Annotated in this window: 58 protein-coding genes (2 of these 58 cut by a window edge); 23 read left to right on the top strand and 35 right to left on the bottom strand. The window is 65.7% G+C overall.

Features of this window, described 5'->3' with window-relative positions:
• The 9 genes in view from nuoI to BST27_RS04565 are tightly spaced (at most 46 nt apart) and all read right to left on the bottom strand, a layout consistent with a single transcriptional unit that may run on beyond the window.
• A protein-coding gene (gene nuoI, locus BST27_RS04605; RefSeq protein WP_069419177.1) for an NADH-quinone oxidoreductase subunit NuoI crosses the window boundary here: on the bottom strand, window positions 1–524 show its 5' portion. 70 nt of this gene lie to the left of the window's left edge; the window shows 524 of its 594 coding nt (coding positions 1–524); it begins with the start codon at window positions 522–524; the stop codon falls past the left edge of the window.
• On the bottom strand, window positions 517–1,779 hold the full coding sequence (gene nuoH / locus BST27_RS04600) for an NADH-quinone oxidoreductase subunit NuoH (RefSeq protein ID WP_069419176.1): 1,263 nt from the start codon (window positions 1,777–1,779) through the stop codon (window positions 517–519). The genes nuoI and nuoH overlap by 8 nt, the downstream gene beginning before the upstream one ends.
• On the bottom strand, window positions 1,776–4,190 hold the full coding sequence (locus BST27_RS04595) for an NADH-quinone oxidoreductase subunit G (protein ID WP_264000748.1): 2,415 nt from the start codon (window positions 4,188–4,190) through the stop codon (window positions 1,776–1,778). Before BST27_RS04595 ends, nuoH begins: the two co-directional genes overlap by 4 nt.
• The gene (gene nuoF, locus BST27_RS04590; RefSeq protein ID WP_069419175.1) at window positions 4,187–5,518 is read right to left on the bottom strand and encodes an NADH-quinone oxidoreductase subunit NuoF; all 1,332 of its coding nucleotides are present in this window, start codon (window positions 5,516–5,518) and stop codon (window positions 4,187–4,189) included. The genes BST27_RS04595 and nuoF overlap by 4 nt, the downstream gene beginning before the upstream one ends.
• Complete coding sequence (gene nuoE / locus BST27_RS04585) at window positions 5,511–6,314, bottom strand: NADH-quinone oxidoreductase subunit NuoE (RefSeq protein WP_069419174.1); 804 nt, start codon at window positions 6,312–6,314, stop codon at window positions 5,511–5,513. Before nuoE ends, nuoF begins: the two co-directional genes overlap by 8 nt.
• Window positions 6,311–7,612: an NADH dehydrogenase (quinone) subunit D gene (nuoD, locus tag BST27_RS04580; protein WP_069419173.1), complete on the bottom strand. Its 1,302-nt coding sequence runs from the start codon at window positions 7,610–7,612 to the stop codon at window positions 6,311–6,313. Before nuoD ends, nuoE begins: the two co-directional genes overlap by 4 nt.
• A 46-nt stretch (window positions 7,613–7,658) precedes the next feature.
• Window positions 7,659–8,402, bottom strand: coding sequence for an NADH-quinone oxidoreductase subunit C (locus BST27_RS04575; RefSeq protein ID WP_069419172.1), 744 nt, complete (start codon window positions 8,400–8,402; stop codon window positions 7,659–7,661).
• Window positions 8,399–8,953, bottom strand: coding sequence for a NuoB/complex I 20 kDa subunit family protein (locus tag BST27_RS04570; protein WP_069419171.1), 555 nt, complete (start codon window positions 8,951–8,953; stop codon window positions 8,399–8,401). Before BST27_RS04570 ends, BST27_RS04575 begins: the two co-directional genes overlap by 4 nt.
• Before the next feature lie 9 nt (window positions 8,954–8,962).
• The gene (locus tag BST27_RS04565; protein WP_069419219.1) at window positions 8,963–9,346 is read right to left on the bottom strand and encodes an NADH-quinone oxidoreductase subunit A; all 384 of its coding nucleotides are present in this window, start codon (window positions 9,344–9,346) and stop codon (window positions 8,963–8,965) included.
• A 292-nt stretch (window positions 9,347–9,638) separates the two neighbouring features.
• On the opposite strand from BST27_RS04565, the gene BST27_RS04560 reads away from it, so the two are divergent.
• On the top strand, window positions 9,639–10,916 hold the full coding sequence (locus BST27_RS04560; RefSeq protein WP_069419170.1) for a PPE family protein: 1,278 nt from the start codon (window positions 9,639–9,641) through the stop codon (window positions 10,914–10,916).
• Here BST27_RS04560 and BST27_RS04555 read toward each other — a convergent pair.
• The 14 genes from BST27_RS04555 to BST27_RS04495 all read right to left on the bottom strand — a co-directional run bounded on the left by BST27_RS04555 (window position 10,913) and on the right by BST27_RS04495 (window position 22,384).
• A complete protein-coding gene (locus BST27_RS04555) occupies window positions 10,913–11,314 on the bottom strand; it encodes an Rv3143 family two-component system response regulator (protein WP_069419169.1) in 402 nt (133 codons plus the stop codon). The genes BST27_RS04560 and BST27_RS04555 overlap by 4 nt on opposite strands.
• Before the next feature lie 11 nt (window positions 11,315–11,325).
• Entirely contained in the window at window positions 11,326–11,862 is a 537-nt protein-coding gene (locus BST27_RS04550) for a YceI family protein (RefSeq protein ID WP_069419168.1), read from the bottom strand.
• Between the two features lie 29 nt (window positions 11,863–11,891).
• Complete coding sequence (locus BST27_RS04545; protein ID WP_069419167.1) at window positions 11,892–12,311, bottom strand: nuclear transport factor 2 family protein; 420 nt, start codon at window positions 12,309–12,311, stop codon at window positions 11,892–11,894.
• An 11-nt stretch (window positions 12,312–12,322) separates the two neighbouring features.
• Window positions 12,323–12,658, bottom strand: coding sequence for a DUF6285 domain-containing protein (locus BST27_RS04540; protein WP_069419166.1), 336 nt, complete (start codon window positions 12,656–12,658; stop codon window positions 12,323–12,325).
• Window positions 12,655–13,578: a phosphotransferase family protein gene (locus BST27_RS04535; protein WP_069419218.1), complete on the bottom strand. Its 924-nt coding sequence runs from the start codon at window positions 13,576–13,578 to the stop codon at window positions 12,655–12,657. The genes BST27_RS04540 and BST27_RS04535 overlap by 4 nt, the downstream gene beginning before the upstream one ends.
• A gap of 59 nt (window positions 13,579–13,637) precedes the next feature.
• Window positions 13,638–14,876 carry an acyl-CoA dehydrogenase family protein gene (locus tag BST27_RS04530; RefSeq protein WP_069419165.1) on the bottom strand — a complete coding sequence of 413 codons (1,239 nt, stop codon included), beginning with the start codon at window positions 14,874–14,876 and terminating at the stop codon, window positions 13,638–13,640.
• Window positions 14,877–14,905: 29 nt separating this feature from the next.
• Window positions 14,906–15,265 (bottom strand): DUF6285 domain-containing protein, encoded by a 360-nt coding sequence (locus BST27_RS33505; RefSeq protein ID WP_069419164.1) that lies wholly within the window; start codon window positions 15,263–15,265, stop codon window positions 14,906–14,908.
• Entirely contained in the window at window positions 15,262–16,284 is a 1,023-nt protein-coding gene (locus BST27_RS04525; RefSeq protein WP_232007273.1) for a phosphotransferase family protein, read from the bottom strand. Before BST27_RS04525 ends, BST27_RS33505 begins: the two co-directional genes overlap by 4 nt.
• Window positions 16,281–16,910 (bottom strand): TetR/AcrR family transcriptional regulator, encoded by a 630-nt coding sequence (locus BST27_RS04520; RefSeq protein ID WP_069419163.1) that lies wholly within the window; start codon window positions 16,908–16,910, stop codon window positions 16,281–16,283. Before BST27_RS04520 ends, BST27_RS04525 begins: the two co-directional genes overlap by 4 nt.
• Window positions 16,910–17,803: a hydroxymethylglutaryl-CoA lyase gene (locus BST27_RS04515; RefSeq protein ID WP_069419162.1), complete on the bottom strand. Its 894-nt coding sequence runs from the start codon at window positions 17,801–17,803 to the stop codon at window positions 16,910–16,912. The genes BST27_RS04520 and BST27_RS04515 overlap by 1 nt, the downstream gene beginning before the upstream one ends.
• A gap of 1 nt (window position 17,804) precedes the next feature.
• Window positions 17,805–19,013 carry a CaiB/BaiF CoA transferase family protein gene (locus BST27_RS04510; protein WP_069419161.1) on the bottom strand — a complete coding sequence of 403 codons (1,209 nt, stop codon included), beginning with the start codon at window positions 19,011–19,013 and terminating at the stop codon, window positions 17,805–17,807.
• Complete coding sequence (locus BST27_RS04505) at window positions 19,010–20,197, bottom strand: alpha/beta hydrolase (RefSeq protein ID WP_069419160.1); 1,188 nt, start codon at window positions 20,195–20,197, stop codon at window positions 19,010–19,012. The genes BST27_RS04510 and BST27_RS04505 overlap by 4 nt, the downstream gene beginning before the upstream one ends.
• 22 nt (window positions 20,198–20,219) lie before the next feature.
• The gene (locus tag BST27_RS04500; protein ID WP_069419159.1) at window positions 20,220–21,323 is read right to left on the bottom strand and encodes a homogentisate 1,2-dioxygenase; all 1,104 of its coding nucleotides are present in this window, start codon (window positions 21,321–21,323) and stop codon (window positions 20,220–20,222) included.
• 89 nt (window positions 21,324–21,412) lie between these two features.
• A complete protein-coding gene (locus BST27_RS04495) occupies window positions 21,413–22,384 on the bottom strand; it encodes an NADPH:quinone oxidoreductase family protein (protein WP_069419158.1) in 972 nt (323 codons plus the stop codon).
• 67 nt (window positions 22,385–22,451) lie between these two features.
• Between BST27_RS04495 and BST27_RS04490 the strand changes: the two genes are divergently transcribed.
• Both BST27_RS04490 and BST27_RS04485 read left to right on the top strand, forming a co-directional pair.
• Entirely contained in the window at window positions 22,452–23,312 is an 861-nt protein-coding gene (locus BST27_RS04490; protein ID WP_069419157.1) for an oxidoreductase, read from the top strand.
• Window positions 23,313–23,368: 56 nt separating this feature from the next.
• Window positions 23,369–23,857 (top strand): GNAT family N-acetyltransferase, encoded by a 489-nt coding sequence (locus tag BST27_RS04485; RefSeq protein WP_232007272.1) that lies wholly within the window; start codon window positions 23,369–23,371, stop codon window positions 23,855–23,857.
• Between the two features lie 28 nt (window positions 23,858–23,885).
• Here BST27_RS04485 and BST27_RS04480 read toward each other — a convergent pair whose 3' ends face one another.
• Genes BST27_RS04480 through BST27_RS04465 form a run of 4 tightly spaced genes read right to left on the bottom strand, consistent with a single transcriptional unit; the run spans window position 23,886 to window position 28,262 of the window.
• Window positions 23,886–24,821 carry an amidohydrolase family protein gene (locus tag BST27_RS04480; RefSeq protein WP_069419155.1) on the bottom strand — a complete coding sequence of 312 codons (936 nt, stop codon included), beginning with the start codon at window positions 24,819–24,821 and terminating at the stop codon, window positions 23,886–23,888.
• Complete coding sequence (locus BST27_RS04475; protein WP_372515528.1) at window positions 24,821–25,813, bottom strand: VOC family protein; 993 nt, start codon at window positions 25,811–25,813, stop codon at window positions 24,821–24,823. The genes BST27_RS04480 and BST27_RS04475 overlap by 1 nt, the downstream gene beginning before the upstream one ends.
• Window positions 25,813–26,682, bottom strand: a complete 870-nt coding sequence (locus tag BST27_RS04470) for an alpha/beta fold hydrolase (protein WP_069419153.1) — start codon at window positions 26,680–26,682, stop codon at window positions 25,813–25,815. Before BST27_RS04470 ends, BST27_RS04475 begins: the two co-directional genes overlap by 1 nt.
• The gene (locus tag BST27_RS04465) at window positions 26,679–28,262 is read right to left on the bottom strand and encodes a bifunctional 3-(3-hydroxy-phenyl)propionate/3-hydroxycinnamic acid hydroxylase (RefSeq protein ID WP_069419152.1); all 1,584 of its coding nucleotides are present in this window, start codon (window positions 28,260–28,262) and stop codon (window positions 26,679–26,681) included. The genes BST27_RS04470 and BST27_RS04465 overlap by 4 nt, the downstream gene beginning before the upstream one ends.
• A 93-nt stretch (window positions 28,263–28,355) precedes the next feature.
• Here BST27_RS04465 and BST27_RS04460 point away from each other — a divergent pair, with 93 nt between their 5' ends.
• Genes BST27_RS04460 through alsS form a run of 5 tightly spaced genes read left to right on the top strand, consistent with a single transcriptional unit; the run spans window position 28,356 to window position 32,940 of the window.
• Window positions 28,356–28,985: a TetR/AcrR family transcriptional regulator gene (locus tag BST27_RS04460; protein WP_069419151.1), complete on the top strand. Its 630-nt coding sequence runs from the start codon at window positions 28,356–28,358 to the stop codon at window positions 28,983–28,985.
• A 4-nt stretch (window positions 28,986–28,989) separates the two neighbouring features.
• A complete protein-coding gene (locus tag BST27_RS04455; RefSeq protein ID WP_069419150.1) occupies window positions 28,990–29,472 on the top strand; it encodes a hypothetical protein in 483 nt (160 codons plus the stop codon).
• A complete protein-coding gene (dmpG, locus tag BST27_RS04450; RefSeq protein WP_079219936.1) occupies window positions 29,469–30,551 on the top strand; it encodes a 4-hydroxy-2-oxovalerate aldolase in 1,083 nt (360 codons plus the stop codon). Before BST27_RS04455 ends, dmpG begins: the two co-directional genes overlap by 4 nt.
• The gene (gene budA, locus BST27_RS04445; protein WP_069419149.1) at window positions 30,491–31,267 is read left to right on the top strand and encodes an acetolactate decarboxylase; all 777 of its coding nucleotides are present in this window, start codon (window positions 30,491–30,493) and stop codon (window positions 31,265–31,267) included. The genes dmpG and budA overlap by 61 nt, the downstream gene beginning before the upstream one ends.
• A gap of 2 nt (window positions 31,268–31,269) precedes the next feature.
• Window positions 31,270–32,940, top strand: coding sequence for an acetolactate synthase AlsS (gene alsS, locus BST27_RS04440; protein ID WP_069419148.1), 1,671 nt, complete (start codon window positions 31,270–31,272; stop codon window positions 32,938–32,940).
• A 68-nt stretch (window positions 32,941–33,008) separates the two neighbouring features.
• On the opposite strand, the gene BST27_RS04435 is transcribed toward alsS, so the two are convergent.
• The 3 genes from BST27_RS04435 to hisN form a co-directional block, all read right to left on the bottom strand.
• Window positions 33,009–34,214, bottom strand: coding sequence for an acyl-CoA dehydrogenase family protein (locus BST27_RS04435; RefSeq protein WP_069419147.1), 1,206 nt, complete (start codon window positions 34,212–34,214; stop codon window positions 33,009–33,011).
• A 44-nt stretch (window positions 34,215–34,258) separates the two neighbouring features.
• Window positions 34,259–35,665, bottom strand: a complete 1,407-nt coding sequence (locus BST27_RS04430) for an acyl-CoA dehydrogenase family protein (RefSeq protein WP_069419146.1) — start codon at window positions 35,663–35,665, stop codon at window positions 34,259–34,261.
• Between the two features lie 76 nt (window positions 35,666–35,741).
• Window positions 35,742–36,527: a histidinol-phosphatase gene (gene hisN / locus BST27_RS04425; protein ID WP_069419145.1), complete on the bottom strand. Its 786-nt coding sequence runs from the start codon at window positions 36,525–36,527 to the stop codon at window positions 35,742–35,744.
• A 22-nt stretch (window positions 36,528–36,549) separates the two neighbouring features.
• Between hisN and BST27_RS04420 the strand changes: the two genes are divergently transcribed.
• Window positions 36,550–36,897, top strand: coding sequence for a hypothetical protein (locus BST27_RS04420; protein ID WP_069419144.1), 348 nt, complete (start codon window positions 36,550–36,552; stop codon window positions 36,895–36,897).
• On the opposite strand, the gene BST27_RS04415 is transcribed toward BST27_RS04420, so the two are convergent.
• The 3 genes from BST27_RS04415 to BST27_RS04405 form a co-directional block, all read right to left on the bottom strand.
• Window positions 36,894–38,297: an aromatic ring-hydroxylating oxygenase subunit alpha gene (locus BST27_RS04415; RefSeq protein ID WP_069419143.1), complete on the bottom strand. Its 1,404-nt coding sequence runs from the start codon at window positions 38,295–38,297 to the stop codon at window positions 36,894–36,896. The genes BST27_RS04420 and BST27_RS04415 overlap by 4 nt on opposite strands.
• A gap of 17 nt (window positions 38,298–38,314) precedes the next feature.
• Entirely contained in the window at window positions 38,315–39,226 is a 912-nt protein-coding gene (locus BST27_RS04410) for an SDR family NAD(P)-dependent oxidoreductase (protein WP_232007271.1), read from the bottom strand.
• A gap of 77 nt (window positions 39,227–39,303) precedes the next feature.
• The gene (locus BST27_RS04405; RefSeq protein ID WP_069419142.1) at window positions 39,304–40,200 is read right to left on the bottom strand and encodes an enoyl-CoA hydratase/isomerase family protein; all 897 of its coding nucleotides are present in this window, start codon (window positions 40,198–40,200) and stop codon (window positions 39,304–39,306) included.
• A gap of 75 nt (window positions 40,201–40,275) precedes the next feature.
• Here BST27_RS04405 and BST27_RS04400 point away from each other — a divergent pair, with 75 nt between their 5' ends.
• The 7 genes from BST27_RS04400 to BST27_RS04370 are packed head-to-tail and all read left to right on the top strand — an operon-like array spanning window position 40,276 to window position 47,785.
• On the top strand, window positions 40,276–40,704 hold the full coding sequence (locus tag BST27_RS04400) for an SRPBCC family protein (RefSeq protein ID WP_069419141.1): 429 nt from the start codon (window positions 40,276–40,278) through the stop codon (window positions 40,702–40,704).
• A 44-nt stretch (window positions 40,705–40,748) separates the two neighbouring features.
• Window positions 40,749–42,059: an amidohydrolase family protein gene (locus BST27_RS04395; RefSeq protein WP_079219594.1), complete on the top strand. Its 1,311-nt coding sequence runs from the start codon at window positions 40,749–40,751 to the stop codon at window positions 42,057–42,059.
• Window positions 42,056–43,246, top strand: a complete 1,191-nt coding sequence (locus tag BST27_RS04390; protein ID WP_069419140.1) for an acyl-CoA dehydrogenase family protein — start codon at window positions 42,056–42,058, stop codon at window positions 43,244–43,246. The genes BST27_RS04395 and BST27_RS04390 overlap by 4 nt, the downstream gene beginning before the upstream one ends.
• The gene (locus tag BST27_RS04385) at window positions 43,236–44,318 is read left to right on the top strand and encodes an acyl-CoA dehydrogenase family protein (protein WP_069419139.1); all 1,083 of its coding nucleotides are present in this window, start codon (window positions 43,236–43,238) and stop codon (window positions 44,316–44,318) included. Before BST27_RS04390 ends, BST27_RS04385 begins: the two co-directional genes overlap by 11 nt.
• Window positions 44,315–46,438: a CoA transferase gene (locus BST27_RS04380; RefSeq protein WP_232007270.1), complete on the top strand. Its 2,124-nt coding sequence runs from the start codon at window positions 44,315–44,317 to the stop codon at window positions 46,436–46,438. Before BST27_RS04385 ends, BST27_RS04380 begins: the two co-directional genes overlap by 4 nt.
• Entirely contained in the window at window positions 46,428–46,670 is a 243-nt protein-coding gene (locus BST27_RS04375; RefSeq protein ID WP_232007269.1) for a hypothetical protein, read from the top strand. Before BST27_RS04380 ends, BST27_RS04375 begins: the two co-directional genes overlap by 11 nt.
• Window positions 46,667–47,785, top strand: a complete 1,119-nt coding sequence (locus BST27_RS04370; RefSeq protein WP_069419138.1) for a thiolase family protein — start codon at window positions 46,667–46,669, stop codon at window positions 47,783–47,785. The genes BST27_RS04375 and BST27_RS04370 overlap by 4 nt, the downstream gene beginning before the upstream one ends.
• A 57-nt stretch (window positions 47,786–47,842) precedes the next feature.
• Here BST27_RS04370 and BST27_RS04365 read toward each other — a convergent pair whose 3' ends face one another.
• Window positions 47,843–49,048: a cytochrome P450 gene (locus BST27_RS04365; protein ID WP_069419137.1), complete on the bottom strand. Its 1,206-nt coding sequence runs from the start codon at window positions 49,046–49,048 to the stop codon at window positions 47,843–47,845.
• A gap of 107 nt (window positions 49,049–49,155) precedes the next feature.
• Between BST27_RS04365 and BST27_RS04360 the strand changes: the two genes are divergently transcribed.
• The 6 genes from BST27_RS04360 to BST27_RS04335 are packed head-to-tail and all read left to right on the top strand — an operon-like array spanning window position 49,156 to window position 55,484.
• Window positions 49,156–50,391, top strand: a complete 1,236-nt coding sequence (locus BST27_RS04360) for a CaiB/BaiF CoA transferase family protein (RefSeq protein WP_069419212.1) — start codon at window positions 49,156–49,158, stop codon at window positions 50,389–50,391.
• Window positions 50,388–51,602: a CoA transferase gene (locus BST27_RS04355; RefSeq protein WP_069419136.1), complete on the top strand. Its 1,215-nt coding sequence runs from the start codon at window positions 50,388–50,390 to the stop codon at window positions 51,600–51,602. Before BST27_RS04360 ends, BST27_RS04355 begins: the two co-directional genes overlap by 4 nt.
• A complete protein-coding gene (locus tag BST27_RS04350; RefSeq protein WP_069419135.1) occupies window positions 51,599–52,051 on the top strand; it encodes a VOC family protein in 453 nt (150 codons plus the stop codon). Before BST27_RS04355 ends, BST27_RS04350 begins: the two co-directional genes overlap by 4 nt.
• Window positions 52,052–52,103: 52 nt before the next feature.
• Window positions 52,104–53,297 (top strand): cytochrome P450, encoded by a 1,194-nt coding sequence (locus tag BST27_RS04345; protein ID WP_079219595.1) that lies wholly within the window; start codon window positions 52,104–52,106, stop codon window positions 53,295–53,297.
• 1 nt (window position 53,298) lies between these two features.
• Complete coding sequence (locus BST27_RS04340; RefSeq protein WP_069419134.1) at window positions 53,299–54,342, top strand: acyl-CoA dehydrogenase family protein; 1,044 nt, start codon at window positions 53,299–53,301, stop codon at window positions 54,340–54,342.
• Window positions 54,343–54,344: 2 nt separating this feature from the next.
• Entirely contained in the window at window positions 54,345–55,484 is a 1,140-nt protein-coding gene (locus tag BST27_RS04335) for an acyl-CoA dehydrogenase family protein (protein ID WP_069419133.1), read from the top strand.
• 27 nt (window positions 55,485–55,511) lie between these two features.
• Here BST27_RS04335 and BST27_RS04330 read toward each other — a convergent pair whose 3' ends face one another.
• A complete protein-coding gene (locus BST27_RS04330) occupies window positions 55,512–55,724 on the bottom strand; it encodes a hypothetical protein (protein ID WP_069419132.1) in 213 nt (70 codons plus the stop codon).
• Between the two features lie 120 nt (window positions 55,725–55,844).
• On the opposite strand from BST27_RS04330, the gene BST27_RS04325 reads away from it, so the two are divergent.
• Window positions 55,845–56,167, top strand: partial view of an amidohydrolase family protein gene (locus BST27_RS04325; RefSeq protein ID WP_069419131.1) — the start only. It continues 973 nt past the right edge of the window; the window shows 323 of its 1,296 coding nt (coding positions 1–323); the start codon lies at window positions 55,845–55,847; the stop codon falls past the right edge of the window.

The following is a 56,167-nucleotide window of genomic DNA, read 5'->3' as shown; positions in this document are numbered from 1 at the left end:
TCGCGCCGCCGCAAGCCCTCAGCGGTCACGTTGCCCAGGTAGTAGTCCTTGTCGGTGGCGCCCTCGGTTCGGGGATGCGGAGGCGGTGTCATGCCGGGCAGCAGGGGCGCCAGCAGTCGGTCCTTCTCGTAGATCAGGTCGGCCCGGTTGTCGTCGGCCAGCTCGTAGTCGTTCGTCATGGTCAGCGCCCGGGTGGGGCACGCCTCGATGCACAGGCCGCAACCGATGCAGCGCAGGTAGTTGATCTGGTACACCCGGCCGTAGCGTTCCCCGGGCGAAAACCGTTGCTCTTCGGTGTTGTCCGCGCCCTCGACGTAGATCGCATCGGCCGGGCAGGCCCAGGCGCACAGCTCGCAGCCGATGCATTTCTCCAAGCCGTCGGGGTACCGATTGAGTTGGTGCCTGCCGTGGTAGCGCGGTGCGACCGGACCGGGCTTCTCCGGATACTCCTCGGTGACGGTCTTCTTGAACATCGAACCAAACGTGAGGCCGAAACCTGCGATGGAGTCTAGAAACTTAGCCACGGACTTTCTCCTTTGTCGGCAGCGGCGGGGTGGGGAAAGCCGGCCCAAGATCGACGCCAAGGTCGGCCAGTTCGGCCTCGCGTTGCTTGAGTTCCTTGCGTTCCCGCCGTGCGGATGCGCGAGCACTCGGTGCGCTGAACGGCTTTCGCAGCCAGAACAGCAGCCAGATCGCGACGACGGCGCTGCTGACGACCAAGGTCGGGGTCCAGTGCTGGAAACCCTCGTTCTTAGCCGCGCGGATGACGCCCGCGATCATCACCCAGACCAGGGACGCCGGAATCAGCAACTTCCAGCCCAGCGCCATGAATTGGTCGTAGCGCAGCCGGGGCAGCGTGGCGCGCAGCCAGAAGTAGATGAACAGGAACAGCCACACCTTGCCGACGAACCAGAGCACCGGCCACCAGCCGGTGTTGGCGCCGGCCCACATGTTCAGCGGCCACGGTGCCCGCCAGCCGCCCAGGAACATGGTTGCGGCCAACGCCGAAACCGTTGTCATGTTCACGTATTCGGCGAGCATGAACATCGCGAACTTCAGCGACGAGTACTCGGTGTGGAAACCGGCGACCAGCTCGCCTTCGGCCTCGGGCAGGTCGAAGGGCGCCCGGTTGGTTTCACCCACCATCGAGACCAGGTAGACGACGAACGACGGTGCCAGCAGGAAGATGTACCAGACCCGGTCTTGTTTGGCGATGATCTCCGAGGTGGACATGCTGCCTGCGTAGAGGAAAACCGCCGCGAACGACAGCCCCATGGCGACCTCATAGGAAATCACCTGTGCTGTGGACCGCACCCCGCCCAACAGCGGGTAGGTGGACCCGGATGCCCAGCCGCCCAACACGATCCCGTACACGCCGATCGCGGACATGGCGAGGATGAACAACACGGCCACCGGTAGATCGGTGATCTGCAAGGGGGTGCGGTGGCCGAACACCGAGACTTCGGGACCGAACGGGATGACCGCGAAGGCGGTGAATGCCGGGATCGCCGAAATAACCGGTGCCGCAAAGTAAACGAACTTATCGATGCCGCTCGGGGTGATGCTTTCCTTGAGCGCCAGCTTGACGCCGTCGGCCAAGCTCTGCAGGGCGCCCTTCGGGCCTACCCGGTTCGGGCCCGGACGCAACTGCATCCGGCCCAGCAGTTTGCGTTCGGCCAGGATCGCCACCAGCACTGTCAGCATGAGAAACGCGAAGACGGCCAATACCTTGGCCCCCACCAGCCACCAGGGGTCGTGTCCGAAGATCGGGGAAGTCATGACGGCACTCCAATATTCACGATGCTGCCGATGCTGACGCCGAGCTGGCGGTGCACCGCTGAGCCCTCTGAGTTGAGCGGAAGCCACACCACCCGGTCAGGGAGGTCGGTGATCTTGAGCGGCAAGGTGATTGAGCCGCGTTGCGTGCTCACCGTCACCTCATCGCCGTCAGCGGCATTGATCTCGGCCGCCGTATCGGGGGACAGCCGCACCACGGGTCTGCGTGCGGTACCGGCCAGGTGCGGTTCACCGTCCTGTAGGCGACCCTTGTCGAGCAGCATCCGCCAGCCGGTCAAGACGGCTTGGCCCGCCTCAGGTTGGGCCGGGTTTGGCGCATCGACGTTCGGGGCTGGTGGGCGCCGGCCGTCCCAGGGGCCCAGCGCGGCCAGTTCCTCTCGGGCGGCTTCGACGCTGGCCGTGCCGAGGTAGATGCCCAACTCGTCGGCCAGCGAGTCGAGCACCCGGTGATCCGACTGTCGGGCCGTTTGGGTGGTTCCGCGCAGCGCGGGCTCGAAACCGCGGTAGCGACCTTCCCAGTCGACGAAGGCGCCGGCTTTTTGCGACGCGGGCGCGATCGGGAACACCACGTCGGCGCGTTCGGTGACTTCGCTGTGCCGCAGCTCCAGACTCACCACGAAGCCGGCGGCGTCCAGCGCGGCCAGCACCGCGTCCGGGTCGGCGAAGTCGCCCGGCTCGATACCGCCCACGACCAGGGCCCCGAGCGAACCGTCCGCGGCGGCGGCCAGGATGCCGTCGGCGTCGCGGCCTGGCGCGGTGGGCAATTCGTCGACATGCCAGGCGGCAGTCACTTGCGATCGGGCGTCGTCGTCGGCCACCGGACGGCCGCCGGGCAGCAGTCCCGGCAGGGCCCCGGCTTCCAGGGCACCGCGTTCGCCGGCCCGCCGTGGCACCCAGGCCAGTCGGGCACCGGTAGCGTCTGCCAACCGTGCGGCGGCGGACAGCCCGCCGGGCACCGCGGCCAGCCGTTCCCCGACCAGGATGACGGCGCCGGGCTTGGCCAGCAGTTCTGCCACCTCACCGGTCGCGAGTCCGTCGAGCGCCGAAGGCTCTTCACCCGGGCGAGTTTTCAGCAGCCGGCCGGACATCTTCTGCAGCGCGCGGGTGGCGAACGGTGCTATCGCGTACACCGGGAGCGAGCGTTTGCGGGCCGCCTTGCGCAGTCGCAGGAAGACGATGGGGGATTCTTCTTCCGGTTCGAACCCGACGAGCAAGACCACCGGCGCCGACTCCAAGTCGGAGTAGCTGACGCTGACCGGGCGCCCGGCGACCCGCGCCGCGAGGAACTCCGCCTCCTCCGCCGAGTGGGGACGGGCCCGGAAATCGATGTCGTTGGTATGCAACACGATTCGCGCGAACTTGGAATACGCGTAGGCGTCCTCCCAGGTGACCCGTCCGCCGACCAGGACACCCGCGCGGCCGCGCGCGGCCTCGAGCCCTTGAGCCGCCGCCACCATCGCGTGCGCCCAGGACGCCGGTTGCAGCGTGCCGTCGCTGTCGCGGATCAGGGGAGTGGTGATCACATCCGGCTGGGTCTCGTAGGTGAACGCCCACCGGCCCTTGTCGCAGTTCCACTCCTCGTTGACTTCCGGGTCGTCACCGGCGAGTCGGCGCAGCACCTTGCCGCGGCGGTGGTCGGTGCGCTGGGCGCAGCCGGACGCGCAGTGCTCGCACACACTCGGACTCGAAACCAGGTCGAACGGGCGGGCCCGGAATCGGTAGGCCGTTCCGGTCAGTGCCCCGACCGGGCAGATCTGCACCGTGTTGCCGGAGAAGTAGGACTCGAAGGGCTGGTTGGCGTAGATACCGACCTGCTGCAGCGCGCCGCGTTCCTGCATGTCGATGAACGGGTCTCCGGCGATCTGCTCCGAGAACCGCGTGCAGCGCGCGCACAGGATGCAGCGCTCACGGTCCAGCAGGACCTGCGAAGAGATGTTTATCGGTTTGGCGAAGGTGCGCTTGGTGTCGGTGAAGCGAGAGTCGGCGCGGCCGTTGGACATTGCCTGGTTCTGCAGCGGGCATTCGCCGCCCTTGTCGCACATCGGGCAGTCCAGCGGATGGTTGATCAGCAGCAGTTCCATCACGCCGTGCTGGGCCTTGTCGGCCGCACTCGAGGTGAGTTGGGTGCGCACCACCATGTCGTCGGTGGCCACGGTGGTGCAGGAGGCCAGCGGCTTGCGTTGTCCCTCAACCTCGACCAGGCACTGCCGGCAGGCCCCGACCGGGTCCAGCAGTGGGTGGTCGCAGAACCGGGGGATCTGGATGCCCATCAGCTCGGCTGCGCGAATCACCAAAGTCCCCTTGGGGACGCTGATTTCGACGTCGTCGATGGTCAATGTGACCATCTCGGGCTGAGCCACCCGGTTTTCCGTGTCGGCAGGCTGTGTCGTCACCCATTAGCTCCGTTCGGCGTCAACATCGAGTCTCGGGGGTCGAAGGGGCAGCCGCCCTTTTCGATGTGGGCGATGTATTCGTCCCGGAAATGCTTGATCGACGACATCACCGGGCTGGCGGCGCCATCGCCCAACGCGCAGAACGACTTACCCAAGATGGCGTCGGCGATGTCTGACAGTTTGTCGATGTCTTCGCGGGTGCCGCCGCCGTTTTCCAGCCGCGCATAGATCTTGTCCAACCAGAACGTGCCCTCCCGGCACGGTGTGCACTTCCCGCACGACTCGTGCTTGTAGAACTCCGTCCAGCGCCGCACCGCGCGCACCACGCAGGTGGTCTCGTCGAAGATTTCCAGCGCCTTGGTACCCAGCATCGAGCCGACCGAGCCGACTCCCTCGTAATCCAGCGGTATGTCGAGGTGCTCATCGGTGAGCAACGGCGTCGACGACCCGCCCGGCGTCCAGAACTTGAGCCGATGCCCCGCCCGAATCCCGCCGGCGTAGTCGAGCAACTCGCGCAGCGTGATACCCAGTGGTGCCTCGTACTGGCCGGGGCGGGTCACGTGTCCGGACAACGAATACAGCGTGAAGCCAGGCGATTTCTCGCTACCCATGGACCGGAACCAGTCGACGCCATTGAAGATGATGGACGGCACGCTGGCGATGGTCTCGACGTTGTTGATCACCGTGGGCGAGCCGTACAGCCCGGCCACGGCGGGGAAGGGCGGCCGCAGCCGCGGCTGGCCGCGCCGACCTTCCAGTGAGTCCAGCAGCGCCGTTTCCTCGCCGCAGATGTAGGCGCCGGCTCCCGCGTGGACCACCAGTTCCAGATCGAAGCCGGAGCCCTTGATGTCGCGCCCGAGGTAACCGGCGGCATAGGCCTCGGCGACCGCGTTCTGCAGCCTGCGCAGCACCGGCACCACCTCGCCGCGCACGTAGATGAACGCGTGGCTGGCCCGGATCGCATACGAGGCGATGATGACGCCCTCGACGAGCACGTGCGGCGTCGCCAACATCAACGGAATGTCTTTGCACGTACCCGGTTCCGACTCGTCGGCGTTGACCACCAGATAGTGCGGCTTGGCCGCGGGGCCGCTGTCGCCCTGCGGAATGAAGGACCACTTGGTGCCGGTCGAGAAGCCCGCTCCGCCGCGGCCGCGCAGGCCCGAGTCCTTCACCGCGGCTATCACGGCGTCGGGCTCCATGGCCAGGGCCTTTTCCAGGGCCTTGTAGCCGTCATTGCGCAGGTACGTGTCCAGGGTCCACGACTGCGGGTCGTCCCAGAAGCGGCTGAGCACCGGGGTCAGTGGCGTCGCCGGGGCGCTAGTCATCGCCGGCCTCCGATTTGTCCTGTCCATCAACTTCGGGTGCCTGCATCCCGTTCTCCTGCGCCACGCGCAAGCCGGCCAGCGTGGCGTCGCCGGCGCCGCCCTGCCCTTCGTCGGGACGGGGGTCGGGCAGGCCGGCCAGGATGCGCGAGGTCTGGCGGAAGGTACACAGCGGGGCGCCGCGAGTGGGCGCTTTGGGCTGGTCGGTACGCAGCGAGTCGACCAGTTCGCGCGCGGACTCGACGGTCTGGTTGTCGAAGAACTCCCAGTTCACCATCACCACCGGCGCGTAGTCGCAGGCGGCGTTGCACTCGATGTGTTGCAACGTGACCGACCCGTCCTCGGTGGTCTCATCGTTGCCGACGCCGAGGTGTTCCTTGAGGTCGTCGAAGATGGCGTCACCGCCCATGACGGCGCACAACGTGTTCGTGCAGACGCCGACCAGGTATTTGCCGGTGGGACCGCGGCGATACATGGTGTAGAAGGACGCCACCGCCGACACTTCGGCGCCGGTCAGTCCGAGTTGTTCGGCGCAGAACTGCAGACCCGCCGGCGTCAGGTAGGAATCCTCGCCCTGGACCAGATGCAGCAACGGCAGCAGCGCCGAGCGCTTGCTCGGGTAGCGGCCGATGATCTCCTTCGCCTCGACCTCGAGGCGGGCCTGCACGTCGGGCGGATACGACTGCGGTGCGCCCTCGACCACGAACTGGTTGGGTTCCTCCGGCGGCGGTCCCAGGCGGATGAAGACCCGCTCCCCGGCCCCCCCTTTTTGAACAGGCCCCGTACCCGGCTCTGTCATCGGTCCACCCCGCCCATGACCGGGTCGATGCTCGCGACCGCGGTGATCAGGTCGGCAACCATCCCGCCCTCGCACATCGCGGCCACCGACTGCAGGTTGGTGAAGGAGGGATCCCGGTAGTGCACGCGGTAGGGGCGGGTACCGCCGTCGCTGACCATGTGCACGCCGAGTTCGCCGCGTGGGGACTCCACGGCCACGTAGACCTGGCCGGCCGGGACCCGGATGCCCTCGGTGACCAGCTTGAAGTGGTGAATCAACGCTTCCATCGAACCGCCCATGATCTTGGCGATGTGCTCGGGTGAGTTGCCCATGCCGTCGGGTCCGACGTACAGGTCGGCCGGCCAGGCGATCTTGCGGTCCTCGACCATGGTCGGCCCCGGCCGCAGCTTGTCCAGACACTGCTCGACGATCTTCACTGACTCCCACATCTCTTTGACGCGAATCATGTAGCGCCCGTACGAATCACACGAGTCGTCGGTGATCACATCGAAGTCGTAGTTCTCGTACCCGCAATACGGTTCGGCCCGGCGCAAGTCGTGCGGCAGACCGGTCGAGCGCAAGATCGGGCCGGTGACGCCCAGTGCCATGCAGCCAGCCAGGTCCAGGTAGCCGATGTCCTGGGTGCGCGCTTTCCAGATGGCGTTTTCGTTGAGCAACTCGCCCATCTCGCGCAGCGGGACCTTCAGCGCCTTGAGCTGTTCGGCAATGTAGTCAACGGCATTGGGCGGCAGGTCCTGGGCCAGCCCGCCCGGGCGGATGTACGCGTGGTTCATCCGCAGACCGGTGATGTGCTCGAAGATGGTCAGCACGATCTCGCGCGCCCGGAAACCGATGAACATGGCGGTCATCGCGCCAAGTTCCATGCCGCCGGTGGCCAATGCGACCAGATGCGACGAGATTCGGTTGAGCTCCATCAGCATCACCCGGATGACGTTCACCCGCTCGGGGATTTCGTCGGTGATGCCGAGCAGCTTCTCCACGCCCAGGCAGTACGCGACCTCGTTGAAAAACGGTGACAGGTAATCCATCCGGGTCACGAACGTGACGCCCTGGGTCCAGTACCGGAACTCGAGGTTCTTCTCGATTCCGGTGTGCAAGTAGCCGATTCCGCAGCGGACCTCGGTGATGGTCTCGCCTTCGATCTCGAGGATCAGCCGCAACACCCCGTGGGTGGACGGATGCTGGGGCCCCATGTTGACGACGATGCGTTCGCCGGGATCCGCATTGCGTGCGGCTTCGATGACTTGGTCCCAGTCCTGGCCGCCGGCCAACAGGACTGTCTCGGCGGTATCGGTCATTCTTCTTTTCCGTCGTTTCGGGTCATTTTCCGTCGTTTTGGGGTCACTAGTTGTAGCCCCTGCGCTCGTCGGGCGGAGGTATCTTGGCGCCCTTGTATTCGACCGGGATGCCGCCCAGGGGGTAGTCCTTGCGCTGCGGGTGGCCGTGCCAGTCGTCCGGCATCTCGATGCGGGTCAGCGACGGATGGCCGTCGAAGATGATTCCGAAGAAGTCGTAGGTCTCGCGCTCGTGCCAGTCGTTGGTCGGGTAGACGGCGTAGAGCGACGGGATGTGCGGATCACTGTCTGGCGCAGACACTTCCAGCCGCAGTCGGCGGCCGTGGGTGATCGACCGCAACGGGTAGACGGCGTGCAGTTCCCGGCCCGTCTCGTTGGGGTAGTGCACCCCGTTCACACCCAGGCAGAGTTCGAAGCGCAGTTCGGGTTCGTCCCGCAGGCGCTGAGCAACGTGAGGCAGTCGGTCCCGGGTGACGTGCAGGGTCAACTCGTCGCGGTAGACGACGACCTTCTCTATCGTCTCGTCGAATTCGAGTCCGTCACGCTGCAGCGCTTCTTCCAACCGGTCGACGACCTCGTCGAAGTAGCTGCCGTACGGTCTCGGCGTGCCACCCGGGAGGGTGACTTTGCGGACCAGGCGCCCATATCCGGAGGTGTCGCCGGTGCCTTGCACGCCGAACATGCCGCGGCGGACGTTGATCACCTCTTCACTGGGGGGTCCTCCGGCAGGCGGGACATCCGTTCCCGTCGGAGTCAGCGTCGCTCCCTGCGGGTCGTGGTCCGGTGAGCTCATCGCAGCAACCCGCGCATCTCGATGGTGGGCCGGGCCGACAACGCCGCCTCTTCGGCTTCGGCGATGGCACGCTCCCGGTTGACACCCAGCGGCATCTCCTGGATCTTCTCGTGCAACTTCAGGATTGCGTGCAGCAGCATTTCCGGCCGGGGTGGGCAACCGGGCAGGTAGATGTCCACCGGCACGACGTGGTCTACGCCCTGCACGATCGCGTAGTTGTTGAACATCCCGCCCGACGACGCGCAGACGCCCATGGCCAGAACCCATTTCGGCTCGGCCATCTGGTCGTAGACCTGGCGCAGCACCGGCGCCATCTTCTGGCTGACGCGTCCGGCGACGATCATCAGGTCCGCCTGCCGCGGTGTCGCGGAGAACCGCTCCATTCCGAACCGCGCGATGTCGAACCTCGGCCCGGCGGTCGCCATCATCTCGATGGCGCAGCAGGCCAACCCGAATGTGGCCGGCCACAGCGAGTTCTTGCGAACGTAACCCGCCACCTTTTCGACGGTCGACAGCAAGATCCCGCCGGGTAATTGTTCTTCGAGACCCACGTCCTTACCTCAATCCCAGGTCAGGCCTCCGCGGCGCCACACATACGCGTACGCCACGAACACCGTGAGCATGAAAATGACCATTTCAACCAGCGCGAACCTGCCCAGGAAGTCAAAGGTGACCGCCCACGGGTAGAGGAACACGATTTCGATGTCGAACACGATGAACAGCATCGCGGTCAGGTAGTACTTGATCGGAAAACGCTGGCCGGCCGCCGCCTGCCCCGCGGGCACACGGGAAGTCATGTCGGTGGGCTCGATCCCGCATTCGTACGCGGCCTGTTTGGACCGGTTGTAGCGGGACGGGCCGACGATGCTCGCGAGTACCACCGAGCCCACTGCGAAGACGGCGGCAAGCGCGGCCAGGACCAGAATGGGTACGTAGACGTTCAACTCGCTCCAGATCCGTCGTATGGGGGCCGCCAGCACGGCGGCCGGGCGGTAGCGGGGCTGCTGCGACGGACCCGGGCGTGTGGGCCGTCACAATAACCATCAACATAGTCGTGCGTCACACAGCGCACATGTTGGGGGTCAGCAACTGGACACCCGTCGAATCCCGGGTTGCGCGTCCGGCTCGGAGGAGGTATCCGCAGCTGGGATATATGATTGGCCAAACCAGCGAATTGCGGAGCATATGTTGTTACGCTCTGAATTCACCGGTTAGTCAGCTGGGAGGAATGGAGCTGTGAGCTTTTTCACGCTGCCGCCGGAAATCAACTCGTTGCGCATGTTCTTGGGCGCCGGTTCCGGGCCGATGTTGGCTGCAGCCGCGGCCTGGGAGGGACTCGCCGACGAGTTGTCCGCCGCGGCACAGGCATTTCAGTCGGTGACCGCTGGGTTGGCTGGTCAGGCGTGGCAGGGACCGGCGGCGCAGGCGATGGCCGCCGCAGCTGCGCCCTACGCCGGGTGGTTGTCGGCGGCGGCGTCGCAGTCGGCCGGGGCATCGGCGCAGGCGCGGGCGGTGGCCAGCATGTTCGAGGCGGCCAAGGCCGCAACCGTGCTCCCGCAGGCGGTCGCGCAGAACCGCGACGCCTTCGTGCAGCTGGTGATGACGAACCTCTTCGGTCAGAACGCGCCGGCGATCGCTTTCGCCGAGAGCTTGTATGAGGAGATGTGGGCCGCGGACGTGGCCGCCATGTCCGGTTACTACTCCGGGGTCTCGTCGGTGGCGGCGCAAGTCGTGCCGTGGAGCGCTGTGCTCAAGGGGCTTCCCGGTCTGGGCGGGGCCAACGGCGCCGGTGCCGAGACCGGGGGCGGGGCGCTGGCCGCAGGTGCCGCCGGCACCGGTGTCGCCGGGGGTGGCGGTGGCGAGCAGGCTGTCGCCAGTGGCGGCGGCGGTGTTGCTGCCAGCGGCGGTGGACCCGTCGCCGGCGGCGCGCAGGACCTGCTCGGGGCGAATACCGGCGCCGGCCTCACCCAGGGCGACCCGTCCGCGGGGGCGGTGAGCGCGGGCGGCTATACGGCGGCCGCCGGCGGCGGAATGACCGCGGCCAACCCCGGCATGATGATGAGTCCGGCGATGATGGCCGGCCCGATGGCCATGGCCGCCATGGCCGCCAACAGCGGCCAGTCGGGCGTCATCAATGCCGGTCCGGTCAAGGGGCCCAAGTCCAAGGAAGAAGAAGAAGCCGAGGCCAAGCGGGCTGCAGAAGCGGAAGAAGCCGCGTTGGAAGCCGAAGCGGCCGAAGAAGGCGTGGAAGTCACCCCAGAGGTTCCGGCGATGAGCGTGCTGGCCACCGCGGACCCGGAAGCTGCGGCCAAGGCGGCGCCGGGAGCGGCGACCACGCAGGCAACCCGCACCCGAGTCTCTGGAATTCCGGAGGCGGGTTTACGAGTCGGGGCGAAGGCCAAGGACGAAGAGGCTGCCGAGGAGAAGGCGCCTACGCTCCGGCCGGAGCCGAAGGAATTCCGTCCCCAGGTTGAGGAAGAGGAAGAGCAGCAGCTGCAAATACGCGGCGGCTAGTGCGTCGGCGTCTTCAGCAGACCCAGCACGGTGCGGCCCAGCACGATCGGGTCGATCGGATGGGGCACCGCAGCCTCGGCTCGTGACCAACTGGCCAGCCAGGCATCGTCCGGGCGACCGGTGAGTACCAAAATGGGCGGACACGTCGTCAACTCATCCTTGAGCTGCTTGGCGATTCCCATACCTCCGGTGGGCGTGGCCTCACCGTCGAGGATGGCCAGATCGATGCCACCCTCGTCCATAAGCCGGATGACCATGGGCCCGGTCGCTACCTCGACGTAGCTCAACTCGGGTAGATCCGGGTGCAGGCGCTTGCCCAATGCCTGTATCACCTGCTCGCGGGTGTGGACGTTGTCGCTGTATACCAGGATCCGCAGTTTCTCAGTGGAGTCGGGCACGGTGCTAGATGCTACTGCGCCGCCTGCACGAAGATCAGTTCGGCCGTTGTAGTCACGATCGGGGCGATCATGCCGAGCTTGTTCCAGTCGACGCCGAACTGAGCCCGATCGATCTTGGCTTCCCCGAAGATCCGCACCGAACCATCGCTGAGTTCGGTGATCGTGGCCGGCAGCGGAACCGGATCGGTGACGCCTTTGATGGTGAAGGTTGCCTTCAGGTCTGCGCCTTTGCCTTGGGTCGGCCGCAGCGCGCTGACCACGACGCGGATCTGCGGATAGCGGTCCGCGTCGAAGAAATCGGCCGACAGCAGGTGCTTGTCTCGGGCCTTGATACCGGTGCGCAGCGACGCGACCTCGATTTCCAGGTGACCGGTGACCGCTCCGTCGCTGGACAGCTCGCCGCGCCCGCTGAGCTCGTGGAACTCGCCCTTGACGGGGATGAGGCCCCACATGTTCTTGATCTTGAAACCGACGACCGAGCGGTCTGCGACGAGATTCCATGCACCGGTCGCGTCAGGATCGCTGAGCAAGGTTTCCAGCGTCGTCATCGTCTGCCTCGCTGTCTATCCGTTGAAGCCTAAGTAAGTAGCACCGCGATGTCGGCGGGGTCGAAGTACTCGTCGATACGGTTGATAAAACCATCTATGTCCAGCTTGATCACGATGCAAACCCGCAGGGCGATCGTCTGGCCCGCGGTACCGGTCGCATGCAGCACATGTTGCTGGACGAACCCCCTGCCGGTGCCAGTGGGGCCGTTGTCGAAGACCTGGCGGTCGAGAATCTCATAGCGACGCTCGGTGGTGACCGAGATGAACCACTCGATCACCCGCAGCGCGCGCCGCTTGTCATCGTCGCGACGGGCGCCCGGCCGCCACACCAAGATGTCGTCGCTCCACATCCGTTCGACCGTCGCAATGTCGGTTTTCTCGATCGCCGCGAACAGCCTGTCGGCCACGTCGAGGATTTGGGCCTTGCTCGCGTCGTCGCCAGCGGGCATACGAGTCACTCCTATTCGCTGTCGTAACCGGGGTGGGCGGCCGCCAACCGATGTCGTACCAAGGCGCTCAGGCAGTTCAGGACCGCCTCGTCGCGGCCGTCGAGCCGGCCGGCCCGGATCGCGGCGGCCAGGCTGGCCTCGTCGGCGAAGCCGAGTTCGACGAGCGACGACCGGACCTCGGAGGCTTCGGCGGGGCCGAGAAGTTCGCGTTCCACGATGCGTAACGCGTTGGCGGCCACCCTGGCGTGGAAGTTGACCTGGCCGCTGGTCGCCTCTCGGACTTCGCCTTCCAGGAACTCGGCGACGGCTGCCACCAGTTCCGCCGCGGTCGGACGGCCATGAGTCATGCCCGGTCCTCCTTGAGCAGCTGGATCAGATCCCACTCGTTCTCACACACCCGCCGACCTATCGTCGCCAATTCCACCGATCGAGTCTGCCCGCTCAAGTGGCGCTCCGCCTGGTATCGGCAGATGATTCCCCAGCGCAGGGTGGCCAGCACCAACCACCATCGAAATGCCTTGCGGTCTATCGCCGTACCACCGGCGTCCTCGTAGGCGCGCAGAAAGCTTTCGATGCTGCCCAGACCGCCGGCCCCGAGACTGGCGGGCGCGCCGAATCGCCAGGCCCGCACGCAGAACCAGGCCAAGTCCTCGTAGGTCTCGCCGACGTGCACCAGCTCCCAATCCAGCACCGCGGCGAGGTCCGATCCGTCGACGATGAGATTTCCCATCCGGAAGTCACCGTGCACCAGAACCGGCGGCGAGGGGGCCGGTCGGTGCGCGGTCAGCCAGCGGAAGGTCCATTCGAAAGTGGCGGTGGTGTCGCCCATCTCGTCCAGTCGCTCCCGCCACTGCGCGACCGGGTCCTCGTGGACCAGTTCCGGGTCGCCGGCAGCCGCCCGGTGGATGGCCGCCACGGCGCGGGCGCACTGGGTCAGCAGCCGCTCACGGCCCGGGTCGTCGAGCTGACGCTGGATGCGCCGGACGATGGTCTCGCCCTTGATCTCGTCGCAGATCAGAAACGGATTTCCCAGTGTCGCAGGGGAATTGTCGGCGACCAGGACATGCGGCACGGGCGCCCCCGCCGCCGCTGCCGCCGCCTGCACCCGCGCTTCCAGTTCCATGCTCGCGTGCACGTCATCGGGCGGCCCGGTGCGCAGGATCAGCGGTCGACTGCCCCCTTCGGTGACGGCGTCGAACGCCCACGTCGTCCTGCTGGCGCCACCGGTCAGCGGGCGCAGGTTGGCCACCGTCACGTCGGTGCGCATCACCGAGGTGAGCAGGGCAACCAAGCTGTCCGTCAGCGTCACGGTGGTCACTTCTGGGGTCACTTCCTGCCGAACTTGAACAGCCGCTGCGCAACTCGGCGGATCTGGATTTCTTCGGCGCCCTCGGTGATGCGGTAGCGACGGTGGTGGCGATAGATGTGCTCGAACGGCTCGTGTCGGCTGTAACCGACGCCGCCGCAGACCTGCATCGCGCGGTCGGCGGCTTCGCAAACCAGACGATTCGCCCGGTAGTTGGCCATCGACACCTTGTCGGACACCTCCATGTGATGGTTGCTGTCCAGTTGCGTGGCTGCGTAATACACCAATAGGCGCACCATCTGCGCCTCGGTCTGCAGCTCGACCAGCGGCCACTGCACGGCCTGGTTCACCGCGAGGGGCTTGCCGAATACGATGCGTTCGCCGGCGTAGGCCACGGCTCGCTCGATGCAGTGCTGCGCGGCGCCGAGGCTGCTGGCGGCCTGGCGAATCCTGTTCTCGTGCAGGAACGTCTGACCCACCTCGAGGCCGCGGTCGACCTCGCCCAGCACCGCGTCGCTGGGGACCCGGACGTCCTTGAGTTCGACCTCGGCGTGGTCGGTGGGCATGTTGAACGTCCACCAGTAGTACGGCACGGTGAAGCCTGGGGTGTCGGTGGGCACCAGGAACGCGGTGATGCCCACGGCTTGCCCGGGCTCACCCGAAGTGCGGGCGAACACGAGGTCGTGGGTGGCACGGTGTACGCCGGTGTTGAACCGCTTGGCGCCGTTGATGATCCAGCCGTCACCATCCTTGACCGCGGTGGTCTCCAGCCACGTGGCGTCCGACCCGTGCTTGGGTTCGGTCAACCCGAATGCCATCGACCGCTCGCCGGTGATCAGCGCCTCGGTCCACTCCTTCTTCTGTTCTTCGGTGCCGAATCGGTCCATCATGATGACTTGCGGGAAATTGCCGACGATCGACGACTCGTCCTGCAGATCGTTGTGCAATCCAAGGCCTTTGTGCGCCAGGTGTTCCCGGATGACCGCCATGTCCAGGTTGGTTCCGTCGCGGCCACCGAATCGCGACGGCAGGCCATAACGCAGCCAGCCGGCCTTGTCGGCGCGCCTGCGCATTTCGGCGAGCAGATCTTCCCATTCCCGCCGCGGGATGCCGCCATTGTCCCAGTCGGTGCGGGCATTTTCCCGACGATGGTCGAAGAACTGGATGTTTTCGCGCTCCAGCGGTTTGATCTCGGTCTCGATGAAGTCGTCCATCTCCGCGAGTAGACCCGGAAGGTGTTCGGGGAGGGTGAAATCCACGTTGATATCTCCTCTGTTAGCGGTGCGGCTTATTCGTTTTGGTATCCGGGATTGGTGACCAACAGCCGCTGTCTTGCCAGGGTCCGCAAGCATGAGCTGACCTCGGCGGCGCGGTCATCGAGATCGCCATTGCGAATCGCCGTTGCCAGTTGGGCTTCGTCGGAGAAGCCGAGGCGGGCCAGCGCGGCGCGGGAGGTTGCGTCGCCGGCCGGGTCGCTGAGCATTTCGCGTTCGACGATGCGCAGCGCGTCCACGGCCGCGGCGATTTCGTCGTGGCTGTGCGGGCTGGCGGCGGCGGCCGGCAGGACATGGTCTTCCAGGAACTGGGTGACCAACGCCAGCAACTCGGTGGCAGTGCGGTCGCGGAACGGGGACTCGGCCGAACTCATTTGCCCGTTCCCTCGCCGATGAGGTTGAGCAGATCCCATTCGGTTTCGCAGATCCGGCGGCCCATGATGGCCGCCCTCATCGAGGGAATCTGAGCCGTCCGCCCGATCTGGGCCTCCGAGCAGTTCACGATTCCCCGCAGCAGCGCCGCCATCACTCGCCACCAGTGAAACTTCACCTGGTCGACGGTAGTCCCGCTGGCTTCTTCGTAGGCACGCAGGAAGGTGTCGATGCTGCCCAGACCTCCTGCGCCCCTGGTCAACGGGGCGCCGTAGCGCCACGCCCGGTCACAGAACCAGGCCAGGTCTTCGTTGGCGTCGCCGACGTGTAGATATCTCCACCCGAGTACGGCGCTCAGCTGCATGCCATCGACCGCGAGATTTCCCATGCGGAAGTCGCCATTGACCACGACCGCGGGCGATGGAGGTGGCTGGTGGGTGATAAGCCAGCGGTAAGCCCATTCGAAGGCGGCGGGCACATCGTCCAGGGCGTCGAGTGATGCGCGGTAGATCGCGAGGCGGTCCTGGCGGGACTTCTCCGGCTCAGCGGTCGGGATCCGATGGATGCGGGACAGCACGAGCGCACACTGTCGCAGCAGTTGCGCGCGCCCGCCGGCGTGTCGGCCGGCACGGTCGAGCTGGCGCACAATCACTGAGTATTCCGTTTCACCCCTGGGCATTTCGATGATCACGTAAGGGCGACCCAGCGTGGCGTCGGAGTCGTCGACGGCAACTACGTGCGGCACCGGAACCCCCATCACCTTGGCGCTGAACAGGGCGTGAGCCTGCAGTTGCGGGGCGGCCTCGACGGAACTGCGATTCACGGGCTCGAGGCGCAGTACCAGCGTGCTGCGCCCGGCCGGGCTGGTGGCGTCGAATGCCCAGGCGGCGGCCCCGTAGTTGCGATGCACCGGGCGCAGGTTCTCAATCGTGATGCTCGCCGCGTCCAACTTCAGCGCGCCGGCTATCACCGCACGCAACTTGACGGGTAGCTCTTCGACCCCGGTCAACGATCTCCTCACCCGCCGTACAGTGTCTTCTTCCAGACCGTCGACAATGTCTTGATGGCATCCTCATCGCTGATCGTGACCCCCAGCCCCCGCGGGCCGTCCTGTCCCGATGAGCCGACGAAGACGGTCGTGAAGTTCTCGAAGAGCAAGGCTATCGCGGCGGCGATGTGTTCGGCGTTGAGGTCGGCCGCATAGCCCTGCTCCTGCGCCCGGCGGACCGAGGCGGCCACTATGTCCATACCGAACCGCCGGAACTCGTTCTGGACGGCAGCGAAACGCTGCTGGGTGGCGGCCAATTGGGCGACGGCGATCATGATGCCGATGTTCTGTTTGAACATGTTCCAGTAGCCGGTGACCGCCGCGATGAAAAACGTGTCGTCGTTCGGCGACCCCGGCAGCGACACGTTTCGGCCGGACGGTGCGACGACCTCGTGCAGAAACGACTCCGCCAGCGCGGCCAGCAGATCTTCCTTGTCGGTGAAGTACCGGTAGAAGACCGCTGACGATTTTCCCGCGGCCGAGGTGATGTCGGCCAATGTGGTTCCGTGAAAGCCACGCTCAGCAAACAGCTTTCGGGCTGCCTGTTCGATCGCCTCCCGCGTTTGGCGACCCTTGGCGCTGAGCGTGCTGGCGGGCATCAGCTGCGAATCCGGTCGCCCGCACGCAACAGTGCGCTGGGCAAGTCATGTCCGACAACCGATTTCGCGACTTCGGCGGCAGCGATCGCGGCGGCCAGGTCGATGTCGACCTCGAACCCGCTGTCGACCAGGAGATACACCAGATCCTCGGTGGCGATGTTGCCGGTGGCGCCCGGCGCAAACGGGCAACCGCCGAGGCCGCCGGCGGAGGCGTCCAGTCGGGTAACGCCGGCGGTGACCGCCGCATAAGCGCTGGCCAGGCCCGCTCCACGGGTGTTATGGAAATGGCCGCCCAGCGGGAGGTCGCCGATCACCGGACGAAGTTGTGCGATAAGCGAACTGACTCGACCGGGGGTGGCGGTGCCGATGGTGTCGGCGATGGAGAAGCGGTCGACACCCTGGTCGCGTGCCGCGGCGGCGATATCGAGCACGCGCTGGGGCGGGGTGGGTCCCTCGAAGGGGGAGTCCCATGCGGTGGCGACGATGACCTCGACGGCGACATCGCTGCCGTGCGCGATCGCGACGATGTCCGCGATCTGTTCGGTGGCCTCGGCGCTGGTGCGCCCGACGTTTTTCATGCTGAACGTATCGTCGGCGGCCACCACGTACTCGATCGAGCGGAACCCCGCCGCGATCGCCCGCTTGGCGCCGTTCGGGCTGGCCACCAGGGCCGAAAAATCGATGTCGGGGTAGTTGTGCAGTTCGGCCGCCAGTTCGGCGGCGTCGGCCATCGACGGCACCTTCGAGGGGGAGACGAACGCCGTCGCCTCCACCTCACGGACCCCCGTGGCCGCCACGGCTGAAAGCAGTTCCAACTTGGCCGACAACGGGATTGGTTTCTCGATCTGCAGACCGTCGCGTAGCGCCACCTCGCGAATGACGATATGCGTCATTTCAGATCACCTCTTCGGCACGCAATTCGGCAAGCTCATCGTCTGTCTTGCCCAGCAGTCCGCCATAGATGTCGTCGTTGTGTTGGCCCGGATAGGCGGGGCCGGCGTTGCGGACGCCGCCCGGGGACTCCGACAACACCGGCACGATCCCCGGTCCCAGCACGGGGCGCTGCAGGCGCTCATCGAAGTGTTCGACCAGCATGCCGCGGGCCCGCAGTTGCGGATCGTTGACCACTTCGGCGACGGTGTTGATCGGCCCGGCGATTACGCCTGCGGCGGAAAGGGTTTCGATGATGTCGGCGGGCTGTCGCTCGGCCGCCCACGCGCCGATGATCTTGTCCAGCTCATCCTGATTGCGTCCGCGGGCGCCGTGGGTGGCGAATCGCTCGTCGGTGGCCAGTTCCGGGCGGTCCATCGCCTGGCAGAGACGCGCGAACACGGTGTCTTGGTTGGCCGCGATCACCACCCAGGACCCGTCGGCGCTGCGGTAGATGTTGGACGGCGCGATACCTTCCAGTCGGGTGCCCGACGGTCCCCGTACCACGCCGCCCACGTCATAGTCCGGGATCGTGGATTCCTGCACGGCCAGGCATGATTCGGTCAACGCGACGTCAACGACTTGGCCGTGCCCGGTCACGCTGCGGCGATAGAGGGCAGCCAGCGCGCCCTGTGCGCCGAACATGCCGGCCAGGCTGTCGCCGAGTGACAGGGCAAGTCGCGGCGGGGGGCCACCGGGAAACCCGTTGAGGTGGCGCAAGCCGCTGGCCGCCTCGGCGACAGAGGCGTAACCGGCCTTGCGCGCGTCGGGTCCGGTCTGTCCGTAGCCCGACACCCGGACCAGGATGATGCCCGAGTTGCGTTGGCTGAGCACGTCATAGCCCAGGTTCCACTTCTCTAGCGTGCCCGGTCGGAAGTTCTCGACGACGATGTCAGATTTGTCCACCAGCTCGAGAAACAACTCGCGCCCACGCGGCCGGCGCAGGTCGAGGGTGATCGCCTTCTTGTTGCGGGCATGGACCGTCCAGAAGACGTGCTGCCCGTCCAGTTCGGCTTGGCCCCAGGTGCGTAGCGGATCTGGGGCGCCGGGTGGTTCCACCTTGATAACCTCGGCACCCATGTCGCCGAGCAGTCGTCCGGCGAACGGGCCCGCGATCAGGGTGCCCAGCTCGAGCACCCGGATACCGTCCAGTGCTCCGGTGGGACCTGTCACTCTGCCCCCGCGAAGTCGTGCCGGGTCAGCCAGTCGGTGACGATGCCGACGGCCTCCCGCAACTTGTCCCGTTGGTCAGGACCCGCGTAATAGTGTGTGGCTCCGGAAATTTCGTACATCTCCTTGTCCGGATGACCGATCGCTTCGAAGAGGCGTCGGGTGTGGCTGGGTGTGCACGCGTCATCGGCAAGGTTACCGATGACCAGCGCGGGGACGGCGATGTCGGGGCCGCAGGCCACACCGTCACCGCGCGCGTCGTCGTAGCTCCATTGCGACAGCCAGCCGCGCAGCGTCGAGAACCGGGCCAGCCCGACCGGGCTCATGTTCACTACCCGCGGGTCGCCCAGGTAGCAGGTGCCCGGGGTGCGCTCGTTGGGGTCGACGTTCGGGTCCAGCCAGCGCGGGTCGGCCATGGTGCCGTGTACGACGAAGCAGAACTCTTCCTCGGGCCGGCCGGCAGCGCGCAACTCGTCCAGCTTGTCCTTCACCCAGGCGGTGATGCGGCGATTGCGGTCGATCTGCGCCTGGCGATACCGCTGCAGGAACTCCTCGCTGTATGGCGGCTGGTTGGGGTTGTCCGGGTTGTAGAGGTCTAATTCGGGATCGCGCTTGGTGGGGTCGGATTCGTCGAGTATCGACGCGTCCAGCCACTCCGTCAGCGTGCCGTGTCGGCTGATGTGGGCGGCGAGCAGCATGATGCCGTCGGCCGGAATCAGGTCCAGTTGGGTCAGGTCAGGTCCGTCGCCGGACGGGCTGGCCGTGATCGTGGGCTTTTGCGCCTGTTGCTGATAGAACACCGACAGCGAGCCGCCGCCGCTCCAGCCGGCCAGCACCACCTTCTGGTAGCCCAACCGGTTCTTGGCGTCTTTGATGCACTCGCCGAGATCCTCGACGACCTTTTCCATCATCAGGGCCGAATCCGTCCCGCGGAACCGGCTGTTGCAGTAGATGACGTGGTGGCCGGCGCGGGCCAGCGCATTGATCATCGGCAGGTAGGCGCCCCCGCCGATGGGGTGCATGAACACCAGCACGGTGTCTGACGGCTTGTCCTTGGGCTTGAGCAGATAGCTTTCCAGGACGGTGATCTCGGCCAGCCCACCGTAAACGTCGCGGACACCGGAATTGTTCTGGAACGCAACCAGGTACGGGATGCGTTCGTAGTCGTGCTTGACGGCTTGTTTCATTTCAAAGTTGTCCTGGTTTTCCTCAGTGCTGTCCTAGATCGTTGGCCAGAATTTCGGCCGAGGGTGTCAGTCGCCGGCGGGTGTCGATGGCGATCACCTGCCAGTCGACGCTGGAGTATTCGTCGAATTTGCGACGGGCGCGTTCGCGTGCCTTCTCCGGGGCTCCGTGGTGAACTCCTTGCGGCGCATGCGAAATCAGGCCCGGCGGCATCGGTATGCCATACAGCGAGCCGCCGTGGAAGAACGCGATCTCGTCATAGTCGACGTTGCGGTGATACCACGGTGTGCGTTCGGTGCCGGGGACCGTTTCGGCGGGTTTGGGCAGGAAGTTCATCACGTAGACGCCCGTGGCCTGCATGAACAGGTGCACGGTCGGCGGCAGGTGCACGCTGTCGGAGGTGACGACGGTGTAGTCGGCGATGTTGAAGGTGAAGGCGAAGTTGTCACCGCGCCAGCCCTCGACGTCGATCGGATTGTGTTGGTAGTACAGCGTTGTCGAATCGCTACCGTCAATTTCCCGGTGCAGGAGCCGGACCTCGTACTGGTCCCGGCCGTCGTCCTCGATGGGTTCCGGGTCGGGGATGGTCGCCTGTGCCGGGTCGAACGGGAAGTGGCGGCCCAGGGTGCCCGGGGGAGGGACGCGGAACTCGTCGGTCGCCTCGATCATCAGCAGGGTCGTCTCGCCATCGGGTATCTGGCGCCAGGTGCATGCCTTGGGGAGGTAGACCCAGTCGCCCTGCCGGTAGCGCAGCGGGCCGAACTCGGTTTCGAGCAGGCCGCTGCCGTTGTGGACGAAGCAGAGCAGATCGCCGTCGACGTAGCGGGTGTAGAACGGCATCTCTTCCTGCCGGCGACTCAGCAGAATGCGGCAGTCGGTGTTGCTGAACATCAGCAGCGGTCCGCCATTGGCGTCGGTGGCGTCACTGGGCTTGAGCTGGTCGGCGAGCACGTCGGTGGGCCGCAGCGGGCCGACCGCCCGGAAGGCGGTGGGGTCGTGGCGGCGGTACATGTTGGCCGTGCGGCCGGTGAAGCCGCCGCGGCCGAGTTCGTCATCCTTGAGTCCGTCGAGGTCGGCGTGGACGCGCTTTGGCGTCTTGCCTTTTCGCAGGTGGATGAACGATTCCATGGCTGGCTCCCAGGGGTCTCCGCTACAAAACTAAAAGTGACATTACTTTTTCTTTTGTGCGGAAACAAGGCCGGTCCGGCGGCCTGCGGTTAATCGCGGACGCGCAAGACGACCTTTCCCTTGGCGGAGCGGTTCTCCAGCGAAGCCACCGCGGCCGCCGCCTCCTCGATGGGGAAGACCTCGGGCTCCGGCGGGGTCAACTTGCCGGAGGTGAACAGCTGCTCGAGGGCGGCCCACTGCTCTTGCAACGCCCCTGGGTGCCTGCCGGCCCAGGCTCCCCAGCCCACACCGACGACGTCAATGTTGTTCAGCAGCAACCGGTTTACCTTCACCGTGGGTATCTCGCCGCCGGTGAAGCCGATCACCAGCAGCCGTCCTGCCGGGGCCAGGGAGCGCAGCGAATCGGTGAACCGGTCGCCGCCGACAGGATCCACCACGATGTCGACGCCCCGGCCGCTGGTGAGCTCTTTGACCGCATCCTTGAACCCGTCGGCGAGCACGACGTCGGTGGCACCGGCTGCTGTGGCAATCCGCCCCTTCTCCTCGGAGCTGACCACCGCAATGACCCGCGACGCCCCGAGCGCCGGCGCCAGTCGCAGCGCCGACGTGCCGATCCCGCCGGCCGCCCCGTGCACCAGCACCGTCTCGCCCTGCTGCAATCGGCCACGTACCGTCAGCGCGAAGTACACGGTCAGGTCGTTGAACAGCACGCCGGCGCCCGCCTCGAAGCTGACGTTGTCGGGCAGCTTGAACACCCGGTCGGGTGTCAGCAACGCGACTTCGGCCATGCCGCCGGTGAGCATGGTCAGGCCCAGCACCCGGTCGCCGGCGTGGAAGCCGCTGTCGTCCGGCGCCGATCGGACCACCCCGGCAATCTCGGCGCCGAGGGTGAAGGGCGGGTCCGGACGGTACTGGTAGAGGCCGCGGGTTAGCAGCGCGTCGGGGAATGCCACCCCGGCCGCGTGTACGTCGACCACGACACCGTCGCCGGTGGGTTCGTCGACGTCTGCCACCTCGATGGCTTCTGGACCATCAAGCCGTGTCACTCTTACCGCGCGCATGCCGCTCCCGTCGTAGATCCCTGCTGCCTCAATCTAGAACTCGTCGGCTCGGCGCTAACCTCGGGGCATGGATTCATTTCCACTCGGTCGATTCACCGTCTCGCGTATCGGCTTCGGTGCGATGCAGCTGCCCGGCCCCGGAGTGTTCGGGCCGCCGCGGGACAGGGACGAGGCGTTGGCGGTGCTGCGTCGGGCGGTCGAACTGGGCGTCACCCACATCGACACCGCCCAGTTTTACGGTCCCGATGTTGCCAACGAGCTGATCCGGGAGGCGTTGTATCCCTACCCGGAGAACCTGGCTCTGGTGAGCAAGGTGGGCGGCAGGCGCGACGAGGCCGGAGCTTGGTTGGAGCTCGACGAGCCCGCCGAGTTGCGCCGCGACATCGAAGCCAACTTGCGCACGCTCGGGGTCGACCAACTCGCGGCGGTCAACCTGCGAGTGTTTGAGAGTGGGGCGCCCGACCAGCGCTTTGATGATCAACTGGCAGTCTTGGTCGCCGCTCGCGACGAAGGGCTGATCGGCGACATCGGCCTGAGCAACGTCAGTTCGGAGCAACTGCTGCATGCTCTGGAAATCACCGAGATCGCCTGCGTGCAAAATGCGTTCAACCTCGTCCACCGGAATTCGACACCGGTGCTTGATATTTGCCGTTCGCGGGGCATCGCCTTCGTTCCATTCTTTCCCTTGGGATCGGCGTTTGCGGGGTCGGACAACCCGGTGTTGGGCAACGAGTTGATCCAGCGCGTGGCCGCCGAACTCGGCCGGACCCCGGCACAGATCGCATTGGCCTGGACCTTGGGTGTGGCGCCGAACGTCCTGCTGATCCCAGGCACGTCGTCCGTACAGCACCTCGAGGAGAACATCGCCGTCGCCGACATCGAGCTTGATGAGGAGACCCGCGAACAGCTGAATGCGGTTGCCGGGTAATGCCGGTCGTACGTTCGGTCGTTCGTTCGGCCAGGGCCGCTGATGCTGCGGCGTGCGTGGAAATCTTCCGTCCGTACGTGTTGGACACTGCGATCACCTTCGAGACGGAAGTGCCGACGATCGAGCAGATGGCGGCGCGGATCGCCGCAGCGCAGGTGATTCACGAATGGTTGGTGTTAGAGGTCGATGGTGACGTCGTCGGTTACGCCTACGCGCAGCAACTGAATCCGCGTGCCGCGTACCGCTGGGCGGTGGAAACGAGCGTCTATGTGGCGATGGACCGGCGGCGCTCGGGTGCTGGACGCTTGCTCTACCGCGAATTGCTGGATCGGCTCGCCGGCCGTGGCTTCCGGCGGGCGATCGGTCTGATCGCCCAACCCAACGACGCCAGCAATGCGCTACATGCGTCATTTGGGTTCCGGCCGGCTGGTCTGTTGACGCGAGTGGGCTGGAAGCTCGGCGCCTGGCACGACGTCCAGTGGTGGCAGCTGGATCTGGTGGACCCGGACGAGGAAATCGACCCACCGCCCGCCATCCTCGATTGACCGCTCGCCGGCCAGTTGGCCCAGCCGACTAGCCGCCCAGGCGCGGGAACAGTGCGAGCGCGTTGGTGCGCTCGATCGCCGCGCGAACACCGGCATCGATACCCGGACAGGTGTCCAGTTCAGTCGCGAAATACTGGGCGACGAACAACGGTGCGAACGGTATGTCTGAACCAAAGGTGATGTGACCCGGTTTGGCAAAGGCGAGCAGCGTCGGCAAGGCCGCCTCGGTCGAGGACAGCGCGGTATCGAAATAGAAGCTCGAGAATTCGTCGAGTGCCTCGGCAGGATTGCGGCCGGTGTCCAGGGTGATTCCCATTGCCAAGCGGTGACTGGCGTAAGGGACGAAGCCGCCGCCGTGACTGAGGATGAACTTGATGTTCGGGTAGCGCTGCCGTATTCCGTTGCGCACCAGCAGATACGCGGCACGGGTGGTGTCGAGCAAGAAGTCGGTGACGAACGGCGTAATGCCGGGCACGGCCGGCCCGGGCAGTTCGGTGGGGTGGATGAACACCACCGCGGAGCGCGCATCGAGGGCCGCGAACAGATCGTCTTGGCCTTCTTCGCCGACGTAGATACCGGAGTGGTTGGCCAGCAGTATCACACCGTCTGCATGCAAGTCGTCGAGCGCACGCGCCGCCTCAGTGGCGGCTTGCGCCACGTGCGGCATCGGCACGGTCGCGAAGAAGCCGAACTTGCCGGGGTTGTCGGCCACCACACCGGCCGAATAGTCGTTGAGATCGCGCGCCAACGCGGCGGCATCCGCAGGGTCGGATAGGAATGTGGTGCCCGGCGCGGACACCGACAGAACGGCCACGGCGACGTCGAGTTCCGCCATTGCCTGAAGTGACACTGCGGGACTCCAGTCCGGCAGTTCGCGCCCGCCCGCGTCATCGATACCGGCCGCGCGCAGTCGCTTCCGATACTCGGGCGGAATCATGTGGTGGTGGGTGTCGATTCGGGGCATCATGCGCTCCTGGCCTTGCAGAGGGCGGGCACGGTGTCCTCACGGCGAAACAACGACCGACCCGCGGTTTTGAATTGCGCCAGCCTATCGCTGAGGTGCTGACCTTCGCGAGTGTGACCCCAGATGCTGATGCCTTGATAAGTAGTTGGCTCCCAGGTACTTTCGTCGACGACAATAGGATTCCAGCCGACCTCCCATTCGAACCCCGACGGTGTCACGGCGTAGTAAGACAATTCGCGGTCATTGGTGTGTTGGCCGACGCTCAGCGCCATGTCGAACCCGAGATCCTTGACGCGTTGATAAGTCGCGGTCAGGTCGTCGAGGTCGGCGACCTGGATGTTGACGTGCTGGACGCGAGTTCGAATCGGGTTGATGGGCAGTCGGTTAACGGACGCGATGGCCACCGAGTGGTGCCGCTGGTTGACGCGCAGGAAGCGGATCTTGAATTTGAGGCCGCTCATCGTTTCGTCGATGTAGTCGCTCAGGCGGGCATCGAAGACCGTGCCGTAGTAGTTATGCACCTGGGCGGGCTTCTTCGATATGACGGCGACGTGGCCGATGCCGGCCTCGCCCGTGACGAAACCACCGCACACCGCCAGGTCGAGTGGCACGGCGCTGCGCCGGGCGCCGGTGAAGATCTCCTGGGTCAGACCGTTGGGTCCGGGGAAGCGCGCCATCCGTTCCGCGCCGCGCAACGCGGCCTCCTCGGCCGAGCCCTCGGTGACCCCAACGCCGTGACACCGCACCCGACGCAGGACTTCGTCAAAAGTTTCATGGTCGTCGAGTTCCCAACCGAGAGTCGTCACGTCCTCGGCCGGACCTCGCTGCAGCAGGAAGCGACATTCGTTGTCGTCGAGGCGAAATCGCATCACGTCGGACGGCGTGTCGTCACAATGCATGCCGATGGCCTCGCTGCCGAAGCGGCGCCAGTCGGCGAACTTGTCGGTTTCGACGACGATGTAGCCCAGGTTTGCCTTGCCGAATATCTTCATCATGCGAAAGCCGATCGTTCGGAGAGGAATTCGGTGACGAGTTGGTTGAACAGCTCGGCGCGCTCCCACTGCAGCCAGTGGCCGGTGCGGGAGGTCATGATCAACTGCGCGTTGGGCAAGGTATTGAGCAGTAGTGGCCCGCCGGACGGGCGGTTGACCTTGTCGTCGCGGCCCCACAGCACCAGGGTCGGTGTCGCCAGCCGCTTGAGCCGACTGTCGCGGGTGAGGTCCATACGCCACAGAGTGCGCAGTGCGGTGGGACCCGATGGGCGGCGCAACGGCGGATTGGCGACCACGTCGGGCTCGATAGACGCCGCATACCGCAGGTCGATCAACTCGTCGGGCACCGATGTGCCGTCATAGACAAGATAAGTCCGGATGAAGGCCGCGAGCTTGTCCCGGCTGGGTCCGTCGCCGCCGTAGTACGACAGCAGGGCCCTCAACCCTTCGGTCGGTACACCGCGGGTGGTCCCGATGCCGCCGGGGCCCATCAGCACCAGCTTGTCGACTCGGTGCGGCGTATCGAGCGCCAGGCGCAGCGCGGCGGCGCCACCGTAGGAGTTGCCGACCAAATGTGCCGACTCGACATCGAGTGCATCGAGTAGTCCGCGAATCATGTTGGCCAAGTAGCCAAATGGGTCAGACTGGTCGATGTGCTTGTCGGAGCGGCCATATCCGGGCAGGTCGGGAACGATCACCCGGAACCGCTGGGCGCCCGCGTCGATGTTGCGTGAGTAGTTCGACACGCCGGAGGCTCCGGGTCCGCCACCGTGCAGCATGACGACGGCCGGGCCACTGCCCGTCTCGGTATAGAAGATTGGCTTGCCCGCGACCGTGACGGTGTGTTCGCGAAGTGAGGTGGTGGTCATGCGGTGACTCCAATCTTGGTAGTGGGGGATACGCCCACGCCCAGATACCCGGCCGGCGGCGGTGGTAGCGGCTGGCCCGATTCGGCGGCCGCATAGATGAATCCGTCGGGACGCATCACGACGGCGGCGGCCTTCTTGCGTCGCAGCCAGCGTGAGAGGCTGCCGCTGAAGTCGCGGATGTCCGCCGGCGCCGTGGGTTCTTGCGGGCCGACCACCCGTATTGCCGGTACACCCAGTTCGGTCCAGGCTTGTGCGCCGGTCGGCGGTGCCCCGGTGTAGAGCAGTGTCCACCGCTGGGCCAGAACATCATCGAGACGCACCCTGGTGCCGGCGGGATCGGCCACCCACGGCTGGGGGATCTGCCATCCGGCCGCGCGGTGGCCCGTCACCAGGAAGCCGTCCCGATACCGCGCCTCGGGTACCCACATGAATTTCTGCAACCAGCGTGTCGCGGCGGGCAGTCGCATGAGGCCTCGACCGACGCGATTGCGCAGTGCGGCAGCGGCTTCGTTGCGCTCGGTGATGAGTCTCCCGACGCACACCGCGCGTCGGGTTACCTCGGCGACGTGCGGTTTCCGTTCGGCCTCATAGGAAGCAAGCAGCGATTCCGGCGCCTGCCCGCGCAGCACGGCGGCGAACTTCCAGCACAGGTTCGCCGCGTCGCGCACGCCCGCCGACATGCCCTGACCGAGCCACGGCGGCATGGCGTGGGCGGCGTCGCCGGCCAGGAAGATGCGGCCGGCGCGCCAGCGGTCGGCGACGCGGACGTGGTGGTGATATATGACCGCGCGCAAGATTTCGACGTTGTCCTCGGTAATGCCCTGGGCGTTCAGGACTTTCCACACTTCGGTCGGCGAGACGAGCTGCTGGTCGTCCGCTGCGGTGTGAGCGGGATATTCCCAGCGGTGATGGCCAAGCGGTGTAGGGCAATCCACGGTGGGCCGCGTGGGGTTGCAGTGGAACCGCAGCCGGTCGTGGGCATCCCATTCCCGAATTACCTTGGTGTCGATGACCACCCAGCGCTCGGCGTAGGTACGTCCCGAGTAGCCGATTCCGAGCTGTCCGCGGGTGGGGGACGAGCCACCGTCTGCGGCAATGACATACGACGCGCGCAGCCGCTTGAAGGTGTCGATGCTCAGATCGGCAAGCATCAACTCGACGCCGTCTTCTCGGTTGATCGCACGCAGGCACTCGTGCTCGAGCAGGACCTCGACATTGGGGAAGCGCTGCACGCCCTCGCGGAGCGCCCGGTCGACCGCGGGCTGGTACAAGAACTGCTGCGGCGGGTGCCCGGCACCATGTGCCGCGATTTTCAGGTGGATAAAGGGCGCGCCCTCGGCGTCGACGAACGCGATCGGCCGGTCGGGCAGCATGTCCTGCTGCAACCGCTCGGCCAGGCCGACCGACTGCCAGATGCGCATGACTTCTTCGTCGGTCGAGATCGCCCGTGCCCGTCCGTATATGTCCGGGTCGCGTTCGATGACGACCACTTTCAAGCCCAGTTGGCCTAACAGGTTGGCCGCGGTGGCACCGGTCGGGCCGTAGCCGATCACCGCGACGTCGTAGTCCGTGTTGAGCATCGCGGGCCTCCCTGCCGACGCTTGTACTGTAGCGACCACTACGGTAATGTAGTGATCGCTACAGCGTCAAGAATTTCCTGCGGAGGAGGTCCGGTGGCCAAAAAGGACGGCCCCAAGCCCCGCCGGCGTCGGGCCGACGGCGAACTGTCCCGAGTCCGGATCCTCGACGCGGCAACCGAAATCGCGGCCGAACGAGGCTACGAGGGCACCAGCATCGGCTTGGTGAGCGCGAAATGCGGGCTGCCGGCCAGTTCCATCTACTGGCACTTCAAAGACAAGGACGACCTGATCGCGGCCGTGATCGAGCGCAGCTTCGGCACCTGGCGGTCGGCGTGGCACATTCCCGCGGGGGGAAGTCCCGAGGAGCGGCTAGTGGCGATCGCGATTCAGACCGCCAAGACCTTGCTGGACTCGCCGGATTTCATCCGATTGGGGTTGATGCTGGCGCTGGAACGCAGACCCACCGAACCGCGCGCCCGCACCATGTTCCTTCAGGTCCGGGCCCGAGCATTTGAGCAACTGGTCGACAACTTCGACGAGTTCATACCGGGGCTCAGCAAGGCCGACATCCACCAGTTGGCGACGTACGCGATGGCCGGCGCCGACGGCCTGTTCATCGCCAAGGAGATCGGCGGTGACGCAGTCGATCTCGTCGCGCTATTCGAGTTGCACGGCCGTGCGATCTACGACGCCGCGGTGCGGCTCGCCGAGAAGAACGGCTGACACCATGGCGACGTTTGCCGGTCAAGCCGGGGCGCCCATCGTCGCCGCGATCGCGAGGAGCGGGGACGTGACGTACGCCGAAGCCGTATCGTCGATGCCCGCGAAGTCGGTCACGTCGGAAATGCGGGCCGCCATTGACGAGTTCAACGAAAGGACCGCGGTGGCTTTGCGCGGCGCGGGCGCCCGGCGCGCCAAATCAGTGTTTCTGGTCAATCCAGCGGATCCACCGATGCCAATACGAATCACGTTGTACTGCCTCGTCACTGACGGGCCCGCAGACGAACGGCGCATCGAGGCGGACGTGCTGGCGACGGTGGACCGGGTTCGGAAAGATGTGCCGGGTTGCCGGGTCAAGCACCGGGTGCAATGCGAAGGGTGCTCGTTGCACATCCCCGAATCCGGCGACTTCAGTGGCACCAGGGTCACCGTCTTGCTGGAAATTGCCGACGCCGAGCACCACGCTGAATTGGCGGGCGCAACAGGATGACTCGAGGCCTCTACATCAGCGACGTCACGTTGCGCGACGGCATGCACGCGGTGCGCCACCAGTACAGCATCGAACACGCCGTCACCATCGCCACGGCATTGGACGACGCTGGGGTGGACTCCATCGAAGTCGCGCACGGCGACGGCCTGGGCGGGTCCAGCTGCGTCTACGGCTTCGGCGCGCACACCGACCTGGAATGGATCGAAGCCGTTGCCGACGTGGTGCGCCGCGCCAAGATCGCCACATTGTTGTTGCCCGGCATCGGCAGCGTGGCGAACCTCAAGGACGCACACCGCGCCGGGGCCCGCGTCGTGCGGGTGGGAACACACTGCACCGAGGCCGCGTTGGCCGGCCGGTACATCGCCGCTGCGCGCGAGCTCGGGATGGAAGCCGTCGGCTTCTTGATGATGAGCCACCTGGCGGCGCCGACGAGGTTGGCCGAGCAGGCCAGGCTCATGGAGGGCTACGGCGCAACCTGCGTATATCTCGTCGATTCCGGCGGCGCGATGACCATGCGCGACATCGCGGACCGGGTGGATATGATGCGTCAAATCCTCGATTCCTCGACGGAATTAGGGATTCACGCGCATCACAACTTGTCGCTGGGAGTGGCGAACTCCGTGGTCGCGGTGGAGCACGGCGTGCGCCGGGTCGACGCCTCCCTGGCGGGCATGGGCGCTGGAGCCGGTAACGCGCCCTTGGAAGTGTTCGTCGCCGTTGCGGAGCGGTTGGGCTGGGACCACGGCTGCGACCTGCACGCGCTACAAGATGCGGCCGACGACCTGGTTCGGCCGTTGCAGGAGCGGTCGGTGCGGGTCGATCGCGAAACGCTGACCTTGGGTTTCGCCGGGGTGTACTCCAGCTTCCTACGTCACGCCGAAGCCGCCGCGCACCGCTACGGCATCGACGCGCGTAGCCTTCTCGAAGAGGCCGGCCGCCGCGGCATGGTCGGCGGCCAGGAAGACATGCTCGTCGACATCGCCTTGGAAATGACGGACGCGGCGAAAGGGGACCGGGATTGCCGGCCTTCGACTCTGGTGAGCTGGCCGGATTGCGCCGTTGGGCGCACGCCATCCTGACCCGCCACCGCGAAACCGAGATCTTTCAGACGTCCACCATGGGGGCGCTCCTCAACGGGGTGTACGAGGGGGACCTCACGATCCGGGAGTTGCTGCGGCACGGCGACTTTGGTCTGGGCACCTTCAACCGGCTGGACGGGGAGATGCTGGTGCTCGACGGGGTCTGCTACCAGTTGCGCAGCGACGGCAGCGCGACCGTCGCCGATGCCGACGAACGCACGCCGTTCGCCGCGGTGACCTGGTTCCACCCCGAGCGGCGCATCGACATCACCACCCCGTGCGACCGCGCCGCGCTCAAGTCCATCATCGACGCGAACCTGGACAGCGCGAATCTGATGGTGGCCGTTCGGGTTCGCGGTCACTTCAGCACCGTTCGCACCCGTACCGTCAGCGAGCAGCGCCCGCCGTATCGGCCATTCACCGAAGCCACCCAGGACCAGCGGGAGGTGACATTCACCGACGTGACCGGGACGCTGGCCGGCTTCCGGATGCCGAACTACGAACAAGGCATCTCGGTGGCCGGCTATCACTCGCACTTCATCGACGAGGACCGCCGGCGTGGCGGACATACGCTGGACTACCAGTTGGTGCGCGGGACCGTCGAGATCGCCATCCGCTCCGAACTGCATCTGAGCCTGCAGCACACCCAGGGGTTCCTCGGCGCGGATCTAGACCAAGCGGACGTGGACAGTCAGATCCGGCAGACGGAAGGGTGACGATGGGCCCACCCGAGGTGCGTGCGGCGCAAAGAGTCGTCGAGACGTTGAGCGCCTTCGGGGTTCGTTACGTCTTTGGCGTGCCGGGCGCCAAGATCGATTCAGTGTTCGACGCGCTGCTCGACAGTGACCTCGAGTTGGTGGTGTGTCGCCACGAACAGAACGCCGCGTTCATGGCCGCGGCGATCGGTCGCCTCACCGGCACGCCGGGAGCCGCGTTGGTGACGTCGGGTCCGGGCACCACCAACCTGGCCACCGGCCTGGTGACCGCGACCACCGAGCAGGACCCGATGGTCGCGATCTGCGGCGCGGTAGCGCGCGCCGACCGGCTCAAGCGCACCCACCAGTCCATGGACGCCAGCGCCGCGCTTAAGCCCTTCACCAAGTACACCGGAGAGGTCACCGACGCCGACAACGTTCCCGAGGCAGTCGCCAACGCGATCCGCGCCGCGATGACGGTGCCACGCGGCGCCGCGGCCGTAGTGCTGCCGGCCGACGTGACCAGCGCTTCGACCTCGGCCGCCATCGTCCGGCCGACACCGGTCTGCCGGCTCGGCGCCGCGCCGTCGGCGTCGATTGCCCAGGCCGCCAAGCTGATTCGCGCCGCACAGCGTCCGGTGCTGTTCGTCGGCATTCGCGCCGGCGACCCGGGGCCGTGTGCGGCGCTGCGCGAGCTGCTGGCCGTCACCGACCTGCCCGTGGTGGAGACTTTCCAAGCCGCGGGCTTGGTGTCGCGGGAGCTCGAAGATCGGTTCGTGGGTCGGGTCGGGCTGTTTCGCAACCAGCCCGGCGACATCCTGATCAATCACGCCGACGTGTTGGTCACCGTCGGTTACGACCCCGTCGAGTACGACCCACGATTGTGGAATGCCGATCCGACTCGGACGATCGTTCATATCGACGAGGTCCCCGCCGACCTCGACAACTACTACCAGCCGGCCATGGAACTGCGGGGCGACATCGCGGCGACCCTTGCCCGGCTGACGCCGCAGCTTTCGGGTCTGCGCCTGTCCGATGAGGTCGCGGCCAAAGTCGCCGAGCAGCGGGAGGCGCTGCGCCGCATCGACGACGACGCGCGGGCTCACCCCGACGGGGATCGGGTGCTCAACCCCGCGGCCGTCGTCCTCAAGATCCGCGAGGTGCTGGGCGACGACGCCACCATCGCGTGTGACGTCGGATCCCATTACATCTACATGGCCCGGCACTTCCGGGTCTATGAACCACGCAGGCTGTTGTTCTCCGACGGCCAGCAGACCCTGGGTGTCGCGCTGCCGTGGGCCATGGCGGCCACCATGGTGCGGCCGGGAACTCCGGTGGTGTCGGTGTCCGGTGATGGCGGATTCCTGTTCAGTGCACAAGAATTGGAGACGGCGACGCGCCTGGGCCTGACATTCACACACATCATCATGCGCGACAACGCCTACGACATGGTCGCATTCCAGGAGATGCTCAAGTACGGGCGCACCTCGGGCGTGCAGCTCGGTGACTACGACACCGTGCAATACGCCGCCGCGTTCGGCGCCAAGGGAATCCGGGTGAGCCGCATGGACGAGTTTCACCACGCGCTCACCCGGTCGCTGACCGAGCCCGGCGTCAAGCTCATCGATGTCCCGGTCGACTACAGCCGCAACACCGAGCTCTTCACCGAGCTGCACGAGGGTGTCCTCGATTGACCGCGAGCAGACACAAACTCGTACTATTTCAAGCGATTTCGTACAAGTTTGCGTCTGCTCGCCCAGGGTTATTTGAGCTCGGCCGACGAGAGGCCGAGTAGGCGGCGGGCGACCACCAGCTGCTGAATCTGTTGCGTGCCTTCGAAGATGTCCAGAATCTTGGAGTCGCGGCCCCACTTCTCCAGCAGGGACTGCTCGGAATAGCCGGTGGTGCCGGCCAATTCGACGGACTTGAGCGTGACGTCACTGGCCATGCGGCCGGCCTTGGCCTTGCTCATCGACGCCTCTTTCGAGTTCGGAATGCCGTTGTCGGCCTGCCATGCGGCGCGCAGCGACAGCAGATAGCTGGCCTCCCAGTCGGCCTCCATCCTCAGAAACTCCGCCGCGGCGGCACTTTGGACATGCGCGGGCCGGTCGTAGTCGATGTCCACGCCGGCCTCGGTGAGGATCTTGCGAATTTCCTCCAGCGCGGCGCGGCCGATACCGACAGCCATCGCGGCCACGATGGGCCGGGTGTTGTCGAAGGTCTCCATCACACCGGAGAACCCCTTGCCCTCCTCGATTTCGGGATTGCCCAGCAGGTTCTCCTTGGGGATGCGGGCGTTGTCGAAGCGAATCACCGCGGTGTCCGAGCCCTTGATGCCGAGCTTGCGCTCGAGGCGCTCGACGGTCACCCCTGGGTGCTCGCGCGGCACGATGAACGACTTGATCGCCGCCCGGCCCTTCGACTTGTCCAGCGTGGCCCACACGACGATGTGGCTGGCGCGCGATCCGGCCGTCACAAAGATCTTCTCGCCATTGATGACGTACTCGTCTCCGTCCAACGTGGCGGTTGTCGTCACCGCCGCCGAGTCGGATCCGAATCCCGGTTCGGTGATGGCCATTGCGGCCCAGACCTTTCCGAGCCGTTCCAGCTGCTCGTCGGTGGCCACCGCCGAGATGGCCGCGTTGCCCAAGCCCTGATAGGGCAGGGACAGCATCATCGCGACGTCACCCCAACTGGCTTCCATGGTCTGCACCAGCGCGGCCATGTTTGCGCCGTTGTGGTTCTCGTCTTTGCCTTCGTCGTCGTCGCGCAACGAGTCTGCGCCGGCGAAGTTGAACGATTCGGAGGCGCCCTCGAACAGCTTGATCAAGGTGTCGAGTTCGACCGGGTAGGCGTGTTCCTTCAGGTCATACTTCCGCGCGATCGGCCGCATCAACTCCGCCGCGCCCTGGTGGGTCTTGACGATGACCGCTTGCAGCTTGCGGGGAAGCTCCAGATTGATTGCCATGACTAAACTTTCAGCTCGTATGAGGTCTCGGGTGAGGTAACCGCTCAGATGACTACGACGCCCTCGGCCACGCCGATGGCTCGCAAGTCGCGGTACCAGCGCTCGACCGGGTGTTCTTTGGTGTAGCCGTGGCCGCCCAGCAGCTGCACGCCGTCCAAGCCGATCTGCATGCCTTTGTCGGCACCGAGGCGTTTGGCCAAGGCGGCCTCGCGGGCGAACGGCAGGCCTTGCTCGGCGCGCGACGCGCCGCGCCAGGTGATCAACCGCAACCCATCCAATTCAATGGCGATGTTGGCGCACATGAACGCCACCGCTTGACGTCGGGCGATCGGCTCCCCGAATGCGTGGCGTTCCTTGACGTAGGGGATGACGTAGTCGAGCACCGCGTGCGAGGTGCCGACGGCCAGCGCGGCCCAGCCCAGCCTGGCCAGGGCGATCGCCTCGGAGTAATCGTCGTCGGTGGCCTGATCTTCGCCCAGCCGGGCATCGAGTGGCACCGAAACCCCGGAAAGCTCAACCTGGCCCAGCGCCGCGGCGCGCACGCCCATGCTCGGGTCGGGCTTGACGGTCAGGCCCGCGGAGGAAGACTCGACGATGAACAACGCCGGCTTGCCGTTCAATTGCGCACCGACGATGAACAATTCGGCGTCGGCCGCGGCGGGAACCAGGGACTTCACGCCGTCGAGCCGGTAGCCGGACGGCGTGCGTACGGCGGTGGTCTTGAGCCGGGTGGGGTCGAACAGCGGATGCGGCTCGGCGATGGCCACGCAAGCCTGCGGCACATTCTCGCCGGCGAACTCTTTCAAGTAGGTCGCCTGCTGATCGGCGCTGCCCCAGTGGGTTAGCGCGGCCGCGACGCCGCCGGGCGCCAGAATCGGAAGCGCCAGGCCCATATCGCCGTAGGCCAGGGCCTCGGCCACAAGCACGTTGGTAACGCTGGAGCGATGCTCGGCGATGCCGTCGAAGTCTTCGGGAATGTTGATCGCGGTGATGCCGAGTTCGGCCGCCTTGGCGATCAGGTCAGCCGGGTAGGCGGCGGCTCCGTCGGCGTCGGGCGCGGCCGGCCGCAGTACCTCTTCGGCGAATTCGTTGACGGTCTCGACGATCATCTTCTGGTCGTCGTCGGGGGTGAGGTCGAAGTAGTCCTTGCCGCTGGACTTCAGGCGGGTCGGCCCGCTACCGGTGCTCTGCACCCGTTTGAACTGACGCGTAGCGGCGCCCGCGGTGGAGAACATCGTCTTCACCCCGTAGCGCAGGGCCCGGTTCATCGGATCGCGCAGGTGGTACTTGTCCAAGAATTCCTGCCCGACGATCGGGGTAAGCAGGGCTATGGCTATGTCGATTCCGGTGCGTTTGTGGGGCTGCAATCCGACGCCGGACTTGGGGCTCGTGCGCCGAGGTCGCCTCGGACCGGAGCGGGATGGTTTCAAATTGGGCTGGGTCTGGGTCATGTCAAAAGCCTCTGTCGTTGGGGCGATGCCATCAACGTTATCTTACTCCGGAGTAAGATAGGTAGGGTCCTGTTAGTTAATTCACAACCCGCAGCCTGCTCAGCACCTGCTCGTGCAGCAGGCCATTGGTCCCGACGGCACTGCCGCCGTGTGGCCCCGGGGTGCCATCGAGGCTGGTGAACTGTCCACCCGCCTCGCGCAGCAGGATGTCCAACGCAGCCAGGTCCCACACGGAAACCTCGGGTTCCGCGGCGATGTCGACGGCCCCCTCGGCCACCAGGCAATAGGACAGGAAGTCGCCGTAGCCGCGCACCCGCCACACCGCATCGGTGAGCTCGATGAAACGGTCGCGTATCCCGAGTTGCGCCCAGCCGGAGAGGCTGGAGAACGACAGGCTGGAAGACCCCAGGTCGGCAACCGCCGAAACCGTCAGCCGGCGTGGCGCGCCCCCGTCGACCGACGCGAACGCGCCCTGCCCGCGTGCGGCCCACCAGCGCCGTTGCAGCGCGGGCGCGCTCACCACACCAACGACCGGGACACCATCTTCGAGCAACGCGATCAAACTCGCCCACACCGGAACTCCGCGCACGAAGTTCTTGGTGCCGTCGATCGGGTCGACAATCCACTGCCGTCCACTGAAAGTCGTTGTGCCGCCGAATTCTTCGCCTAACACGCTGTCGTTGGGCCGGTCGCGGTCAAGGGCCTCGCGTACTTCGGTCTCGACCGCCCGGTCGGCGTCGGTGACCGGCGTCAGGTCAGGCTTGGTGTCGACGCGCAGATCCAGCGCCCCGAACCGGGCGCGCGTCACGGCGTCCGCCCGGTCTGCCAGCTGCAGCGCGAAAGTCAGATCGTTGCGATCCATGCAGCAGTCCTACCATGGCCGTATGTGGGAATTCCTCGTGCTGGTCCTGTTGATAGGGGCCCTGTTCCTGTTGATCGGGCCACGGTTCTTTGGACGGGGCCCACGGGGCGACATGGCGAGCGGCACGCTGCTGGTCACCGGGGTCAGCCCGCGACCCGACGCCACCGGCGAGCAGTTCGTCACCATCTCCGGCGTCATCAACGGACCGACGGTCAACGAGTACGACGTCTACCAGCGGATGGCTGTCGACGTCGACCAGTGGCCGGTCATCGGACAGCAGTTCCCCGTCGTGTATTCACCGAAGAATCCGGACAACTGGACCTTCGCGCCGCCACAACAGGCGCCGCCAGGGCCCGACTTTCCGGGCTAACCTAGCCCGGACGCAGGTGGTTGAACGCCCGACCCGAACAGATACCTGTCGGCGATCGCGTGTTCGTTGCGAATCGACATCTCCTGCGCGGTGTTCAGCCACAGTCCGTCGAAACCCGCGGAATGCATGCCGGCGTGGATTGCGCCGATGTTTGCCAGGTCTTGGGACGGGAGCTCACCCCATCCGTCGTGGTCCTGCCACCGCTGGAAAACCTGCCATTGCGTCTGGGGGACATCCCCGGGCGCGAAATGCTCCAACGAAAACATTTCGAAGGTGCAGCGGTTCGGATCGTCGGCATCCGGCAGCATGCGGTAGCCGAGCAGGCAGGACTTTTCCACGAGGATGACCATCGTGGGAAACATGTGCCAGTCGCCGTTGCCCGCGAAGTACTGCTCCATCGACATCTTCGGAAAGTCGACGCCCTCGGCCCGGGCGAGCTCCTCGCACAGCTGGTGATAGCGCACGAAGGGCGGAACTTCGCTGGGCTCCATCGTGGCCAACTGTTGCGCGGCGCGGTAGTCACGCTCGGTGACCAGGGAGCCGACCTCGAGGTACTGATATTGCATCGAGTTCGCGAAAACCTCAGGGCGAGCGGAAAGTTCCTGACGTCCGCTGTCGCGTTCGGCATGTTCGGGGCGCTGTGTATAGACGAATCGGGAGTGATTCTGATAAGCGATGGTCGGTGTGTAGGGAGCGTAGACGTACTCCTGCGGTGCGGCGGGGGCGGTCGACGGCCGCGGGCCCTCTGCGGACCGCATCGTCTGCGGGTGGGTACCGGGGGTGTGGTAGCCCTCGATGAAGGCGTCGATCACGGTCTTCCAATTCGCCGGCAGGAAGGTGCGCTTGCGCCAGCGGTACCGCATGTCCTGCAAACGAAATGGTGCAAGTGCCGTGGGCAAGGGGTCCAACCACTCGAGTAGGTCCGGTGGGTCTGCCGCCATGCTTACGAAGACCCACCCACCCCATGTTCCGACGCTGACCGGGCGCAGGCCCCATTCTTCGCGTGGACGGGCGGCGAACTCGTCGCGGCACGGGACGAAGGACGATCGGCCGTCGAGCGCATAGCGCCAACCGTGAAAACCACACCGGAATTCGTGCTCCGGTGTGCATCCGCTACCCAGGACGATCTTCATGCCGCGGTGGGCGCAGGTGTTGTGAAAGGCCTTGATGCCGCCGTCCTTCTGCCGTACGACCATGATCGACTGGCGGCCGATCGTGTACTCGTAATAGCAACCGGGTTCAGGGATCTCCTCTTCGCGACAGGCCGGCTGCCATACCTGAGTGAACAGCCGGTCCAGTTCGAGCTGTAGATATTCGGGGTCGATGTACCGGCTTTTCGGCACGAAAGTTTCACCGCAGGCGTACTTTTCGGGAACTTGCACAGTGGCAGCCTCGGTCATGTCACCCTTTCCGTCTACTAGCTGGCGGGTGGTTTATCGAAGATGTTGGGATACAGGACCGCTTCCTTGAAGGAAGTCTCGATTTCGGCGAAGGCGGTAGGAATATCCCAGGTCCCCGACGCCGACACGATCTCGCGCTCTATGACGGGGTTGGACATCAGACTGATCCGGCCGTTGCCCGCGAAGATGACTCGGCGATTGAGCCAATCCGACTGCACGCTGGCCAGATACACCACGGGAGGCACGCAGTTCTTGGGGGACAGACGAACATTGCTGTCCGAGTAGTCCATGCTGCCGCCACCCTTGATGCCCTGGGTCATGCGGGTTCCGGCGATCGGTGCGATCGCGTTACTCCTGACCCCGTAGTTGCGCAGCGCGTTGGCGCAGGAGAAGGTCAGACCGACGATGCCCATCTTGGCCGCCGCGTAGTTGGGCTGGCTCGGCGCGCCCTGCAGCCCCGACATCGACGTGAAGGTGATCAGTCGGTACTGGCCACCCCGGTTTTCGCGCCACCAGGCCGCGGCATGGCGGGTGACGTTGAAGGTGCCCTTGAGGTGCACCGAAACCACCGCATCCCAATCCTGCTCGCTCATCTTGAATACCATTCCGTCGCGCAGGATTCCGGCCGCATTCACCACGACGTCCAAGCCGCCGAGTGTTTCGGCCGCGCGGTCGATGAGGTCCGCGCAGGCAGCGAAATCGGTGATGTCGGTGGTGTCGGCGAATGCCTTGCCGCCCCGGCTCGTTATGCCGGCCACCACACTCTCGGCCGGACCGGCGTCACGGCCGGTGCCGTCGACGCTGACGCCGGCGTCGGACACCAGGACCGTCGCACCTTCGGCCGCCAGGCCTTCGGCCACCGCGGCGCCGATTCCTCGCCCCCCGCCGGTTACCAGCGCGGTACGTCCGTCCAGCACACCCATCGTCATCCAGCCCTTCGTAACGACGTTCGCATCCTCAGCATACAGAACAAAAATACACCATCTGTATAGTTGTTCGCTGGTGGCTAATCGAAGCCCCATTCCGAATAGCGGCGCTCCAACTCCGCCAGCGCTTCGCGACCACCCCGTTTGCCGCGTTCTTTCATGAAGTTGTACTCGTCCTCGCGCCAGGACAGGTTGCTGAACACCGTGTGGCCCATCGGGACCCAGTCAGCGAACTGCGCCATGCCGACGGCATGCCAAAACGCGATCAGCGCGTGCTTTCCGACCATCAAACCGTCCGCGGAGTGGTGGGCGATGGCGCGGGCGTAACGCATCGCTTCATCACGCAATGACTCGGTCGGCACCACCGACGCGGCGACCCCCCAGTCGTGCAGTTCGGTCGCGGCCACCTTGCGGCCGGTGATCATGGCCTCGTAGCCGCGATTCGGGCCCAGCTTGAGCAACGCCAGCGGCATGGCCGTGGAGAAACCCGCGAACCCGATGCGCGCCTGCGGTCGGGCGAGGTACATGTCCTCGGACACCACCAGGATGTCGGCGGCCAGTGCGAGATTCATGCCGGCGCCCAACGTGGCGCCCTGGCAGGCGGCGATCACGGTCTTGGGGAACTCCAGCCAGTTCGTCAAGTGACGGTGCAGCCGTCGCGCATTGCCCAGCCGTGCGGTCTGCGGTAATCGCTGTCCCTTGCGCAGCCCGGCAGCTTCGACGGGTAGCCGGCGGACATCGTCGCCGCTGCAGAAATCCTTGCCCTCGGCGAGCAGGACGACCACTTTGACATCGTCGTCGTCCTCGGCGCGACTCAGTCGTTCCTTGAACAGGGTGTGCATGTCCGGAGACAGGATGGCGTTGCGCCGCTCCGGGCGGTTGATGGTGATGTGGGCGATGTGCGGCTCGACGACTTCGTAACGGACCCAGTCTTCTTCGACCGTGAACTCGCCTCCATCGGGGGCGTCGTTGCTCATGTCACCCTCTTCCCGCTAGCGATACACAAGTACACTAGTCGACTAATTGTCACATCGTGGTGATACGGTCGGCGAATGCCAACGATTACTGTCAGCAAGCGGCTCGCGGCGCCACCAAAAGCGGTGTGGGCGACTCTTGCCGATTTCGGCAACGTCGACTGGATCCCGGGGGTCAGCGACGTTCGCGTCGAGGGCGACGGTCCGGGCATGCGGCGGCTCATCGGCACCAGCGGTGGGGACCCGGTGATCGAGACGCTTATCTGGATCAAGCCGGAAGAACGCGCCCTGTCCTACGAGATCGCCAACAATCCAATGCCGGTCAGCCGTTTCGTGTCCGTGGCTCGCGTCTCCGACGCCTCGGATGGCGCAGCAGAATCGACCGTCGTCTGGGAGGTTGACTACGAACCGACCGGCGACGACACGGCCGCCCGCGACGCGATCGAGGCGATTTACGGACTCATGGCCGACTGGATCGCGGACTATGCCAATGCGCATGCGACATGACTGAACACTTAGACAGATTCTGTTTAGAAGTTTAGGATGTACGGGTGATTGATCCTCTCGATTTGGTGCTGATCAGCGTGGACGACCACACCATCGAGCCACCCGACATGTTCGCGGGACGAGTGCCGAACCGCTATGCCGACGACGCTCCGCGCATTGTCGAGGACGCAGATGGCGTGTGCTTTTGGGTTTACGACGGCCTGCAGCTACCCAATATCGGACTCAACGCCGTCGCAGGCCGGCCCAACGATGAGTGGGGCTTCGAGCCGTCGCGTTTCACCGATATGCGGTCAGGATGCTATGACGTCGACGCGCGGGTCGCCGACATGAACGCTGCCGGTGTGCTGGCGTCGGTGTGCTTTCCGTCGTTTCCGACCATTTCGGGAGCGCTGTTCACCTACCGGGGCGACCGTGAGGTTTCGGCGGTGATGGTGCGCGCCTACAACGACTGGCACATTGAGGACTGGTGTGGGCGTCATCCCGACCGATTCATCCCGATGGGCATTCTGCCGCTTTGGGATCCGGCGCTCGCCGCCGCCGAGGTCCACCGGCTGGCCGGATTGGGCTGTCGTGCGGTGACGGCACCGCAGCACATCGCCAATTACGGTCAGCCGCCCTGGCAGGACCCGCACTGGGATCCGCTGTGGGAGGCGCTGTGCGAAGAGAACGCGGTGGTGAACATCCACATCGGCACCGGCGGTGGGTTGCCCGTGCCGTCGGACCAGACCACCTACCTCGCTTACAACTCGATGATGCCGATCGACACCCAGCGGTTCACCGCTGATCTGCTGTTCTCCCCGGTACTCACAAAGTTCCCCACGATCAAGTTCTCGCTCTCCGAGGGAGGCATCGGCTGGATTCCGTTTCTGCTGGAGCGATTCGAGGACATTTACTCCCGGCAGCGAGCATGGACCGGTGACGATCTCGGAGACGGATTGAGCCCCACCGACGTGTACCGCCGCAACTTCCTGTCGTGCTTCATCCGCGACCGGGTGGGCATCGAGATGCGCGAACGCATCGGGATAGAAACCATCTGCTGGGAAATGGACTATCCGCACTCCGACAGCAGCTGGCCCGACGCGCCCGAGCAACTCGCTGCCCAGCTGGAGGGCTGCACCTTCGACGAGGTCGAAGCCATCACGTGGAAGAACGCCGCTCGCGAGTTCGGCTACACCGGGGTAGAGCGCCTCGGCAGAGCGAACTGCACCGTTTCGGCGTTGCGGGAGAAGAATACTGGCCTGGATCTGTCCGCACCAAAAGTAGCTGCGGGACGCGCGCCGAAAGCGGGTGCCACCGCGATCACCTACGGAGACATGAAGGTGCGGATGGCCTCGATCCTTCGTGGTGGGGCGTGACCGAACCGGATTACGATGCCGTCCTCGGCGACGCCGACCGCGAGTTCCGCGACGAGGTCCGCGCCTTCCTGGCATCGACATTGGCTTCTGGCGTCGGCGCTGCCGGCGACGACAAGAGCCCTCTCGCACGGATGCGATGGTGGCAGGGACAACTACACAACGCGGGTCTGGCTGCCATCTCGTGGCCCGTGCAATTCGGCGGCCGCGCGGCAACTCCGCTGCAGCAGTTGATCTTCAACGCCGAGATGGCGACTGCGCGGGCGCCCGAGCCCATCAACCGCAGTGCCATCAACCAACTGGGACCCACCATCATCCAGTGGGGCACCGATGAGCAGCGTGCGCGCTATCTTCCGAAAATCCTGTCCGGAGAAGAGGTGTGGTGCCAGGGGTTCAGTGAACCCGAAGCGGGCAGCGACCTGGCCGCGCTGAAAACGCGGGCCGAAATCGACGGTGACGACCTGGTGATCACCGGTCAGAAGATCTGGACCTCGAAAGCCCAGTACGCGGACTGGATCTACATTCTGGCCCGCACCGACCCGGCTGCGGACAAACACGCCGGGATCAGCTATCTACTGGTGCCACTTCGGACACCGGGCATCGAGGTGCGCCCGATCCGCCAGATAACCGGCGCCGCCGAATTCAACGAGGTGTTCTTCGATGCGGTGCGGGTGCCGCTCACGCATGTGCTCGGACCGCTGCACGGCGGTTGGACCGTCGCGAAGTCCACTCTGGGTTATGAGCGCGTCGGCCAGAGTCGCACCCACCGCATCGAGCGGCGACTTGCGATCCTGGCCCGCCTGGCGCAGGAACCTAATGCGCTGACAACCAACGGCTTTGGTGACAGCTATGTCGCGGACCGGATCGTAGGCTTCGCGGCCCAGGTCGAGGCGCTGCGGCAGATCGCGGCGCAAGCGACCGCCGCCGGGGTTCGTGGAGTCAGCCCCGGACCGGAGGCGTCGGTGGCCAAGCTGTTGACGTCGGAGGTCGACCAGGCGATGGCCAACTTCGGGTTGGACCTCGCCGGGCCCGCCGGAACGCTGGAGCGCGGCTCACCGGGCGCGGCCAAGAACGGCAATGTCGCGAAGAGCTACCTGCTGATGCGGGCCGCGACCTTTGGGGCGGGCACCTCAGAGATCCAGCGCAACGTCATCGCCGAGAAACTGCTGGGGCTGCCCCGTGACCCGTAATGACATGCGGCTACTGACTGAGATCGCCGACACCGCAGCAGAACTGGCTGAACTACGGCAGTCGGCCGGCGAGATCCTACGGCGGGCGTGGTCACCGGCCGCTTTCCGCGGTTTGCTCGACGGACCGAGTCCGGCCTTCGACGCCGGGCTGTGGCAAACCATAACCGGGTTGGGCTGGCCCGATGTCCTGGTGAGCGAGGCGAATGGCGGGGGAGGAGGGGGTGTACGCGAACTTTGTGTGCTCGCCGAACTAGCCGGCGCCGTGGCGGCCCCGGTTCCATTGCCCGCAACGGCCGCGGCGAACTGGTGTGAGGACCGCAGCGGCGACGGAATCAGCCTGCTGCTGCCCGGGCGCGGTGAGCGCACTGGTGACCGCGTCTCGGGGGTATGGCCAGTGGTGCCGTTTGCTGCGGTCGCGACCAGGTTGTTGGTCTGCGCGGGCGCGGGCGATCAAACCGTTCTGGGGGTGGTTGATCCGACCGCCACAGGCGTGGTGCGCCAACCGGTGACGCCATTGGATCATAATCCGGCCGCACGAATTGAGTTGCGGGCAGTGCCAATTCGTGCCCTCGATGAGGGCGAAGGCGCCGGTCGACGTTTTCGCGACGCGATCTTGCGCGCGCAGGTCGCGCAACTGGCCGAACTCGTCGGCATCGCGTCGGCCGCCAACGACGCCGCAACCGAGTACGCCAAGCAGCGCATCGCATTCGGTCATCCGATCGGCGCCTATCAAGCCATCAAGCACCGCCTTGTCGACCAGCGGTGCGCAATCGAGATCGGACGGGCTCTGGTCAACCGTGCCGCGGACGCGTGCGAGCAAGGGCATCCCGATGCACCGGCATTGACATCGCTTGCCGCATTTTGGGGCATCGATGCGCTGCGCGCGGTACCTGAAGGCGCCACCCAGGTATTCGGCGGCATTGCCTACACGTGGGAGCACGAAGCTCACGTTCACCTTCGCCGTGCGGCGAGCGCCGTGGCCGCACTGGGCGCCCGAGCCCAGCACCGGGACGCCGTGACCCGCTGGCTCAGCAGCCGCCATCCCGTCGCCCAGAACGGGGAGCGTGAATGAACACCGGCGCTCGCGACTCCTTTCTGACGGGAATCAGGGTCCTCGAAATCGGCGACGGGATCGCCGGATCCACGGCGGCGGCGCTGTTGGCCAGCCTGGGAGCCGAGGTCACCAAGGCATCTCACCACGACACACCCAGCCGCGTCGGGCCGATCATCAAGACCGAGACCGGGCCGGTTGCGGCAGTGGACCTGACGCTCGACCGTTCCAAACGCATCCTCGGACCGTCAACGGATGCAAGCGCTTTGGCGAGTGACTATGACATTTATGACATCGTGATCGTCGACCGCGGCACCGCCTTGACGCCGCCGGAAGCCCACGACGCCGTGGTGGTCGTCGTCAGTCCGTTCGGTCTCGATGGACCACGGTGCGCCGAATCGGGTGGCGAGTTGGTTGCCCAGGCCACCGGCGGGATGCTCGCCACCATCGAAGGGTCTGACGGCACGCCCGTGCCAGCACCCGGCTACGTCGCGTCCAAGGCCGCGGGCGCGGTGACCGCCCTGGCGGCACTGCACGGTCTCGATCAACGCAACAGCACCAAGGCATCGGTCCTGGTGGACGTGTCGGTGCAGGAAGCCGTGGCGTTCACCGCCGCTCTGCCGGAGTGTGCCCACGTGCTGTACTCATGCCCCGGGCGGGCGGGCAGCGGTCGTTATCTCGCACCGTCGGGGCTGTTCGAGTGCCGCGACGGGATGGTGCGGATCACCGCGGTGGAGAACCACCAGTGGAAAGGACTGCTGGGCGCCCTGAATCATCCTGCGTGGGCCGCCGGCCTTGACGAACGATCCGCCCGCATCGATCACGCGGACCTGATCAACCAGCACGTCGCCGCCTGGGCGGCAACTCAGGCCAAAGAGGGATGCGCCGCCCTGCTGCAGGCCCATGGCGTGCCGTCGACCCCGGTGAACACACCCGAGGAGATTCTGACATCACCCCAATTCGCCGCCCGCGCTGCGGTTTCGGCGGCTCGGCTCGGCGGTGTCCCGTTGTCCGTCCTCGAGGCACCGTGGTTGACGCAACTCGGTGGTCCCGGTGTTGGCGACCGCGCGTCCCGGCTCAGCGACGTGCGGATCGTCGAGCTGACCCACGTGCTCGCCGGACCCATCGTCGGGGCACTCCTGGGTGCAATGGGGGCGCCGGTGGTGCGCCTGGAAGACCCTGACCGTCTCGATATCTACCGCCGTACCGGCCCCTTCGCCCACGGGAAGCCGGGAATCGAGCGCGGTGCCTACTTCTCGGTTTCCAACCACTCCAAACAGAGCAGGTTGATCGAGCCGAGTCGGGCCACCCAGGATGTCGCCGCAGCGCTGAAAGATGCCGACGTACTCATCGAGAACGTCGGTACCTCTCGACTGACTCGGTTGGACGTGAACCCCGTGGCGCTCGCGGACTCGGGCAAGTTGGTGATGCGGGTCTCCGGCTTTGGTTCGACGGGACCGATGGCCGGGTATCGGGTGTACGCCAACAACGTTCAGGCGTACGGCGGACTGGCGGGACTGACCCTGAGCGCCGACGGCACCCCGGCGAAACTGGGCACGGTCATCGCCGATCCGCTGTCTTCCGTGGTGGCGGCAACCGTGATCGCCGCTTGGGCCTTGGGTCCGGGGCGTAACACCGGCGCGATTATCGATCTGTCGATGGCAGAGGTCGTCGCATCCACCGTGGCGGAATTCGTCAGTGCGGCGTCGGCCACCGAACAATCGGTGGTCGACAATGCGACCCCACCACACCGGGGGATCTACCGAGCCGTCGACGGGCGCTGGGTCGCGGTTGAACTCAGCGGGTCGGACGACCGGACACATGCGGCGGATCATGCTGCAACGCAAAGTTATTTGACGTCCGTCATTGCCACCATGTCGGCGCGCGAAGCGAGCGCGCGATTGGCGACGGAGGGCATCCGCGCCGTGCCAGTGCTGCGGGCCGAAGACCTGGTCGCCGATCCTCATCTGGCCGCACGCGGATTCTTTCCCGAAATCGCCCACCCAGACCCTGAAATCGGTACCGCCCGGCTGGTCGGCCTGCCGTGGCGGTTCGTGGGCCGCGGCCCCGTGCCGCTCGCGCCCCCACCGGCGCTGGGAAGCACGAACCTGCACCAGGAAAGGATGACAAGTGCCCGTTGACGTATCCGATGGTTTGACGGCGACCGTGTGGTCGGCGTCATTCGTGCCGGCGAAGTCGCCGATTCCCGGCTACGGCGAGAACGGCTACAGCGTCGCATGGGTCGACACGGACGGTGAGCGGCTGCAAGTGTTGGTTTCGGGGCCACGTCCGGCCCCCGGTACCACGGGTCGCCTCATCCGAACGTCCCTGTCGGACGAGACAGTCCTCCTCTTTCACGAGAATCCGGCATGACCGGCACGCACATCGCCGGCGTCGGGGTGACACCGTTCGGCAAGCGTAGTGAGGCCCGTTTGGCCGACCTTGGTGTCGAGGCCGCGGAGCTGGCTCTCGCCGACGCCGGGCTGGACTATGACGCCGTGGGTGAGGTGTTCACCTCGTCGTCGATGGCGCCGCCGCAGACCGCCCTGAAAGTGGCCCATCGGTTGGGCCGCACCGCCATTCCGGTGACCGCAACGGAGAGTGCCTCCGCGGGCGGCATGGTTGCATTGCGCCACGCGGTGTGGGCGGTGGCGTCCGGCCGCTGCGACACCGCCCTGGCGATCGGATACGAGAAGACCACCGCGCTGGAACCGGGCGGCGTCGTGCCGGCCGCCGTCGAATTCTGGGATCGCTTCCCGCCGCAACTGCATTACGCCATCGAGGCGAATCGCTGGCTGTACGAGACGGACTCGAAGCCGGAGGTCATCGCCGCGGTCGCGGCCAAGGCGTACAACCAAGCTCGGCTCAATCCGTTGGCCGCGCGACGAAGCGACGCCGAAGTGACCGTCGAGCAGGTCATGTCGGCCCGCGTGGTCGCCGAGCCGCTGACGAAGATGATGTGTCATGCCTCGGCCGACGGCGGAGCGGCGATTGTGGTGACCGCCAACACCTTCCCACGGTCGGTTTCGGTCGCCGCGATCGAACAGACCAGTTGGCCGCATGACCCGCAGTGGCCGTTGTCCGGTCCGTGCGTCGGTCCGCCGTCGCAAATAGCTCTCACCGCCAACCGGGCTTTCGCCGCAGCCGGAAAGGCGCCCGCCGATGTCGGTATCGTCTCGCTGCACGACATGTGCGCCAGCGAGGAGATCACCGCCCTGATCGCGCTGGGTCTCGTCGACGCCAAGGGAGCAGCCGAACTGGCGGTCTCAGGCGGACTTGCCAGTGGTGGGCGGCTCCCCACCAACACCGACGGCGGGTGTCTGGCCCGTGGTCACGCGTTCGGCGCCACCGGTCTGGCCCAGGTGGCCGAAGTCGTCAGCCAGCTTCGGGGAGAAGCTGATTCGCGCCAGGTTGCGGATCCTCGGATCGGCCTGGCGCAGGCCATGGGCGGCGGAGGGTCCTGCGTGGTTGCCTTGTTGGAAGGTTAAAACGGCTGAAAGCCGACCTGAAAGCCGACCTGAAAGCCGACGTTGTGTGTGAGGGCTTCAGCGGTAGTCCAGGACGACGGGCAAGTGGTCGTGGGTGTGGACCAGCGCGGATGCCCGCGGCACGCGGTCACCGACCACGTGGATTCCCTTGGCGCGTTTGGTGACTTCTTCCAGCAGTAAACGTGCTTCACGCCGGGCAAGGGCGGCGCCCATGCAGAAGTGCTCCCCGACGCCGAATCCCAGATGGCTCGCGGCGTCTTCGCGGGTGATTTCGAACCGCTCCGCGGTAGGTCCCCAATGGTCCTGGTCGCGATTCGCCGAGGCGTAGGCGAGCAGCACGCCGTCGCCTTCTTTGATGGTTACGCCGCGCAGCTCCACATCCTGGGCGGCCTGGCGTGCCATGCTCATGACCGGTGTCCAGTATCGAAGGACCTCCTCGACCGCGTTGCCGCTAAGACTCGGTTCGGCGAACAACTTTGCGGCCTGATCGGGATGACCGTCGAGGCAGTCGGCCAGTCCCGCTATCAGGCTTTGTGTCGTCTCGCTGCCCGCCGCCAGTAGCGTCAGCGCGTAGATCATCACCTCCATGTCGTTGAAGGGCTCGCCGTCGATGGTGACGGTGGACAGCATGGTGAGCAGATCGTCCCGCGGTTGCTCCTTGCGTTCGGCGACCAAACCCATGAGGTAGGGGCCGATGTGTTCGAAGATGAACGTGTAGTCCTCATCGCTGGCGACGCCGCTGCCGACGTTTGCGATCGTGGTCGCCCACCCGGCGACCTTTGGCCAGTCCTCTTCGGGCACCCCCAGCAGGTACGCGAACACATAGACGGGAATGGGCTCGGCCACTCGCTGAATCCAGTCGAACTCACCGTTCGGCAGATCGTCGAGGACGTCGTGTACGACTTGGCGGACCCGCGCTTCCAGCTTCGCCACCGCGGATGGCGTGAACCGAACCCCGATCGCCTTCCGGTGTGCGCGGTGTTCCGGGGGGTCCATGAACATGATGCCGCGAGTGCCGTAACCCTGCGGGTCTCGGCCCTCACGGTGGGCGATCAGATCCATCATGATGCCGATCCGCTCCGACTTGAACTTCTCCGGGCGAGCCGAAATCCCCTTGATATCATCGTATTTGGTGATCACCCAGAACTTGCCCTCGTCATACCAATGCACGGGGTCGGTGTCGCGCAACTGCGCGAACGTCGCGTTCGGGTCGCCGAGGTAGAACGCCGGTTCGTCAAATCGGGCGGCTGCGATCGTCACCATTCTTTGAACAATAGAACATTTGTTGTCACTCTGCGAGCGCCTCCCTGCCGCTTCTGCCGCGGGATGCACCGTTGGCAGCAGAACAAATTATGTCTTATTGTTGCATGATGACCCGCGGTCTATCCCATCTGCGCGTGTGCGATCTGGGCGGCCAGTTGGCCGGAGCGGGCGCCACAAAGATCCTGGCTGCCTTCGGAGCCGAGGTGATCCGCGTCGAAGACCCGGTCACTCGCGGGATGTGGGACGCACTACGCGGTGTCGGCCCATTCGTCGACGAGCGAAGGGGGGTCAACCTGGGCGCCGGCTTCAACAACCACAACGTAGGCAAGCTCGGCGTGACCATCAATCTGCGTGTCGATCCTGGTAAGCAACTGTTGCGCGAGCTGATCGCGCTGTCAGACATCGTGTGTGAGAATTTCGCGGCCGGCGTGCTCGCCCGGATGGGTTTCGGCTACGACGAGCTGCGGCGGATCAAGCCCGACATCATCTACGTCTCCAACTGCGGGTTCGGCCACACCGGCCCGTACCGAGATTTCAAGACGTGGGGTCCGATTGTGCAGGCACTCAGCGGCCTGACCTTCACCTCCGGGCTGGCGGACAGCGAGCCGGCCGGATGGGGTTTCTCCTACATGGACCACATCGCCGCCTACTACATGGTCATTGCGATTCTGGCGGCCGTGCACCATCGGGAACGCACCGGCGAGGGTCAGCACGTCGATTTGGCAACGGTGCCGGCCGGTATCGCGATGCTGCCTACCGAAGTGCTCGACTGGACCGTCAACGAGCGGTCGAGCCGCCGAGCGGGGCAGCCAAACGGCAACCACGCGGCCTTCGGGGAAATGGCCCCGCACGGGATCTACCCGTGCCTCGGCGAGGACCGGTGGATCGCCATAGCTTGCCGCGACGACAGTGATGTCGCCGTACTGGCCAAGGTCTTGGATGAACCCGAACTGGTCGCCGACCGCTTCGCCACCCTTGAACAGCGGCTTACGTGCAGTGCTGAACTCGACGGGCTGGTCGCCGCGCGCACCCGCACCCGGGAGCCCGCGACTTTGGCGAGTGAGCTGGTCGGTGCCGGGGTCCCCGCGAGTGTCGTGAAATCTCCTCGGGAACGGATCGACGAGGATCCCGACCTCGCCGAATGGGGACTTTTCCCCGCGGTGCAGCACCCAGAGATCGGCACGGTGCGGGTCGAGGGCATTCCGCTGCGACTCTCCGCGTCGCCGTGGCGTATTGAGCGCGCGGCGCCGTGCCTTGGTGAACACAATCGCCGTGTGCTGGGCGGCCTGCTCGGCCGCAGTGATCGGGAGCTGGAAGAACTGACGAAACAGGGTGTGATCTGAACGCGCTGCAGGGGATACGGGTAGTCGAGATCAGCGACCAATTCACCGCCGTAGGTGGCCGGTTGCTCGCTGAGCTCGGTGCCGACGTGGTTGTCGTGGAACCTCCTGGTGGGGCTGCGGACCGGGCGCGACCGCCGTTCGCCGGCGGCGGCTCCGGATCCGACTCCAGCCTGCGTTGGTGGAGCGGCAATGTGGGCAAGCGCTCGGTGACCGTTGAATTCGGCTCGGGGGAGGGGACGAACGCGCTCCGGCGCCTGATCGCCACGGCAGACGTGGTGATCTCGGGGGCCGGCGCGGTCAAAGACATCAGGGCGGCGACCAACCATCCGGCGCTGATCTGGGTGGCGGTCAGCCCGTTCGGCTTGGATAGCGTCCGCGCCGACCACCCCGTTACTGACCTCACCATGCTCGCCGGGGGCGGGCCGGTGTGGAACTGCGGCTACGACGACCACTCGCTACCGCCGATCCGCGGCGCGGGCGAACAATCGGCCAATATCGCCGGACTGTATTGCGCGATTGGCGCCTTGGTTGCCCTCGCACACCGCGACCAGACCGGCGAAGGTCAACTTGTCGACGTCAACGTGAATGCGGCGTGCAACGTCACCTCGGAACAGACCACCTACCACTGGCTGGTGAACAACGAGACGTGTGTACGCCAGACCGGGCGCCACGCCTACTTCACCCCCAGTCAGCCGACCCAGGTGCGTTGCGCTGACGGTGCCTATGCCACCACGGGGGTGCTGCCCAGAAAGCCCAGCGAATACGCCGACCTGTTGGCCTGGCTGGTCGATCTCGAGCTCATTGACGAGTTGCCCGAATCGGTATTCCTAGAACTGGCCGCGTCGCGCGAAGCGCCGGTGGACATAGCTCTGATCGGTGCAGATGACGAGACCACCGCGATCCTGACCGCGGCCCGGGATGCCATGAGGCTGATTGCCTCCCGGTTGCCCGCCAAAGAGTACTTCTTGGAGAGCCAACGCAGGGGATTTCCGGCCGGTGCGGTGCTGTCGCCCGACGAGGCCTTCGAGGACGAGCACATCGCCGCTCGGGGTTTCCGGGTTCCGGTGCGCCACGAGGAACTGGGCGAAACGTTCGAATATCCGGGTGTGCCATACGTTTTCAGTGCGACGCCCGCCGGTCCTCGTAGTCGTCCACCGCTGCTCGGCGAGCACAATGACCTGCTCGACGAACTATCGGGCGACGGCCGATGACCGCCCGCCTTGCGCTGACCCACATCGGGCTGTGTGTTTCCGACATCGAAAGGTCGACTGTTTTCTATTGTGCGGCACTCGGTTTCGAGGAAGTTCGCCGCATGCGCGTGGACAATCCCGAGACGGCGACATTGCTGGGCGTGCCGGGTCTGGTGCTGGATCTTGTTTACCTGCAGCGCGACGGATTTCGGCTGGAGTTGCTGGGCTACCCGGTGCCGGGGGTGCACGGAGACGGTCAACCGCGGCAATTGAATGCGCTGGGATTCACCCATCTGTCGTTTCGCGTCGACGACCCCGACGGACTCGTCTCGCTCATCGAACGTTACGGGGGAAAGGCGTGGGCCGATCGGACGGTGGCATTTGCGGGCGGGAGCCGCGGACTCATGGCAACCGACCCCGACGGAACCTGGATCGAGTTGATCGAGAGTCGTCCGGCGGCTGCGGACTGAGCAACTAGTCAGATTATGTTTGATTGTTCATGCAACTGATAGAGTTGGTACCGTGCGGGCAACCAGGGAGTTGATGTATTCGCCGTTCTCCAAGGCGGTCTTCGACGATCCGTACCCTGTGTATCGGCGCTTGCGTGATGAGGCGCCCGTGTACCGGGATCCCGACGACCGTTGGTGGGTGCTGTCCCGGTTCGACGACGTCTCGCAGGCGCTGCGCGACTGGGAAACCTTCTCGTCCAAACGGGGCCCGGCGCCGGAGAACCCCGACAACGACGGCCGCAAATACTCGGTGATCTCCATGGATCCCCCCCGCCACGACCGTATCCGCGGTGTCCTCAAGGGCTTCTTCACACCCAAAGCCGTCGCGGCGATGGACGCGGCCCTACAAAGGGTTGTCGCCACACACTTGGACCGGCTGCGCCCGGGTACCACCGTCGACGCCATGGAGGCCTTCGCGTTCTCGGTTCCCACCGACGTCATCGGTGACCTGCTCGGGGTGCCGCACGGCGACCGTGCGCAACTTCGCGTCTGGTGGGAAGACTTCCTCACCCGCGAGGAAGGCGAAGTCGCCATGCCGGCCAAAGCGATCGAAGCCAACCGGCTGATCAGCCAATACATCGGCGACCTGATCGACCGCCGGCGAACCGAACCGGGCGACGACCTGATCAGCATCGTTTTGGGGGCCACCTTCGACGACCCCGAAACGGGTGGTGAGCGTTCGCTGACGGGGCACGAGGTGCTCATGTTCTGCAATCTGCTGTCGGCGGCCGGATCGGAGACCACACAGAAGTTGATCTCCAACGGCTTGGTGGCACTTGCGGAGCACCCGGATCAGTGGCAACGAATCGTCAAGGACCGCAGCCTCATTCCGATCGCGGTCAATGAGGCACTGCGCTACGACACGCCCAGTCATTGGGTGGCGCGCACCCTGACGCGGCCCATCGAGCGCCACGGCGTGACGATGAATGCCGGTGACTGGGTGTTGCTGCTGCTGGGCAGCGCCAACCGGGATGAACGCCGCTATCAGGATCCCGACCGTTTCGTCATCGGCAGGCCCCGGGGCACCGACGTGTATTTCGGTTGGGGCATCCACATCTGCCTTGGGCAATGGCTGGCGCGTCGCGAGGCGCAGCTCGTCTTCGACTATGTTGCAAGAAAGTTCCCGGACTACACCATCGGGGCCTGCGAGCGGGTGTTGACCGCGACAGTGCGTGGCTACACCAGCGTGGAGATGACGTTGCGCTGACATGGAAATCTGCCTCACCGACGAGCAACAACTGTTGCAGGACACCGCGGGCCGGCTTGCAAAGACGCTTGGCGTCGAAGGTCCCGAGCAGCTGCCCTCCGCGGAGGCACTCGCCGCCCAGTGGCACGACGTCGTCGAACTCGGGGTGCCGACGCTGCGTTCGCCCTCGCACTGTGGTCTTGAGGCAAGTGGCGTCGAAACCGTCATCGTCATCGAGCAACTCGCGCGCACGCTCAGCGTCGTGCCGGTGATCGGCCAAGCGGTGCTGGCCGCCGAGCTGCTCGAGGCGGCCGACGCTGAGCGCGAGTTGGACCTGGTCGCCGGCGGCAGCCTGCGGGTCACGCCCGTATTGAACACGGCCTTAACCGAATTCGGTACCGCAGGGGAGGCGGCACTGGCATTCGACGCCGCGGGAGCCACTCATGCGCTGATACAGATCCGGCTGGACGGGCAACGCCGGCTGGTCTGCGCGCCCTTGGGCGGGGCAAAGTCGGATGCCTTGGATCTCACCCGCGAGTTCCGCAGCGTAGCAGCGGATCTGGCAGACACCGGCACCGTCATCGGCAAGCCGATCAGCGACGAGAGGTGGCAGCGGGTGACGTCGCTGGCACTGACGGCGATCGCCGCCGATCTTGTCGGGGTCATGCAAGGGGCGCTCGATGATGCGGTGCACTACGCCGGCGAACGCACCCAGTTCGGCGTGAAAATCGGCTCGTTCCAGGCCATTGGACACTTGCTCGCTGACGCGCTGGTGCAGATCGAGGGCGCCCGGAGTTGCCTATGGCATGCCGCGTGGGCCATCGACCACCTCCCGGTCGACGAGGCGCGTCTGGCCGCGATGACGGCCAAAGCATATGCCTCTGCGGCCGGGCGCGAGGTGGTGGAGACATCGGTTCAGGTGTTCGGCGGAATCGCTATCACCTGGGAGCACGTGTCACATCTACGGCTACGTCGCGCGCTGCTTGATCGGCGGTTGTTCGGTGACGAGACGGTCCACTACGAGGCCATTGGGGCGATGCGCCTGGCGAATCGGGAGCTGGCGTAACAATGGACTTCAACGACACCGCACCAGAAGCGCAATTCCGCGCCGAACTTCGGCAGTGGCTCGCCGAACATGCCGCCGAAGCCACCATCCCAGCGGATCCCGCCGCCCGTGCGGACGCCCAGAATGCCTGGCATCAAACGCTTTACGAGGCGGGGTATATAGGCCTTTCCTTCCCCGTCGAGTATGGGGGACATGGCAAGGCGCCCATCTACGAGGCGATCCTCAACGACGAACTCGGCCGAGCGGGCGCCCCGCCCATCGAGGGTGTCGGTCACCTCAGCAACGCATTGCGGTTGTTCGGGAACGACCGACAGCGAGACGACCTATTACCCGGCTTGCTGTCCGGCCGCGTGCGGTGGTGTCAAGGGTTCTCCGAACCGGAGGCGGGCTCCGACCTGGCCGGTCTGAAGACCCGGGCTGAGTTGGTCGAGGTCGACGGCCGTCCAGTGTTCCGTGTCAACGGACGCAAGATCTGGACCAGCTTCGGGGCCGTTGCCGACTGGTGCTTCCTGCTGTGCCGGACCGAGGCTGACGCGGCCAAGCACGCCGGCATCTCGGTGCTGCTGGTTCCCATGTCCACACCGGGCATCGAGGTGCGGCCCATCGTGAACGCCGCCCGGAACCGCGAATTCACCCAGATCACCTTCGACGACGTAGACGTGCCGGTCGAGAACCTGCTCGGCGAACGCGGCCAGGGCTGGACCATCGCCAACCAGCTGCTGGCTTACGAGCGGGGACCTAGTGACATCAACTGGATCAGTCGCCTCTCAACTCAGCTGAGGCGGTTGGAGGACGACATCCGCACCGGCCGACTGGACGACTCACCCGCGGTTCGGGCGCGTCTCGGCGAGTCATATGTTGCGCTGCGCGCGTTGCAGATCAAGGTGCAGCGATCTCTCACCGAGCGGCAGCAGGGAAAGCTTCCCGGGCCGGAGGGATCGATCGACAAGCTGCTCCTGACCCGCGCGGACCAGTTGTTCGCCCACACCATGATGGATCTGCGCGGCGCCGCCCCGCTGCTCACCGAGGGTTTGGAGTGGGACGTCTACGTGTGGTCGCGCTCGGCGAGCATCTACGGTGGGACCGCACAAATCCAACGCAACATCGTCGCGCAGCGCGTGCTCGGCCTGCCGCGCGGCTGAGCCGCCGGTGTCTCGAATATCCCCGCCCTAAGTACCCTCGGTCAGGTGCTTGTGGGCCTCTTTGAGCCCATTCAGTCGACGCTCGAGCATCTCTCTTGCCGCGCCGGACCCGGCATCGGGCCCGCTGAGCTTGGCGGTGACCTCGGTGATCTCGGCCGCGAGCCGCTCTGCCGCTTCGCTCTTGGTGAGCAGGTCCTGGTCGGCCCAGTCGTCGTGGGGGATGCGTCGGCGCGGATCCATCGTCTCTCCTCACCGCCCGCCTGCATGTTTGAGGACGGGCCAGCACGAGCGGTATAGTCAATTGAGCACAAGTTGTCTAGTTGTACCGTACCGCACAGACGAGAGTCGAGGACGCCGACGATGCCCCTGCAGCCATCGATGAAGCTTCTATCTGTCGACGACCACCTCATTGAACCGCCCCATGTGTGGCGGGACCGACTCCCGAAGAAGTATCTCGACCAGGGCCCTCGCATTGTCGACTTCCCGCGGGAGGGCGCTCCGCCGATGCAGCAGTGGGTCTACGAGGGCAGAACGTATCCGAACATCGGGTTGAACGCCGTTGCGGGCCGGTCGCCAGAAGAGTTCGGCGTCGATCCGATTCGCTACGCCGACATGATCCCCGGATGTTACGACCCCAAAGCGCGCCTGGCCGACATGGACATCGACGGTGTGCACGCCATGTT

The organism is Mycobacterium intermedium (assembly GCF_002086275.1).
Classification (GTDB): Bacteria; Actinomycetota; Actinomycetes; order Mycobacteriales; family Mycobacteriaceae; genus Mycobacterium; species Mycobacterium intermedium.
This window is presented reverse-complemented; position numbering and strand designations above follow the sequence as displayed.

Coding starts and splice junctions, on each gene's coding strand:
- nuoH (WP_069419176.1), bottom strand. CDS start 1,779: ATGACTTCCCCGATCTTCGGACACGACCCCTGGTGGCTGGTGGGGGCC.
- nuoF (WP_069419175.1), bottom strand. CDS start 5,518: ATGACTAGCGCCCCGGCGACGCCACTGACCCCGGTGCTCAGCCGCTTC.
- nuoE (WP_069419174.1), bottom strand. CDS start 6,314: ATGACAGAGCCGGGTACGGGGCCTGTTCAAAAAGGGGGGGCCGGGGAG.
- nuoD (WP_069419173.1), bottom strand. CDS start 7,612: ATGACCGATACCGCCGAGACAGTCCTGTTGGCCGGCGGCCAGGACTGG.
- BST27_RS04575 (WP_069419172.1), bottom strand. CDS start 8,402: ATGAGCTCACCGGACCACGACCCGCAGGGAGCGACGCTGACTCCGACG.
- BST27_RS04550 (WP_069419168.1), bottom strand. CDS start 11,862: ATGACGACGCTGGAAACCTTGCTCAGCGATCCTGACGCGACCGGTGCA.
- BST27_RS04545 (WP_069419167.1), bottom strand. CDS start 12,311: ATGCCCGCTGGCGACGACGCGAGCAAGGCCCAAATCCTCGACGTGGCC.
- BST27_RS04540 (WP_069419166.1), bottom strand. CDS start 12,658: ATGACTCATGGCCGTCCGACCGCGGCGGAACTGGTGGCAGCCGTCGCC.
- BST27_RS04535 (WP_069419218.1), bottom strand. CDS start 13,578: ATGCGCACCGACGTGACGGTGGCCAACCTGCGCCCGCTGACCGGTGGC.
- BST27_RS33505 (WP_069419164.1), bottom strand. CDS start 15,265: ATGAGTTCGGCCGAGTCCCCGTTCCGCGACCGCACTGCCACCGAGTTG.
- BST27_RS04520 (WP_069419163.1), bottom strand. CDS start 16,910: ATGCCCGCCAGCACGCTCAGCGCCAAGGGTCGCCAAACGCGGGAGGCG.
- BST27_RS04515 (WP_069419162.1), bottom strand. CDS start 17,803: ATGACGCATATCGTCATTCGCGAGGTGGCGCTACGCGACGGTCTGCAG.
- BST27_RS04505 (WP_069419160.1), bottom strand. CDS start 20,197: ATGAAACAAGCCGTCAAGCACGACTACGAACGCATCCCGTACCTGGTT.
- BST27_RS04500 (WP_069419159.1), bottom strand. CDS start 21,323: ATGGAATCGTTCATCCACCTGCGAAAAGGCAAGACGCCAAAGCGCGTC.
- BST27_RS04495 (WP_069419158.1), bottom strand. CDS start 22,384: ATGCGCGCGGTAAGAGTGACACGGCTTGATGGTCCAGAAGCCATCGAG.
- BST27_RS04490 (WP_069419157.1), top strand. CDS start 22,452: ATGGATTCATTTCCACTCGGTCGATTCACCGTCTCGCGTATCGGCTTC.
- BST27_RS04480 (WP_069419155.1), bottom strand. CDS start 24,821: ATGCCCCGAATCGACACCCACCACCACATGATTCCGCCCGAGTATCGG.
- BST27_RS04475 (WP_372515528.1), bottom strand. CDS start 25,813: ATGAAGATATTCGGCAAGGCAAACCTGGGCTACATCGTCGTCGAAACC.
- BST27_RS04470 (WP_069419153.1), bottom strand. CDS start 26,682: ATGACCACCACCTCACTTCGCGAACACACCGTCACGGTCGCGGGCAAG.
- BST27_RS04465 (WP_069419152.1), bottom strand. CDS start 28,262: ATGCTCAACACGGACTACGACGTCGCGGTGATCGGCTACGGCCCGACC.
- BST27_RS04455 (WP_069419150.1), top strand. CDS start 28,990: ATGGCGACGTTTGCCGGTCAAGCCGGGGCGCCCATCGTCGCCGCGATC.
- dmpG (WP_079219936.1), top strand. CDS start 29,469: ATGACTCGAGGCCTCTACATCAGCGACGTCACGTTGCGCGACGGCATG.
- alsS (WP_069419148.1), top strand. CDS start 31,270: ATGGGCCCACCCGAGGTGCGTGCGGCGCAAAGAGTCGTCGAGACGTTG.
- BST27_RS04435 (WP_069419147.1), bottom strand. CDS start 34,214: ATGGCAATCAATCTGGAGCTTCCCCGCAAGCTGCAAGCGGTCATCGTC.
- BST27_RS04430 (WP_069419146.1), bottom strand. CDS start 35,665: ATGACCCAGACCCAGCCCAATTTGAAACCATCCCGCTCCGGTCCGAGG.
- hisN (WP_069419145.1), bottom strand. CDS start 36,527: ATGGATCGCAACGATCTGACTTTCGCGCTGCAGCTGGCAGACCGGGCG.
- BST27_RS04420 (WP_069419144.1), top strand. CDS start 36,550: ATGTGGGAATTCCTCGTGCTGGTCCTGTTGATAGGGGCCCTGTTCCTG.
- BST27_RS04415 (WP_069419143.1), bottom strand. CDS start 38,297: ATGACCGAGGCTGCCACTGTGCAAGTTCCCGAAAAGTACGCCTGCGGT.
- BST27_RS04410 (WP_232007271.1), bottom strand. CDS start 39,226: ATGACGATGGGTGTGCTGGACGGACGTACCGCGCTGGTAACCGGCGGG.
- BST27_RS04405 (WP_069419142.1), bottom strand. CDS start 40,200: ATGAGCAACGACGCCCCCGATGGAGGCGAGTTCACGGTCGAAGAAGAC.
- BST27_RS04400 (WP_069419141.1), top strand. CDS start 40,276: ATGCCAACGATTACTGTCAGCAAGCGGCTCGCGGCGCCACCAAAAGCG.
- BST27_RS04380 (WP_232007270.1), top strand. CDS start 44,315: ATGAACACCGGCGCTCGCGACTCCTTTCTGACGGGAATCAGGGTCCTC.
- BST27_RS04370 (WP_069419138.1), top strand. CDS start 46,667: ATGACCGGCACGCACATCGCCGGCGTCGGGGTGACACCGTTCGGCAAG.
- BST27_RS04365 (WP_069419137.1), bottom strand. CDS start 49,048: ATGGTGACGATCGCAGCCGCCCGATTTGACGAACCGGCGTTCTACCTC.
- BST27_RS04360 (WP_069419212.1), top strand. CDS start 49,156: ATGACCCGCGGTCTATCCCATCTGCGCGTGTGCGATCTGGGCGGCCAG.
- BST27_RS04350 (WP_069419135.1), top strand. CDS start 51,599: ATGACCGCCCGCCTTGCGCTGACCCACATCGGGCTGTGTGTTTCCGAC.
- BST27_RS04340 (WP_069419134.1), top strand. CDS start 53,299: ATGGAAATCTGCCTCACCGACGAGCAACAACTGTTGCAGGACACCGCG.
- BST27_RS04335 (WP_069419133.1), top strand. CDS start 54,345: ATGGACTTCAACGACACCGCACCAGAAGCGCAATTCCGCGCCGAACTT.
- BST27_RS04330 (WP_069419132.1), bottom strand. CDS start 55,724: ATGGATCCGCGCCGACGCATCCCCCACGACGACTGGGCCGACCAGGAC.